The organism is Rhizobium sp. S96 (genome assembly GCF_030382195.1).
In the GTDB taxonomy this organism is placed as follows: domain Bacteria; phylum Pseudomonadota; class Alphaproteobacteria; order Rhizobiales; family Rhizobiaceae; genus Rhizobium.
On record NZ_JAUDRY010000009.1, the window covers coordinates 228,538 to 286,031 of the forward strand.

The 57,494-nt window shown below is 59.9% G+C and carries 33 protein-coding genes and 1 pseudogene; 15 read left to right on the plus strand and 19 right to left on the minus strand.

The annotated features are described in order from the left end of the window. Positions 1 to 368: 368 nt before the first annotated feature. Positions 369 to 4,226: an SIR2 family protein gene (locus QTL94_RS12110; RefSeq protein WP_289801712.1), complete on the minus strand. Its 3,858-nt coding sequence runs from the start codon at positions 4,224 to 4,226 to the stop codon at positions 369 to 371. Positions 4,227 to 5,327: 1,101 nt separating this feature from the next. Here QTL94_RS12110 and QTL94_RS12115 point away from each other — a divergent pair. Further along, positions 5,328 to 5,573: pseudogene (locus QTL94_RS12115) on the plus strand (glutathione-dependent formaldehyde dehydrogenase); the annotation flags it as partial. A gap of 339 nt (positions 5,574 to 5,912) precedes the next feature. Here the strand turns inward: QTL94_RS12115 and QTL94_RS12120 are convergent. After that, on the minus strand, positions 5,913 to 8,708 hold the full coding sequence (locus QTL94_RS12120; RefSeq protein ID WP_289801713.1) for a UvrD-helicase domain-containing protein: 2,796 nt from the start codon (positions 8,706 to 8,708) through the stop codon (positions 5,913 to 5,915). A 573-nt stretch (positions 8,709 to 9,281) separates the two neighbouring features. On the opposite strand from QTL94_RS12120, the gene QTL94_RS12125 reads away from it, so the two are divergent. Both QTL94_RS12125 and QTL94_RS12130 read left to right on the plus strand, forming a co-directional pair. Next, on the plus strand, positions 9,282 to 14,300 hold the full coding sequence (locus QTL94_RS12125; RefSeq protein ID WP_289801714.1) for a protein NO VEIN domain-containing protein: 5,019 nt from the start codon (positions 9,282 to 9,284) through the stop codon (positions 14,298 to 14,300). Continuing rightward, entirely contained in the window at positions 14,300 to 16,003 is a 1,704-nt protein-coding gene (locus QTL94_RS12130; protein WP_289801715.1) for a nuclease-related domain-containing DEAD/DEAH box helicase, read from the plus strand. Before QTL94_RS12125 ends, QTL94_RS12130 begins: the two co-directional genes overlap by 1 nt. Before the next feature lie 217 nt (positions 16,004 to 16,220). On the opposite strand, the gene QTL94_RS12135 is transcribed toward QTL94_RS12130, so the two are convergent. The 8 genes from QTL94_RS12135 to drmD form a co-directional block, all read right to left on the minus strand. Further along, positions 16,221 to 16,964, minus strand: coding sequence for a hypothetical protein (locus tag QTL94_RS12135; RefSeq protein ID WP_289801716.1), 744 nt, complete (start codon positions 16,962 to 16,964; stop codon positions 16,221 to 16,223). A 109-nt stretch (positions 16,965 to 17,073) separates the two neighbouring features. After that, on the minus strand, positions 17,074 to 17,517 hold the full coding sequence (locus tag QTL94_RS12140; RefSeq protein ID WP_289801717.1) for a hypothetical protein: 444 nt from the start codon (positions 17,515 to 17,517) through the stop codon (positions 17,074 to 17,076). A 245-nt stretch (positions 17,518 to 17,762) separates the two neighbouring features. Next, positions 17,763 to 19,670: an MrfA Zn-binding domain-containing protein gene (gene drmB / locus QTL94_RS12145; protein ID WP_289801718.1), complete on the minus strand. Its 1,908-nt coding sequence runs from the start codon at positions 19,668 to 19,670 to the stop codon at positions 17,763 to 17,765. 8 nt (positions 19,671 to 19,678) lie between these two features. Continuing rightward, positions 19,679 to 23,137, minus strand: coding sequence for a DISARM system helicase DrmA (gene drmA / locus QTL94_RS12150; RefSeq protein WP_289801719.1), 3,459 nt, complete (start codon positions 23,135 to 23,137; stop codon positions 19,679 to 19,681). A gap of 50 nt (positions 23,138 to 23,187) precedes the next feature. Beyond that, complete coding sequence (locus tag QTL94_RS12155; RefSeq protein ID WP_289801720.1) at positions 23,188 to 23,994, minus strand: hypothetical protein; 807 nt, start codon at positions 23,992 to 23,994, stop codon at positions 23,188 to 23,190. After that, positions 23,991 to 24,122 carry a hypothetical protein gene (locus QTL94_RS12160; protein ID WP_289801721.1) on the minus strand — a complete coding sequence of 44 codons (132 nt, stop codon included), beginning with the start codon at positions 24,120 to 24,122 and terminating at the stop codon, positions 23,991 to 23,993. Before QTL94_RS12160 ends, QTL94_RS12155 begins: the two co-directional genes overlap by 4 nt. Next, positions 24,115 to 28,092 (minus strand): Eco57I restriction-modification methylase domain-containing protein, encoded by a 3,978-nt coding sequence (locus QTL94_RS12165; RefSeq protein WP_289801722.1) that lies wholly within the window; start codon positions 28,090 to 28,092, stop codon positions 24,115 to 24,117. Before QTL94_RS12165 ends, QTL94_RS12160 begins: the two co-directional genes overlap by 8 nt. Positions 28,093 to 28,094: 2 nt before the next feature. Further along, positions 28,095 to 31,262, minus strand: a complete 3,168-nt coding sequence (gene drmD, locus QTL94_RS12170; RefSeq protein WP_289801723.1) for a DISARM system SNF2-like helicase DrmD — start codon at positions 31,260 to 31,262, stop codon at positions 28,095 to 28,097. A gap of 894 nt (positions 31,263 to 32,156) precedes the next feature. Here drmD and QTL94_RS12175 point away from each other — a divergent pair. The 3 genes from QTL94_RS12175 to mcrC all read left to right on the plus strand — a co-directional run bounded on the left by QTL94_RS12175 (position 32,157) and on the right by mcrC (position 41,064). Continuing rightward, positions 32,157 to 37,598 carry a PDDEXK-like endonuclease domain-containing protein gene (locus tag QTL94_RS12175; protein WP_289801724.1) on the plus strand — a complete coding sequence of 1,814 codons (5,442 nt, stop codon included), beginning with the start codon at positions 32,157 to 32,159 and terminating at the stop codon, positions 37,596 to 37,598. Positions 37,599 to 37,732: 134 nt separating this feature from the next. Beyond that, positions 37,733 to 39,943, plus strand: coding sequence for an McrB family protein (locus QTL94_RS12180; protein WP_289801725.1), 2,211 nt, complete (start codon positions 37,733 to 37,735; stop codon positions 39,941 to 39,943). Next, positions 39,943 to 41,064, plus strand: coding sequence for a 5-methylcytosine-specific restriction endonuclease system specificity protein McrC (gene mcrC, locus QTL94_RS12185; RefSeq protein ID WP_289801726.1), 1,122 nt, complete (start codon positions 39,943 to 39,945; stop codon positions 41,062 to 41,064). The genes QTL94_RS12180 and mcrC overlap by 1 nt, the downstream gene beginning before the upstream one ends. A gap of 115 nt (positions 41,065 to 41,179) precedes the next feature. Here the strand turns inward: mcrC and QTL94_RS12190 are convergent, their stop codons facing one another. Further along, positions 41,180 to 42,415 (minus strand): hypothetical protein, encoded by a 1,236-nt coding sequence (locus QTL94_RS12190; protein WP_289801727.1) that lies wholly within the window; start codon positions 42,413 to 42,415, stop codon positions 41,180 to 41,182. A 332-nt stretch (positions 42,416 to 42,747) separates the two neighbouring features. On the opposite strand from QTL94_RS12190, the gene QTL94_RS12195 reads away from it, so the two are divergent. From QTL94_RS12195 to QTL94_RS12205, 3 genes are read left to right on the plus strand one after another with little or no spacing between them, the layout of a single operon-like run. Beyond that, a complete protein-coding gene (locus QTL94_RS12195; protein ID WP_289801728.1) occupies positions 42,748 to 42,933 on the plus strand; it encodes a DUF3008 family protein in 186 nt (61 codons plus the stop codon). Positions 42,934 to 42,954: 21 nt separating this feature from the next. Continuing rightward, a complete protein-coding gene (locus tag QTL94_RS12200; protein WP_289801729.1) occupies positions 42,955 to 43,407 on the plus strand; it encodes a VOC family protein in 453 nt (150 codons plus the stop codon). 40 nt (positions 43,408 to 43,447) lie between these two features. Next, positions 43,448 to 44,302, plus strand: coding sequence for an NmrA family NAD(P)-binding protein (locus QTL94_RS12205; protein WP_289801753.1), 855 nt, complete (start codon positions 43,448 to 43,450; stop codon positions 44,300 to 44,302). Between the two features lie 29 nt (positions 44,303 to 44,331). On the opposite strand, the gene QTL94_RS12210 is transcribed toward QTL94_RS12205, so the two are convergent. Continuing rightward, on the minus strand, positions 44,332 to 44,583 hold the full coding sequence (locus tag QTL94_RS12210; protein WP_289801730.1) for a hypothetical protein: 252 nt from the start codon (positions 44,581 to 44,583) through the stop codon (positions 44,332 to 44,334). Positions 44,584 to 44,714: 131 nt separating this feature from the next. Here QTL94_RS12210 and QTL94_RS12215 point away from each other — a divergent pair, with 131 nt between their 5' ends. Further along, positions 44,715 to 44,969, plus strand: coding sequence for a phospholipase D-like domain-containing protein (locus QTL94_RS12215; protein ID WP_289801754.1), 255 nt, complete (start codon positions 44,715 to 44,717; stop codon positions 44,967 to 44,969). Between the two features lie 53 nt (positions 44,970 to 45,022). On the opposite strand, the gene QTL94_RS12220 is transcribed toward QTL94_RS12215, so the two are convergent. After that, positions 45,023 to 45,781: a hypothetical protein gene (locus QTL94_RS12220; RefSeq protein WP_289801731.1), complete on the minus strand. Its 759-nt coding sequence runs from the start codon at positions 45,779 to 45,781 to the stop codon at positions 45,023 to 45,025. 34 nt (positions 45,782 to 45,815) lie between these two features. Continuing rightward, positions 45,816 to 46,937: a hypothetical protein gene (locus QTL94_RS12225; RefSeq protein ID WP_289801732.1), complete on the minus strand. Its 1,122-nt coding sequence runs from the start codon at positions 46,935 to 46,937 to the stop codon at positions 45,816 to 45,818. Positions 46,938 to 47,308: 371 nt separating this feature from the next. Here QTL94_RS12225 and QTL94_RS12230 point away from each other — a divergent pair, with 371 nt between their 5' ends. Next, entirely contained in the window at positions 47,309 to 47,632 is a 324-nt protein-coding gene (locus QTL94_RS12230) for a helix-turn-helix transcriptional regulator (protein WP_289801733.1), read from the plus strand. Here the strand turns inward: QTL94_RS12230 and QTL94_RS12235 are convergent. The 5 genes from QTL94_RS12235 to QTL94_RS12255 all read right to left on the minus strand — a co-directional run bounded on the left by QTL94_RS12235 (position 47,629) and on the right by QTL94_RS12255 (position 54,024). Beyond that, positions 47,629 to 49,578: an AAA family ATPase gene (locus QTL94_RS12235; RefSeq protein ID WP_289801734.1), complete on the minus strand. Its 1,950-nt coding sequence runs from the start codon at positions 49,576 to 49,578 to the stop codon at positions 47,629 to 47,631. The genes QTL94_RS12230 and QTL94_RS12235 overlap by 4 nt on opposite strands. 1 nt (position 49,579) lies before the next feature. Then, positions 49,580 to 49,966, minus strand: coding sequence for a hypothetical protein (locus QTL94_RS12240; RefSeq protein ID WP_289801735.1), 387 nt, complete (start codon positions 49,964 to 49,966; stop codon positions 49,580 to 49,582). A 196-nt stretch (positions 49,967 to 50,162) separates the two neighbouring features. After that, positions 50,163 to 51,413 carry a tyrosine-type recombinase/integrase gene (locus tag QTL94_RS12245; protein WP_289801736.1) on the minus strand — a complete coding sequence of 417 codons (1,251 nt, stop codon included), beginning with the start codon at positions 51,411 to 51,413 and terminating at the stop codon, positions 50,163 to 50,165. A gap of 135 nt (positions 51,414 to 51,548) precedes the next feature. Further along, a complete protein-coding gene (locus QTL94_RS12250; RefSeq protein ID WP_289801737.1) occupies positions 51,549 to 52,505 on the minus strand; it encodes an RWP-RK domain-containing protein in 957 nt (318 codons plus the stop codon). A gap of 121 nt (positions 52,506 to 52,626) precedes the next feature. Next, positions 52,627 to 54,024, minus strand: coding sequence for a tyrosine-type recombinase/integrase (locus QTL94_RS12255; RefSeq protein WP_289801738.1), 1,398 nt, complete (start codon positions 54,022 to 54,024; stop codon positions 52,627 to 52,629). 449 nt (positions 54,025 to 54,473) lie between these two features. Here QTL94_RS12255 and QTL94_RS12260 point away from each other — a divergent pair, with 449 nt between their 5' ends. The 4 genes from QTL94_RS12260 to QTL94_RS12275 all read left to right on the plus strand — a co-directional run bounded on the left by QTL94_RS12260 (position 54,474) and on the right by QTL94_RS12275 (position 57,447). After that, positions 54,474 to 54,683, plus strand: coding sequence for a hypothetical protein (locus QTL94_RS12260; RefSeq protein ID WP_289801739.1), 210 nt, complete (start codon positions 54,474 to 54,476; stop codon positions 54,681 to 54,683). A gap of 208 nt (positions 54,684 to 54,891) precedes the next feature. Then, positions 54,892 to 55,503 carry a hypothetical protein gene (locus QTL94_RS12265; RefSeq protein ID WP_289801740.1) on the plus strand — a complete coding sequence of 204 codons (612 nt, stop codon included), beginning with the start codon at positions 54,892 to 54,894 and terminating at the stop codon, positions 55,501 to 55,503. A gap of 320 nt (positions 55,504 to 55,823) precedes the next feature. Continuing rightward, positions 55,824 to 56,183 (plus strand): hypothetical protein, encoded by a 360-nt coding sequence (locus tag QTL94_RS12270; RefSeq protein ID WP_289801741.1) that lies wholly within the window; start codon positions 55,824 to 55,826, stop codon positions 56,181 to 56,183. Positions 56,184 to 56,292: 109 nt separating this feature from the next. Further along, on the plus strand, positions 56,293 to 57,447 hold the full coding sequence (locus QTL94_RS12275) for a phage portal protein (protein ID WP_289801742.1): 1,155 nt from the start codon (positions 56,293 to 56,295) through the stop codon (positions 57,445 to 57,447). The last annotated feature ends 47 nt before the right edge of the window (positions 57,448 to 57,494 follow it).

The window sequence follows — 57,494 nt, forward strand, 5'->3', positions numbered from 1 at the left end:
TTCCCGCGCCATCCTTTGAGCCTGATCTGATCCACAGAGAGTTTTCCTTCCCCGAAGCAAGTACTGCGTGTATGAAGCGCATCCCCATCATGCCGTCGGCCAGGGCGCGCAATGCGCTGCGCCGTCGACGAGCTCGCCGCGGAACCCGAAGATTGCGTCTTCCTGCTTCCGTCCCGCCAGCGCCACCGGGGCAGGGCACAATTTGCAAAAGGCGAGTCGTAATTCCGGTCACGTCGCCAGGCAGGGGCAGCTTGATCACCTACCGATCTAAAGGGCGGTCGATCCCACGATGTCAGCCTTTTATTGCCTACGTCTGATTTTCGGAGCCGCAGAGCGGTGGAATGCCGCCGCAGATGGTTGATTCAGCATCAGACTTCAGGCGCGATCGCTGGGCGGCCCATGGTCCGTCTGAGGTGTATCAGCCGCGCGTCGGCGCCAATGCTTGGCGCGCGCACAAGTCGGTCGAGGATATCCCCGGTGTAATGTGGCCAGCGGCTAACGTCGCTCGGCAACAGGCGTAGAAGGATCTCGAGAAGAGCTTCCGGGAACGTCTCGATTATTCCGCCTGGTTCTTCGGCATAGACCGTATAAGTGTCGAAATCCTCGCACGGAACGAGCCGGCCAGCGATGAGTGTTGCTACTTCAGCGAATAGATCGCCGGTCTTGAACAGGAAAGCGCTCAGCGCGCGCGATGTCTCTTCCGACTTCAAGGTTTTTTGGAGCGGCCAGACCTCGCGAAAAAACAGGATGACCTTTTCGCGAGAAACGGCATTCTTTTGCAATCGCCTCCCGAGATTCCATAGTACCTGCACCCCGAATTGCTCTCCGCCTTCGACGATGGCCTCTCTAAATTGGGCGTTTGAAATGGGAGGATTCTTTCGTTCGGACCATTCGATCCAAGCATAGAGAACGATGTCCGCGAGACTGTCGGTGATGGACTTTCGGCGTGAACCGTCCGCGATCCTTCGAACAATCGACCTTCTCATCTTTCGAAGCAGCGGTGGAGGGGGCACCTTACTGGCCCACAAAAAGCCATCCCAGAACGCATCTCCGTCCGGACCCTCGGACTCCATGTTGGGCATCACAATAGCTTCGGCCCATTTGGGGTCGATCAGCCAAAAAAACACGAACCGGAACGACGCAAATACAAGCGCCTGTCGATGCAAGTCACCGGGGAGGGACAAGAGGGCTTCCATCTTCGCCTTCCAGCTCGTTTCGAGTCCAGAGTTCCGGTGCCTCCCGGAAAGACTTGGATCTTGAAGCAAGACTTGAGTGAGCTTTCCGACGGGCCGGTTCAGACCGTCGTCGGCCCAGTTCCTTTCGGAATATCTCTCACTGTCCAAAGCAGGAATTGCGGCTGAAGCTTTCACCATATTCTGCCACAGCATGTCGAATAGGGGTGGCAGTTCGGCCGTTAGGCGGCGAGCGAGGCGCTTCATCCAATCCGCTACCGGGTGAACAACCTGCGCCAGCTCCGTGTCTGTCATGTTCGCGAGCCTCGCACAGATCAGATGTAACAGCCTTGCGGGATCCTGCTCCCGTTTTTCCGAACGAAGGAAGGTCCCCCATCCTTCGGCGTGAATCCTACCGTTCTTTGTCTCATATGAGAGTGCGGCAAGAGCCTTGATAGGGCGATGCTCCACTAGGCCAGAGAAGGGATCGTGTTGCACGTGCGTGCGATAATCAACCCTTTCCACGACCGCAGCTTTGGAGAGGATCTCCCTGATGGAAAGCCTCACGAGCTCCGCTGGATCATTGTTCGTCTCGACTGAGAACACCCTGGGCTGAGTGTCCTCAATAGCGTCATCGACGTTCGGCAGCTTGCCTCCAAGTCTGGCTGCTAGATCCGTGATCATTCCGTCGACGTCGAACGAGAAATGTAGGCCTTGACCGGCAAACCATCGCAACCGCCCGAGTAGTGCCCGGTCATTGTATTCAGGACCCCTTGGGGTGTCATACGGATAGCTGGTGGAAGTCAGCTTGCGCTCTAACGCGAGACGAGCCGACTCTGGAAAGTCGCTCCATCGGCTGCTCAAGGTCATCAGCAGGTCGCGCTGATGAAGGCTTCCCCAGAAGGCCTTGTCCGACAGACCCTCTAGTACCGCCGCTGCCTCCTCCGGCGTCGTAATCCGCGACTCCCGGGCCGCCCAAATGCGCAGCCGCGCGAAGATTCCATCATCATCAATCGGCCATCGGAGAAACTCCGCATGCGCGACTGCAGGCTCAACGGTGGCTAGGCGGCCCATCTCTCGCTGCATCTCCAGAACAGGCCCCACGAGTCCGTAGGCGTGCTGATCCAGAAGCTGTCCATCCGTCTCGTATGTCGTTGGCAGGTAGATCCAATCGCCCCCGTGCACCTCCGCCTCGAGGGATTTCGCATAGTCCAGGTTTTCACGGAGCCTCGCGACGGCGCCCTCGAGCATCTCGGGCGGAATTTCCACCTCGATATGAGGCCTGGGGTACTCGGTTCTTAAGCTGAAGAGTCGGTCGTCCTCGGATGGGCGAATCCCGAGGGGTGCTTCTATTCGAAGGCGGGGACGCCGAGTTCGCATAAGCTGTCGCAGCATCTCGTCGGTCCATCCCGAAGCGTTCGCCTCGGTCGACACGGCCAAGGCGGTTTGATCAGGATCTTCACGTCGGTCGTCCCAGGTTCTGAAGAGGTAACGCCATCCCCGAGCGATCTCGGCCGAAAACTTTTCGCCTCCATCCCTGATTGCCCATAGTACGAGCGCTTTTACCCGTGGATGGAGATCCGGTTGCTTCAAGGCCCACGAAAAAGCGCTGGGTTGATGCGCCACCTTCATCAGCCAGATGGCAAGTAGATCTAGGCGGTTTGGCAGAGGATCCGCCATTGAAGCGTTGCGTCCATGAAGGATTCCGGAGTGCCGGACCGCAGCCGAGCTGTCTCCCGGGTATAAATCGAAACCGCCCCAGCTTTCCTTTGGAACGTCCCGCGGTCGCGTCATATAGGAGAGTTCGTCTTCACGGGGATCAGGCGGTGGCGGCGGCGCATCGTCATCGAGGCCGAATTGATCGAATGGATCGAGACGTCGATCTGACGAATCGGAGTCCCTTTCGGGTTGTCCGTAGCGCTCGCTTGGATCGATAACTCGAAGCCAGGAGGCAGGAATGCCGCCGTCCGGGAGCTGTGTCACGCGGCGGACGCCTTCCGCGGACGAGAGGATATGCGCGACCTGACCGCGTTCGTGGGGATGCAGACCCTCGGGACCGCGAGCCGCCTTCTTGAGAACACTGTCGTGCCAGCCGTCAACGTCGTTGATGCGGTTCACCCATGCTTCCAAGGTCGACCATAGTGCCTTATGTCCGTCCGACGGATCATAGGCCATAGCGTGCACGCCCTTGTTCTCCCATAGGGACGAAGCCACGGCGCTTTCACCGGGTTGGAACGCGTACATTCGCCCGCGTGTCTGGGATGCTCCCTTCAGCGCTTCCAGCAAGTACTGCACGGGGGGGTCGTCGGCAGAATAGCCGAGAAACACTATGCTGAAACGCGAGAGCAGGGACTGGATAAATCTCGCTGCCCAGCCGTCGGCAAGATAGGCGCGGCCAAACTCGCCGCTGGACAGTACGAATCCTTCGTGGTCCGAGCCAAGATACCCTGCATCGACACGGCCATGGAGATGGACCACCGCATTCAGGTCGGCCCGCCGCGGATCAGGAAGATGCGCAGGCCCGATGGATCTCACACTCGGATCGCAGCTTTCGAACAGACGATCGAAGTTGGTGGTAACCAGACGGATCGCACCCGACCTCCTGCCGGCCAAATCGAGCACTAATTCATGAGCTGATAGGTCCGCCGCATCCCGAGGCTTCAATGCAGATGCCACTGCGGCATGGATGTCAGTCGTGTCAAACTCTCGCTCAAGAAGAGAGAAAACCCTGTCCGTCGCAACGAAGCTCCCGACTCCTTGGATAGGATCCAGTGTGGTGGCGAGCTCGAGCAATTTCCTCGCCGGGCTTTCTTTCGCAGGGCCGAGATGTCCCATGACCTTTCGAGCCAGTTGCTGGAAGTTTGAAAGTCCAGCCCGTGCCTGCGAGACCCCGGCGCCACAGAAAAACACCACTTCGCCCCTGTCGTGAGCAAGAAGTAGATCGTCAGGAATCGAGGGGCCGTGTGCGGTGAATCTCATTCCTAAGATAGAGCAAGGGTTGTCTCCTTTGTCGAGGTAGTTCACCGCAACAGACACAACTTCTAGGATGATCACTTAATCGCGCTCGGTGAGTCATCTCTTCTGCATCGGGAGCAAGCTGGCGAGCCGAGTGTCTGGCGTTAGTTAAGAGCGACCGAATTGAATCTTGACCAGACGTGATCCGGGATCGAGTCCTTGATCCCGGCCACTAAACGCCGGATGCGCTGAGGATCTGTGGTTCCGAGTGAAGCGGAAGCGACCGATGAATTCGCCAGAGGGAATTGCAAGGAGGCGCTTTCCAAGGGACTTCTGAGTCCCTGGAAATGTCCTGCGCAATCTTGGCGAATGGCGCCAGAGGATTCGAGACGTCACGCTCGGGTTTTCCGCAAGAAGTGTCCCTCCGTTCAAAATCCCTGCAACGATCAGTGGCGTCGCTGTTCGCTGGTCCGGAGTTGGGTCGTCTCTCGCGAATCCATTCTCGAATGGAATTCGACGACCCTTCGACGCTCGGGGCGGGACCGGCCGGAGGGCTGTGGAAGGGATTTGCCAATCCGTTGGGCTGGGTCGACCGACCGGCCCTTGCGCGCCGGATAGATCCGGGCGAGCCTTGTTCACAGGATTCAATGTAAGGGAGAGCAGGATGCTCGACAGGATTTATCTCGTTGACGAGGAGTGGGGCGTAATCGTGCCGCTCGAGGCTGGTCGGTACCGCGTCGTTCGCAATCACGATGACCTGACATACAACGTTCTGGAGATGTCCAGATTTCAGTTGCGACACCCTAAAAAACTTGCCACGTCGCCAGGGTCGACCGATCTAGGATACATTGAAATCGGCTGAGGGCATGAGCCCTGCTTCTCTCGTCGAGGCTGCGTCGCAGCATGCAATTGGAGAGAGGTGGGCGCCTGAGGATTCGGACTAGCTTGCGAGTCCTTGCCGGATGAACGGCTCAAACCTCGGTATGTTCCCCGCAGGGCAATTACTAACTATCGTCCTGGGTTCGAAGCATGCCGCGTTGAGGAGCCTGAGCGCGCCATAGCTTGCGTCGGGCATCTTCCGGCTCCAAGTGCCGATACTTGCCGCCAGAGTTTAGGCCAGTCCAGAGCTGAGCCACTGCGAACCAGCTCGGCACCCAGATCGCGCCCATTGGGCAGGAAACATTCCGCCACCATGCAGTCGTCGTCGGACCCGCTGTTCCGGCGCCGCTTGGGGCATTCGTCGGCAAGAGCCTGACTTTGAAGACCGGTCAGACCCACGTGCAGCGCTACTTGGAACCGCTTATGAACCTGATCGTCGAAGGCAAAATCGATCCGTCCTTCCTGATCACCCATCGCATCGGACTGGAAGATGGTCCCGATGCCTATAAGACATTTCGCGACAAAACGGACGGATGCGTCAAGGTGGTGATCCGACCCAGCGGCTGAGTTGAACCATCGCACGTCGGGTCGTGGTCCAGTGGCTGGACGCCTTCCAATGCTACCGGGCGACAGCCGACCGCCATGACTTGAAGATGGGAGTGGCAAGGCGGTTTTGATTGAGTTAAGCCCTTGCTTCGGACTCTGCCGCAGGTCGGCGTGGCGCATCCGTAAACCAACGCGACGGGTAATCGTTACGGGCAATGGCCGACAAAGTGGGAGCAGAAAACCGGTTACGTTACGGCTAGGCAAGATGCCGCCTGAAAATTCCATTTGAAGATGGTCCTGTGCTGGGTGCCAGACGAGGAAGTCACGGTTAGAGGGAGTCCGCGCGCCTTAGGTCGCTTTTTACTGCCGCGCTGTCTTGCGAGCTGGCTTCGGACCTTTTCCGCTGCACTCGGGATACCTCACGCAGCCGAGAAATCTGCCATAGCGTCCGGAACGGTCGACGAGCCACCCATCCTTGCATTCAGGGCATGCGAGATAGCTAGCACCACAAGCGCATCTGCTTTCGGTCGATGCGTTTGTGCCGCGTGGCAGGGAGACGCCACAGGCAGCGCAGGCGGGAAGCACATTACTGCAGTATCGGACATGCTCGCATCGATACCAAATCCGCTTATCCTGGCCTTGAGTGCCCAGAAGCCGGCCACCGCATTCTCCGCATTGATGGACTTGAGGCTCTTGCTCTCGGGTGGTCGTGGCGAGAATCGCGCAGGCCGAATCCTGCTGAAGCTCTGTTACAAATGACGACGGGCGTGAGTTCGAAGCAAGGATGGTGAGGGTTCGCCGAGCTCGTGTCATGGCCACATACATGACACGTCGTTCTTCGGCGTTCTCGAACGCTTCCTCCTCGGGCGACACCAAGGCCAGCAATGGATCGTCTATGGTCTCGGATGGGAATCCTCCGCGTCCGCTGTCCGCGTTCAGGAGAATGACGTGATCGGCTTCAAGTCCTTTGGATGCGTGGATCGTTTTGAACGAGAATCGGAGGCGGGGGAATCTGCGCTGCAGATCGCTCATATTCGGCTCGAGATAGCGATAGCGACCCAATAGCAGAACGCTCGGGGCCTCACCTCCGCTCCCGGATAGGGAGGCCAATGCTTCGTGGAGCTTTGCCGTCTCATCGTTCTTTTCAGTCAGCGCGATGCGGAGGGCCGGCTCGGTCGCTTTCCCTGCCGGGATGATCTTCTTTTGGATCTGGGCGGGGTTTGTAAGAATAAAGTTTCGGGCGGCAAATGCGATCTGATCCACGGATCGGAAGGTCCGGCCGAGATCCACGGTGCGGTGGACGCCATCCTCACCATTGAAGCGCCCGCCAAAAATATCGCCGAAATGGCGCATGATATGGATGTCGGAGCCGGCGAAACGGAAGATCGACTGCCAGTCGTCCCCGACGGCGAAAATACGACAATCACTATGCTGGGCCTTCAGCGCCCTCACCAGCCTGGCGCGGCCTTGTGAAATGTCCTGAAATTCGTCAACGAGGATGTGGCGGTAGGGGCTCAGATACTTGTAGGTTTCAACGTACTCGGCGGCCCGTAGGATCATGTCCTCGAAGTCGATGCGAGAGATCAACCGCGTCTGATACTCCTCGAAAACCGGAGAAAACAGGGCGAGGAAGGCCTTGCCACGTCTTCCGAGTTTCAACCGCTTCGATTTCTCTGAGCATTCGGCCAGATTATATCCGCCACCTTTGAACTTCCGTAGAAAGGTACCGAGTAGCTGAGAGAAGTTGTCGACCTGCTTCAGATCTATGACACGATCGAAGATATCCTCCGCAGGACGAGGTTTCAGCTCGACGTGCGGTTCCAACTTCTCTGCCAAAGCCGCCAACAGCCTACCTTCCTGACGTTCGTAGCTGTAAGTCTCGAGCAGTGTCGTCCCGTGCGTGGCATGGACTTGGCGCTTCCATTCCATTCCGGTGAGGTAGTCCTCGCGATCAATGAACGGCGCGGTAGTAAGTTCTTCGGTTCCATCGGCTAGCTGCCGCCGGCGGACGCCGAAATGTTCAATATAGATCCCGCTTTCGGTGAGGCGGAAGTCAGGGCTGTAGTCGCGCCTCCCGGCAGTCGATACCTTGTGTTCATAGAGGGGCTCGTATTCATATTCCACCCCGTTCTCGTAGAGCCAGTTCGCGATTTGGAGTTCTTCGTAGCTCTTCACCTTCTCGCCCTGGAGCGTCCTTAGATCCTGCTTCTCCATGTGGGAGTAGTATTCGTGCTTGGTCTTGAAGTCCCACTCGGTCTTCGGCTCGACGAGGAAATGGGCAAACCATTTGATGACAGCGTTGGAGACGTCCGAGTTTTTCCGGACAAGATCCTTGAGAATGTCCTTGATCACGCCCAGAAATGCGACGTCGTCCGTGGCGTGCTCGGCGAGCGCGGGCTTCGATCCCTCGACCGCACCGATAATGTCATAGGCTAGGGAATGAAACGTCCGCGCTGCAACGGGGATGCCGGAGCGAGCCTCGACACGCTCGGACATTTCTGCCGCCGCATTCTTCGCAAAAGCAAGCAGCAGGATTTCTTCCGGTTTCCGGCTTCCGGATTTCGCGAGATAGGCAGCTTTCGCTGTTATCACGCTCGTCTTTCCGGACCCTGCACCAGCGAGGACCAAGGTTGCGTCCTCGTCTACAACGACTGCTAGGCGTTGCTCGGGTGTCAGTGGTTTGCTTTCAATCGTGTCGAAGAAATCGTTCCAGCGATCCAGCTCGATGGCGACGAACTTCTCCGCCGAATCCTTCCTGGTGGTCCCGGGATCGGCTACGAATTTCCGGATGGATGTGACCAAACCGAATGCCTCGGCGCCGATCGCGTCCGGTTGGAGTTTCGACAGGACGGTTGCGTCGAGCGCCGTTGCCTCCTTAAGCGTGGGTTCTACCAAACATGCAGCCGGGTAACGCCGTGCCGCTAATATGCTGTCGAGCTCGCAATAGATGCGGGCAAAACGGTCCGCTATCTCATCGAGAGCCGTGATGTTGAACCCGACCCATGAATCCTTCAGTCTGCTCGAGAACGCAAGCGCTTCACCGGGTGGCGTTCCTCGGAGGACAATGTCGCTGCCGCCGACAATGGGTATCCGAAGCGTTGTCCCGAACCAATTTGGGGTGCAAGAGGGGGCACCGGTCAACTCGAGGAGGGACATTGAAGAGGTTCGGCCGCGTCTGGTAATTTGGAGATGATCGCCCTGGAGTTCGAGCGCTGACGGCATGGACCCAAAAGGGTTCGTCAGTAGCTTGGACAATATTCGCTGACGCAACGGCACCGACTGATCTCACTTTCCCGAACAATGTCGCCCCAATCGCTGGATGGGAAACCATAAGCAGCATTGGCCCCAAAAGACACTTCAACCAAACTTTATTGATCGGACTGGTAGGCGTTTTCGCCGCTTTTTGCCTCGCGGCTGAGAGTGACCCTTGTCCTGCCGAAAAGCGCCAGAACACCTAGCGTTGGCATCCCACTCCTTCTCACTTTGGTTTCACTGAATCCACCGGGCGCCGGCGGCGGGCTCTGCACTTTGATCGAGACACGTGGCGGCGTATGCGTTCCCGCTTCAGAATGTCGAAGAGTAATGCACTGACCCAGTTATTTTATTATTTCCCTAAGCGATTCATCTATAGAATCAGTTGGCGATGCTGCGGACGCTGCAAGATAAGTGTTTTGACAAAACATTGTCGGCACTCTCGCATCGACTGTATCGATGTCGGGGGAGATATTCGTGCACGATCAGAATCGACATGAGCATAGGAATGCAGCACGAGGTTATAAGGATAGCACAAGTACTCATACGGGCACGAAACCGCCAGCGGTAACTATCCCATATCGGGCGAATCTGCTCGGCAACATCGAGCAAGCCCTGAAGGGTTTGCAGGGCTACGGCATTATGGCGTTGGAGCTTATCCAGAACGCGGACGACGCCGGCTCTAAGAGGCTGTTGTTCGACGTCACGGATGATGCGCTCGTGGTAGAAAACGATGAGGAGTTCACCACTTGTGGTCTCGATGAGGCAGAGTGTCCCTGGACACGGTCTGGCGATCCATCGGGCCTCAAACGACCATGCAACTTTCATGCGATCTCGGAAATGGGGAGCAGGAGCAAGCTGCATGCCGCCGAGCAGATCGGGCGCTTTGGCATCGGATTCGTTTCCGTGTATCAGATCACCGACACTCCGATCGTCCGCTCTACCGGTGTCGAGTTGCGCCTCAATCCCCAGACGCAAGAGGTTGTGAAGAGTGATGTCGGACAGACGGTCGGCACTCAGTTCATCCTGCCGTGGGCTTCGTCTGAATCTGAGGTTCGCGAGGGACTCAACGCATCACCCACACCTGACGATGTTGCCGACAAGGTTGTCGCGGAGATCGACCTCGTTTTAAAGGACAGCCTCCTCTTTTTGCGTCATGTCGAGCACGTTGAGTTGCGCCGCAATGGTGACCTTGTGGTCTCCGTCGACATCGACCGCTCTGGCGAGGAGCTAGTTCTCCGATTCTTGCCCCACGATGTTAGCCAACGCTGGCTCCTTTTGTCCCGGGAGGCACACGATGTCGTGGCGGACAAGAAGCTGTTCGAGCGCTTTGAGGTTCTGACTCGGTTAGAGCGTTCGCTAACGGTCAAAGTGGCGATACCTGTCCACTCAGAGGTCGAGGGTTTACTCTACGCATATCTGCCGACGCGTCAGCCCACCCGGATGCCGATACATGTGAATGCCGACTTCTTTCCACATGCAAGTCGGCAGGCGATTGTTCTCGAAGGCGAGCAGCACGAAAGGTATTGGAACGAAGCACTCGTCGAGACGGCCGCCGCAGCGCTCTCAGAGAACTTCGTCCGCATCCGTGACCTGGTCGGGCCGGTGCGGCTTTGGGCGCTGGCCGAGAGCGCGTTCCAGCGCAGGGCAGAGCCAGCATTTAAGTCGTTCTGGGACTGTTTCGCGCAGGTGGCTGCTAAAGCACCTTCCATCTGGACGACTTCCGGCGAATGGCGCGTTCCAAACGAGACCTTTTTGCCGCCAGAGGCCATGACAGCGGTTGATCAGGCCGCGGTCACTGATCTGGGACTTGCGCTGATCCACACTGAACTACGCCGTCATTGGAGCGTGATGGCAAGCATCGGGGCCCATCAGCTTCGTCTGTCCAGCATAGTTGCAGCGCTAGAGGCCCGTAGTGACGACGCAACGGGTGGCGGAGGCGAACCGCTTCGAAGGCTCTGGTCTGCGATCAGTGTAATGATAGAGGCGCCGTCCGAGCGGAATGCTCTCGTCACTGTCCTTCCAAAATTGAAAGCCATATGCTTCATCATGGACGACGATGGCGCTCCGATCAGCCCAAATGAGGCGCGAAGGCTGCCGTCGGGAGCGCCGCGAGACATCCTGCGCAAGGTGATCCCAACCAGGCGGATTGTGCATCCTCAGGTACTTGAGGTGCCCCGTCTAGCTGAACTCGTGTCCGAATACCTCCTCGATGATTTGGCCTCAGACTTGGCCACAGCCGTCGGCGACGAAGCCGCTGCCGAAGCTGCGATCGGACTGACAGATGCCGATGTGCGACGCTTCTATTCCCTGCTCACATCCTTCCCCACTGACCGGAAGACCGGCACCGTAGCTAGCGTTCTCGCAGATGTTCCGATTCTGAGGACTGGAACCGGGTTCGTCAGTCCCTCGCGAGGGCAACTGCCAGGGGACTTTCGCGACCCCATCGGTCATTTCCAGCTCGTCGAAAGTAGGCTCTTCGTGCCCGCCATGCGGGAGTTTGCGCAAAGCGTGCTGGAGGTGGATGTATTAAACTTCCGCGACTATGTGTCGGAGCACCTTGAAGAGATCATCGAAACTGGGCTGACTGCTCAGCAGTATGGCGCATTGATCACCGAGATCGTCAATCATCGGTCACAACTCGATGACGACGGAACGCTTGGGATGTTGACCAAGATTGCCTTCGTCCGAACCCGTGCCGGTACTTTCGCTCGCCCCGCCGAAGTCTACATCTGGTCGCCGGCTCTCGAGAGCATCTTGGGAGCCGACCTTGAGCGTTGGGTCGAAGAAGCGTGGATTCCAGTGGAGGTGCTGGCGAAGTCGCGCGATCTCTTCGATCGGCTCGGTATGCCTTTCACTGTTGCAGCCGGGCATATCGTCGATCGAATCGAAGCAATCGCGGAGACGGGTAGCGGGATCGACGCCATTGTCGCCGGAACTACCCCCATTATCCGACATATATTGGATCGTTGGACACTCTTTAACGACCGGGATCGGAGCATCCTGAAAAGACTCAAAGATGTGACGTTTCTTTCGGCTATCATCGGCGCGGAGCGTAGTGAGGGGCTCAGATACTCCCCACGTGGAGTCTACCGGGCAGGTCGCGCTCCTGGCTTCTTATCTCAGGTCCCGGTAGTCGAAATGACCGCGTTGCGTCAGACGAACGCACTGGTGCTCGAGTTCCTGGACTTGATCGAGATGCCAGCGGAGCCGCCGACCGAAAAGATCGTGGCACATCTCGAGTATTGCATGAGCACAGGCTCGGCAGTGAACGACCTGACGTATCAGATGCTAAACGAACGGCTGGAGCGCGGAGACAACGTGTCGTGTATCGATCGTCTTAGGGGGACAGAGTTCATCCACTTCTCCGAGGTCGGATTCATCAGCGCCGGAGAGGTGTTCTGGAACCCTCCGGAGTTCGGAGGGCACTGGCATACTGCGAGCTCCCGGATGCGACAGCGCGAACAACTGTATCGTCGGCTCGGCGTCGTTGATTCCCCGGAACCGCACCACTTTGCCGCTCTCGCGTTGCAGATCGCAGCCAATCCCAACCCGTCAGCGACCGATACCGTAATCCATGGCCGCTGTATTGCCTTCCTCGCGGAGGCGCTCGAGCGTGATGATGTAGGTGCATCAGACGCTGTCGACATGCTCATTGATGAGCACATGTTCCTCAACGTCGATGGCGGGGCGATCTGGACCGGAGTGGCTATCTGGTTGGACTCGGAGCACATGGCTGCATCGTTCGGTTCCGTGCTTAATGAACGCCTAATCCGACTGCCGGATGTGAGCCGATCGGTCTCATCTAGGTTTCTGAAGCGCCTGGATGTGCCGGCTCTAACCGACATCGCCCAGTTTCGAATGGCTGCAGAACCTGACGGACGACTGGCGCCCGAAGCAACTTCACTACTACAGTCACGAGCGGACCTGCTCCTCTGGCTGGCGCCGAATCGCGCGAGCCGACAGGCGTTGTTCGAAATCCTCTCGGGAATAGAAATACGCCTTTCCACCCAGCTTTTGGTGCAGGCGGAGATTGATGCGGTCGATCCCCCGGTTCGATCCCCGGCGACATCTTCACCAGCGTATCTGGACCAGGAAACGGGGCTGCTTCATCTCCGAAGCACGACGGGTCGGGTGGACTGGGCTGCGGCGTTTCGCGTCCTCTTCTCCATGGTCGAGCGTTTCTGTCCTGCCACGGATGTGCCGCCGCTATGCATAACTGCGGCGTTCATAATGTCGGATGTGGATCGCGCTGAAGCCGAGCAGGCGCTTATCGCTTCGGGCTTCAAGGTGCCGGATGACATGGACGTCCTCATCGAGGTAGGGCGTGAACTCAAGGACGGACCGGAAGCCGTGCCAGGCAATGGCGAAACAAAGGATGATGAGTCTGCGGGTTCTAAGGATGTTGACGCCTCCTCCCAAGAATTTTTCTCTCGTCCGGAAGCTCGTGAAGATGATCCTGTGGCAGGGGACCAAGGCGCTGCCGAGAACCAAACTCTAGGCCTTAGAGCGAAAAGTGGACTCGCAGATGAAGCCAAAAAAGGAACGGGCTTCTCCCACACACGAGGAGCTTCCACATCGGATGAGCGATCTAGCAGGGACGAAGGTGCCACCGATGCACTGCGTACGCCAGATGGAGAAGATGATCCGCTCAGTGGTGTCGATCCAGACGCCGACGTCTATGAATCCGCGTCCAGACGCGGCGCGTTCGGAGCCGACCCGGACGAACCCGGGCAAGTGACCGAGAAAGTCGGCCGCCCGAATGCCCATGGTGGCGACGCGACGTCGAATCGTGGGAACCAGGGATTCGGTAGCGCCTTCAAAGGTGACGATAATCGGCGTCGTGATGTTACGGCGGAGCGTCAGGTGCGGCGCTCACGGATGCTCTCTTACGTGTCGCGCAGTGGCAGCCGCGGAAATGGTGACGACGGGGCGACATCCGTCTCGGATGAACTGTCAAACCTAATCGATTCCGCATCCATGAAGGCGGTACTGAGCTATGAGCAAAACCGCGGCTGGGAACCGGAGAGGCAGCCGCATTTTAATCCTGGGTTCGACATCGTATCGCGGTCGCCCAGTGGGGATCGCCGCCTGATCGAGGTGAAAGGTCTTGATGACGAATGGGCGGAACGTGGCATAAAACTTAGCCATGTCCAGTTCTCGATGGCCCGCGAGCATCCTGGCGAATTCTGGATTTACGTCGTCGAGCATGCTCGCGACCTGGAGCGGCAGCGGGTCACGGCAATCGCCAATCCATTCGGTAAGGTTGAAGAATACTGGTTTGATCATCACTGGCGACAGGCGTCGGAAGAGAGGGCTTCATCGCGTGAGTTCCATCTGAAAGTAGGATTGAAAGTCGAGCATCAAATTTGGCGGGAGGGCGTAATCGTCGAGATCAAGTCGCGTGGCGCCATTCCATTCGTTGTCGTCGATTTCGGCGCGATCGAAGGGCGACGCGGCATTCCTTTCAACGCCTTGCTCAAGATCCTCGATTGATGGCTAGATGTTTCCCAGACCCGCAGCATGCGGTTTCCGACTCCAATGCAGAACTCGTCGTTTTTCGAGCCCTCTCTGAGCAGCTTGGGCCGGATTATGCGGTCTTCCACTCTGTTGCGTGGATATCGCGGCCAGGTGGTGGAGGGCCGCGCGAGGGTGAGAGCGACATTCTAATTGCCCATCCCGCGTGGGGACTGCTAGTCATCGAAGTGAAAGGAGGTCGCGTCGCGCTCGACTATCGTGCCAAGAATTGGGTCTCGATCGACGGGAACGACGTCACTCACGAGATCAAAAACCCTTTCGAGCAGGCACGACGTGGAAAATTCGCGCTGCTGGAGAAGCTGAGGGAGAATCCCGCCTGGAAGAAGCTGGCCCTCGGGCGCTTCAATATCGGTTATGCCGTCTTCGTGCCTGATGTTGGCGACGGAGGCAGGCTGAGGGGTCCTGACGCGCCGACTGAGATCATCGGCGATCGGAGCGACCTGTCTAATCTGAATGCATGGGTAGAACGAGCGTACGTCTATTGGAGCGGCGAGGGAGGAGCCAGCCACCAGATCGGAGTGCGTGGAGTGGAGGCAGTCATCGCGCTCTTTGCGCGCACTGCGTCAACCCGACCGCTTCTTTCGGCTCGAATTTCTAACGAGGATGACGCTCGGCTGGCTCTGACCAAACGACAAGCTGGGGTTTTAGATATGCTGAGGCGACAGCGCAGAGTAATGATCGCCGGAGGGGCCGGGACGGGCAAGACCCTGATCGCCCGCGAAAAGGCGGCTCGCCTCGCATCCGAGGGAATGCGCACCCTCCTGCTGTGCTATAATCGCGGTCTTGCGGATCATCTTCGGGAGCAGTGCGCCGGCATCGAAGGGCTCGATGTGGCGACCTTTCATCAGGTCTGTCACCGCTGGATTGACAAAGTGAAGGCGCGATCTGGTAGAGACCTTCTGTCTGAGGCTCGCGTAGGCCTACCCCGCGGTCACCAATTCGACCAACATATGCCTCTGGCGCTGGCCTTGGCGGTCGACGTACTTGGCCCAATCTATGATGCAATCATCGTGGATGAGGGCCAGGATTTCGGCGACGAGTACTGGTTGCCGATCGAAATGCTGCTGACCCGGCCCGACGAGGCGATGCTCTATGTGTTCCTGGACGAAAATCAGGACATCTATCGTAGGTCATCGAACATCCCTGTTCCGGGAGAGCCGATGGTACTCGATCGCAACTGCCGCAATACCGATGCGATCCACGCGGTTGCCTATAACCACTATCGGGGAACAGCAGTGGAGCCGCCCGAGATCGTAGGCGTCAACGTCGAGCGCCTCCTTGCGTCCGACATGGAGAAGCAGGCTAGGTGCATCGGATCGTTGGTGACGAAGCTGGTGGTCGAGGAAGGGGTGGCTCCTCACGAGATTGCGATTCTCCTCTGTGAAACAAGCGACCGTTCAGCGCGCGAACGTGCGCTCCAGAGGATGCCAATGCCCGCAGTTGTAAAGCTGGGGCGAGTGGAGGACTTTGGGCCGGGTTGTATTACTGTCGACTCCGTGGCCCGATTTAAGGGCCTGGAGCGCGCAGTAGTCATTCTCTGGGCGTTCGAAGACTGCGATGTCGACCGGGACCGCGAGACGCTCTACGTAGGCATGTCGCGACCGAAGTCCGTCTTGTTTGTCTGCGGAACACGCGAAGCGTGCGACCGCATAATTGGTTAAATGAGCCCGCGTCTCCCTGGCAATCCACACCTCGCTCTTCAGAACCACGTAGCCGCCCTTGCGTAGCCGGCTGCCAGAGGAAATCTTCATCAGCACTTCGCCGTTCGGTTCCGGTGGTCCGCTACTGAAACGTCAATGCAGCACTGCTGGTGTCGACGACCGCCAGTCCGGTGGCAGCAAATTTCACCTAACTCGATGAAATTCTGAAATTCCGCGCCTAGCGCCGGTGCTCCGCGTGAAATGCCATTTCAGCGACGACTTTTGTCGCGTTACCGCGGCCACTGTATCGGCCGATATACTCACCGCGGTCGTCTGGCGACGGCCTATCCACGCGAGAAAGCTCCCATTTCTTGTCGACTGTCGGGGACAGACGGTAGGTCCGTCCGTTCGTGCGGCAGTAAAAGTGAGGTGCCCCCCGCAACTGTGTCCATTTACAATCCGCACCAGCAACCAATCGGGCTTCAGCGGCATCTTGCTCTCTAACGCGGGCTTGCTTGTAAGCCTGTTCGCGCTCGGTGCGCAGGCGCTCCTCCTCTACCGAAACAAAGTTTGCTATACGGCGGATGGTCGCCGATAGCTCTGTGCCAAGTTCCTTCTCTTCATTGAAGATTGCCAGGCACCCTTCACGATGTCCATCTTTTGGAAAGGAAGTGTAAGGCTCTTCTTCGATGGCCTGAATCCGTTGAGCAACGTCCGTAGAAGTGAGCTTTGGCCCCGGAAAGAGATTGAGATAGTCCCTGAGGCAGTCAGTTGGAATCCAACAGCCGGCTGCCAATTTTATCAGAACCTCACGCTCTCCCTCCCACTTTTTCCAGATTCCGCTGCCGCGGTCGATGCTCTTCAGAATCCGACGCGAGATTGAAAGGATAGCTGCCGGGTCGCGAATATGCCGCAGCGATGGACTTGAAACGTGCTCCTTCACCAAATCTCGCACGTGCCATATTCGATCGTCTTCTAGCATGGGTTTTCCTCCTAATGCCCATTCGGGAACGACGCGCAATGATTATGTCGGCTAGGCATGGGGATCGCTGGGCGGCTTTTAAGCGGAGGCTATTGGCCATCGCTGTCAATCAAAGCCGAAAACTCGCTCCCCAGGTCTCCAGCGGCCAATGATTGTCTGTCCCAGGCCCAATTCGGAAATGAAAGTCCTTGAGCAATTTTTCTCTGAACAGCCAGCAGGTCTCGGTGAATTGCTGCCGCGTCACCTCGAAGCTGACATTCACCGACGGGATTTCATCGGATTTAAACATCAGGCCGGCCTCGACTCTCTCGGGTGTCAATGGCGTTCGGGCCCAAAAGGAGACTACCGCTGGCCAACGGAATTTGCTGGTCGGGGAAATGACCACCGCTCCGACGAGCAAGTAGGTAAACTCTACGACCATGATGGGCGGCCCTGGTTGTACGTGCTGACCGATGTTGCCAGAGGGTGGGCCAGCGAACTCCCCATGCCAGTCACCGACCTCAATTTCCGGCAGGGCAACTGCAGGGCGTGGCTTCGGTTTTCTTCGTGGCATGTTGCCTTCTTTACTCTGGCGCGCCAGTCGATCTCATCACGATGAAATCCGCCTTCTAACGCTGGAAGCTGAACGTACAATCGGATTGCGCCGGTGGCAACGGAATCGGCCGGGTGTGTGAGATCATCCGGCAAACCAGGACCGACCGATATCCGGCGCTGCTTCCTATCCTTCGCTACGAGTGGAAATTGCAAGTCTCTGGAGGAAGTTGAAAGCCTAGCAAACCGCGAGACCTCAGATCATGGTCAATCACTAGAACAGAAGAACGCCGCAGAGCCAGCGATGGTCCCGACCAAGAGACTTCGGTCGAGAAACACATTGCGTTGCTCGCAACTTGTTTCAGCGATGAGTAGGCAGCCGTGGCACGCCGCGCCATGGAGCGCTCTGTCCTCTGATGCCTTGGTTGGGTCGTGATCAGCACAGATGGGGTCACCAGAGCATAGCCCGAGTCGGCTGAGAGCAGATGCCATGACGCTCGGGAAGCGGCGCGTGACCTCAACCAAGCCGCCAAGCGTTCCCTGATTACCCGCGCTGGCTGTGTAGATGAGGATACCGCATTCCTTCGGCTGGCCAAGTGGACCAGGAATGAGATAGAGGCGCTCTTTCAACGAACTCGCAGGATAGCCGCAGTCAATCGCCACCTCGTTGATCAGAGCATGAGAAAGGCTATGCGCCATCGTGTACTCGATATGCTCTCCTTCCCATGCCATCTTGTCTGATGCGCCACGGTCGCGGCGCGATTTCTTCCAGGCTCTGAGTCCACCATCCAAGACGGATCTACGCTCTCGAACTGTTGGTTTCGATGCCCATCTCATCAACTCAACAGGATCGAAACGTATGAAAAAACCTTCGCCGTACTGCTCAATGGCCGGCAACCATTCCGGAACCTCGCCCAATGGTGCGCCGTTCACAGCCAAACCAACGTCCTCGACCCCATCGTCGGCCAACGGGGCCGGTTCGAAGCGTGTGAAGCCATAGAGACAGGATACCTCCCTAAGCCTGTGCACCGCCACGAGGTCCTTGATTGCGGCAAGCATATGTTCGCGTTTCGGATCCCAGAGTTTTCGATCGAGCGTTTCGGCGTGGAGTCGGGCATCGGGACGGTTTTCCCCGATTAGTGTCCGCCCGCTCGCCAGCAACTGAAACTCCGCGATCCGAGGATTCATCTGGTCGGTCTGATCCGAATTCTTTCCAGCCGCCCTACGAGCTTCTATCCTGGCGAGAATGTCGGGATCGGAGAATGGTCCTAGGTTCGCTGCGACAGCAGGATTGAACCTCTTCGCCATCGCTACCTCGATCACGGAGGAACAGGTGCTTACGTTCGACCACACTGCGTCGAGCGCCTTGTCCAGCGCGTCGTTCGCTTCGGGCAACGAGATCACACGTACGATCTGGGGAAAGTATGTATTAGTTGCACTGCGAGTGAGGAGCCGCAGGGAAATGTCGCAGCCGTCCGGATCGTCCGAACCAATCCAAGGTCGCTTGCCGCTGCACGGGCCGAGCCGACCGGGTTGAAACAGCTCCTCCAACGAAAGCTGAGCGCCGCATTCACAGACGATGCGGGTGTCGCGGGGATCGGCGCTTGTACCGGAATCCTCTAGCCACATTGCCCTCCGGCAGGCGCCGCCTTCGCCCCGCGCCTCGCCAAAGCGCCCGGCATGCACGACCCGGCGCCACTCGATATCCTGCAGGTGCCCCTTCTCGCATCCGCAAACGAACCGGAGCGGCGAGGCGTGGCGCTTCTTGCCGTCGTCGCCTTTCCAGTCGAGCCGTTTAGGTGCCTCCAGTTCACTGAAGCGGACGATCCGGCGTCGGTTGGGCGCATCGCCGGCGATGGTGTCGCTAGCGAACCACTCCGGAAACACCTTCGCCTTGATGGCCGGCGACGGAAGGCGCGGGTTACCGGGATCGATCGGTGGAGTGCGGAAACTTAGCGGCTTGTCGGAGGCAATTCGCTTGTCCGCGCCTCCCGCAAGCCTGCGCTCCAGCAACTGCGCGAGCCGCGGTTCCTCTATCGGCTCGAATGCTTGTGGGCCGAAGGATTCCCAATAGTCGAGTCCCATCACTAGAACAGAACGGTCAGGAAGGTCCATCATCGCGCCTGGCCCGAATAGCCCGATCACTTGCCCCATGCGGATCTGGTCTTTTGCCATAATGGGCCTCAGCTCAACGTGTTACCGAAATTGTCGATGATTTTCAGGGCCGAGGCATGTTCGACGTCACGCATCGATCGGCCCGCCTTGAAGGCTTTAAGGTCGGGATCGAGGCCCGCGAGCAGCGGATCCAGCGGCTGGTGAAGTAGCGCATGAGTGCCAGGATAGCCGTAGTAAAGTTTCTCAGCGTTTTCGCGCCGGTCGTCGGCGATGCGTCGCCAAGTCGCGAGCAACCTTTCCACGATGGTCTTTAGCGCAGCATGTCCTCCGACAACTGCCTCCGAAGGAGCACGCGAGAGGATCACGTCGACAATCTCCTGTGCCACCACATGGTCGGGCATCTCGACAGCGTTGCGCTCGTTGGTCAGCTCCGGATGTAGATGCCGAACACAGGCCACGACGACGGCGGCAAGTGCACGGTCGATCGCTCGTGCAGCCCAAGGCGTCACGCTGGTCGGTTCGACAACCCGGTAAAAGGCTCCATGGAATTGGCGGAAACGCTCGAAGTGCAGGCGATCGCGCGGCTTCTGTGCGTTAAGGAGTGTCACCACGAGTCCCGGCTTGTCCGGCAATCGCCCGACGCGGCTGGATGCCTGAATGTACTCCGAGGCCGATTTCGGCTGTCCCTGCATCAACATTAGTCCGAGGCGACCTATGTCGAGGCCGACGGAGATCATATTCGTAGCGAGCGCTACATCAACACCCGACTTTTCGGCGGCCGCCACCGCAAGTGCGTCCTTTGCCGCTGCCACCTTGTCGGTGCTTTCGCGTGAAGTGAGCTCGAGCACGTCACGCATGCGACGGCTCGCGAAAGGCTGATCAGGTGGAGCGATGCGTCGCCGCTTGTCGCCGTAATCTGACAGATAACTGCGCACCTCGTCCTCAACGATGCGTCGTGCGCCGCCGAGTTCACGCAGTGCATTGAAGTAGCCGAGCGCCGTCATGTACGGATCGGCGTCGCTGCCCTCGTCAGCCTCCTTCTGAGCGGCGGCGAGCAGCGTGGTCAGCGTGCGCAGGAAGACGAGTTTTGGGCCCTTACCCGGAGCCGCGAGTCCTAAATACAGCCGCGCTGGACGTTGGGTTGGCGATACGGTCTCTGCAAAGAAGCTGTCGCGTCGATCTGGTCCTGGTGGAGGAAAGATCTCTGTGGTCTCGCGGTCGAAAAGCGCCTTAATCTGTGCCGAAGCGCGCCGGACGGTCGCTGTGGAGGCGACTATCTTAGGCCGGACACGTCGGCCCATCATCGTTCGAGCAGCAAGCCGATCGAGGGCTACTTCGTAGAGCGCCGCGACTGTCCCGAGAGGCCCACTGATCAGATGCAACTCGTCCTGGATAATCAAGTCGGGAGGGTCGAGTGAGAAGCTGTTACCTAGCGGCCTTCCTTCCCCTGCCTTGTCGTTCGCGCCGTAAAAGCCCCATTCGTCCGCACGATTCACGTGGCCGAAGAACGCGCCGGCTTCGCCAAGCCAGGGAAGTCCGGCGAATTTGTCGACGGTGGCGATGACAAAGGCCGGGAGCCGACGATAGATCGCTTCGTCGACGGTAAGGATCGGCAGCGCCCGTGCTCCTGTGAACTCACACCGACCATCCTTGTCAGCACAGCGAATTTCCATGTTCTTCGGCGCGATCGCGTTAGGTGTGCAGGCGAAGCTGTCCTTTTCAAACTCAGTACCACACCAAGGGCAGGCTTTGATCGGCGCAGGCGCTTCCCGACCCGACGTTTTGAAGCGCCTTACGCGCGCGACCGCCGTGTCCGGGCTAGGATCACCCGTCTTGCCAAGACGGTTCGGCGAAGCGGCAGACCCGACCCAAAGCCCGATCTCGATCGGCCAGTCGCCTAGGAGACGCTGCGTCCCTTCCATCCACGCCTGTTCGCCGCGCATCAGTTCAAGCGCACAGACCACGCCCGCCGCGCGCGAAAGCTGGTCGAGCGTGAGCAGGCGCAGCGTGTAGCGCATCAGCACCGAGACGCCCGCACCAAGCTTCCCACCAGCCGTCAGGCGGCGATGAGCGATTGTCCAGGCGGCGAGGCCGAGATAGGCTTCCGTCTTGCCGCCGCCCGTCGGAAAGAACAGCAGGTCGACGACTTCCCTGTCCTCATGCAGTTTGTCATTCAGGCCGGGCAGGTTAAGCAGCACGAAAGCGATTTGAAAAGGACGCCAAGTCGGCTGCTTCTGCGCTGCCGGATCGCCGTTGCGGCCAGCGGTGCGTTGCCGGGCCGCGCGGGCGACGGCCTCGTTCATCGCCTGGAAGGCCAGCCGCGCCCACCTGTCCTTCTTCAGGAGCGCGATGCCCCCCTCGATGCGTCGCTGTGCTCGGCGGGCGGCATCAAGCAGTCGCTCAGCAGTCCTCCGCCGCGGCTCTCCCTCAATGCTCTCGACATTCCCGCCTTCGCTGTTGATCCAGCTTGCATACTCCCGCGGAAGGCCCGAGAGCGCGGCGACTAGCGCATCCGGATCGCCTGCAGCGAGCTTCGCCAAATCTTCCATGCCAAACGTTGCCCCGATTCTCTCGTTTGGCTCGACGCGTTCTACCTCTGCGATGGGCAGGAAATCTGTATGCGCGGCACGCACCACGCCGCCCTCATCTTTCACCCAGCCTGCTGAAGTCGCGTTGCCGACCGCATATTCGGCCACGTCGTAATAATGGAGGTCGGCCGTTGCGGCGTCAGGATCGTCGGAGCCGAATCCTGTCATGTCCGTGCGAGGAAATAGGGGTAGTTCGCTGCGGACCTCCAGCTTAACCTGGAAGGCGAATGTCACGTCCGCAAAGCGGCGGCGCGTCGGATCGCGGCGGTTGACGAGCATCACCGTCAGAGCCACGACGTCTGCCTTGCCGCCATCCGGCTTGGTCAAGCTGTAGGGCCGTGCAAATGCTTCTACGACGAGTCCTCCGCCCGGACGTTGCTTTCCGGCCGAGCCTTCAAGTGTCCGGGTTACGCGCTCGCCGGGTCTTGGAACGGCGATTGTCACGCGAGCCATGCCGGGTATTCGCTGCCACGCAACATTGCGGTGTTTCGGGTCGAATGCGGCCGCATCATCAAGGAACACTTCCGGCGGCAGAGGCGGCTCGGTTACGTAGTCGCCCCAACTGGCGGTGACGTCGACGGTTTCCGCACGCGCATCGACCAGCACGGTCAGCCCACACGCTGACGGTGCGAGCGGCCTTCTTGGGGCGGGGTCGTCAGATGCGGGATCATCGGCAGCACGGCCAGATCCTGTTTCGGGGTCGCCGTCCTCCTGACCGTCGGTGACCATGTCTCCGGTCTCTTCCGGCTGATCCACCTCATCAATGCCGTCTGTAGGAGCTGGCACCAGGAACCCTGTCAGATACCAACGCGAAGGATTCGTATCGAGTTTCTCGCCCGCGATATCGATGTCGCGCAAGTCGGGTCCGATCAGATCGCGACGAAGAGTTTCGACGAGACGACCGCGGACGGCTGTCGGCGATTTCGGATCAATGCTCATTCTTCCCCCTCAGGTCTCGTCGGCATCCGGCGATTCCTGTTCACCCAGTTCTATTCGTAGACGGCTTCCCGTCCTTCCTGATAGTCGCCCACCACCCAGATGAAGCTCTGGATGTCGATCCTGTCGCGCGGACGCATGTCGGCCAGTTCCCGCTCTGTCTTCGCAACGAGATCGAGCAGGCTCTCGTAAACCGGCAGGCTAAGCCGCGCTTCGTATTCCGACGCGAAGCGGTGACCGACGCGGGTCGCGAAATCCTTGGTGGCTTCCGGCTTCAGGAACATGTGGGTGTCAGGCCGCCAGAGATATGGCAGATAAGTCGCGACAGTCCATTTCGCGTTGTCGTGCGGCTTCAGCGCCTGCTCCATTGAAAGTAGGTGTAACTTGGTGCCGTCCAGCGTGAAGCGCGCTGCAGCCTGGACGAACTCGTCGGCATCTGGACCGCGCAGCACGTCCTGTAGCCGAGTCTTTTCGAACGGCGAAAGCATGTTCGTGGCCCGGAACACGGCAAGCACCGCTTCGCCGAACCCCGTCCCGTTGACCGCCTTCTCGAGTGGCACCGTGTAGTCGAGTTTCGACTTAGCGGTAAGCTTGTAGTTGCGCTCCTGCGATGCGTATCCGTCGGAATGGACGCCGTTTGGAAAGAAGGACAGAAAGCGCTTCCTGGCCCCGTCGAAACCGAAGTATTTCGGGTCGCTCTTCCCCGCGTCATCGTGCAACTGGCGCCAGACGTCGTCGGCGTTCTCTCCCTCGGCGCAGCGAATGCCATCGGCGAGACCGAAGTAGCGGCCGTTCATCCGGACGAGGCGGAGTTCCCTCTTGCCGAGCTTGGCAGATCGGATCGTTTCGGCCTTGCTCATTCTGGTGTCTCCAGGTTCGCGACGCTTGTCACCCTTGCTGCCATGCTGAAGCCGCCAGCGCTCATGCTGACGCGGTCGCCACCGTACTTCGTCATCCATGCCGTATGAAAAACGATGATGTTAGGCATCGCTATCCTCCTCGCCGTCTGCCTCGTCATCTTCTTCATCCGCAGGAGCCATCCCTGCCGCGCGCTCCGCAGCGGCGCGTTCAGCGTTCAGCGCGAGAAGGCGGGCAAGGACTTCATCCTTGAACTCGGCGGGCCAATCGAGGCGGGTCTTGGGCGTTTTGCCCTCGTCAGCGTCCTGTTCGATGAACTCGGGTGCGGCGCGGTCAGCTAGATCATCCCAGCCATAGGCGCGCAGCACCGCGACATCCATCTCATGATGGAGTGCGCGAAGGTGTGCAATGTCAGCGCCGTTTTCGCTCTGCGCATGGAAGCGGTTATAGGTCTTGGTCAGGCCCTCGTTGCGACGTGTCATCAACTCAGCGCGGAAAGAATGATAGGCATCACCGGCTGCTTCGAGTGCGGGTTCGGTTTCAAAGCTCTCGAAAAAAGGGAAAGTGCGGAAACAGTCAGAAGGGGCGTAGCGAAGCCTATCCTCTAACGTCGATGAGAAAGAGCGAGCCCAGAGTTCATGCAAACGGCATTGCAAGGCAGCAAACGCGGCAAAACTCGCCAACGCGACCACGGCTACGGTATTTGCGTAAACACTCTTAGGGTCCAAGAAAGCGAAACCGAATTGAGGACATGCTCCGCAGTTGATGGCAAGAACCCGCTCAGTTTTCTCGACTGCTGAGTACAATTCGCCCCGCCGCCTTTCAAAAAGCCACCACGGAGCTGTTGAGTGGGACGCGCGCTTCCCCTTAATCCGCCTTTCAATTATCTCGACTAAATCGGGCCAGTCGCACGCAACAGGGTCAGCAAAGTCGGCAGGTACAATGCCTTCAATCAACGCCCTTTCGCGCTCGTCAGAACTCATCTTTGACCAGCTCATTGCTGCTTCTTCCCGACGCAGCGGAAAGCTCGCAAAATCGATCACGTATCGGTGATGCTTGTGTGTTGGAGAGTTATTGATCTCCTCGCCACCTAGATAGGGAAATATTCGCTTCGCATTCCGCGGATCGCTAGCGATCAGCGCATGCATTGTGTCCAGGCTCTCGGCCTCTCCCTTCGCGGCAGCAGCATCATCGAACGTGAATCCCATTCCGAGGACAATTGAGCCTTGGAATGCCTTCCCGGAATTGGCGACCAGAGCCATCGGCGAGGTATCGAGATCGCCCTCGACCAAATAGGCTGAGATGCGGCGCACTGGCCGCATATCGAGCACGGGCGAGACCGTTTGACCTTTCACCATATGCACGACAGAGACCACGACGGCCGCTTCACCCGGCCATTTGAGCCGCCGCGTGGCGCGGGAGATCACGCCTCCCTCGGAGATGATCTTGGTCAGCCCCGAAGCGCGCGTGTCGCCTTGGCCAATGGTGTTGGTAGCGATCAGACCGAAGGATCCACCCTGTCGCAACAGGTGAAAGGCACGCAGGAAAAAATGCGCCACTAGATCGGCGTTGCCATGCGCTCCCGCGTGCAGCGCCTGCAGCCAGGACAAATAGTGTTCGCGATTTCCGGCAATGGTAGTGTTTTTGCCGGAGAAGGGCGGATTGCCGACAATGGCGTCGAAACCGGGATTGCCGGCGCGCGCCCGGGGATCGAACACCTCGGGAAACTCCACCTCCCAATGGAACGGCCGTAGTGCGCTCTTACCATTGGTCAGGCCGCGTGAATGGGCCACGATCCGGTCAAACCAGTCCGACGCCGTGATGTTGGACTGGACGGTCTTCTGGAAGTCGACCAGCGCCGCGATACGCGGCTTCGCCTTACCTGCCGAAAAGAACGCAGCGAGCACGCCATCGCCGACAAGCCTGGCCATGTCGAGCCGCGCGTCAACGATTCGCAATTGCGCGCCAAGTTCTGCGGCGCTCGCCCATTCCGCCCGCTTCTGGATCTCAAAACGCAGCCGCTCGGCTTCCTGCAAATGGTCAGAAACGAGCTTTCCGACGAAGGTCGGTTGCTTCGTCGTGTCCCAGTGCGTTGCCGCGATCTGGTCCCTGGTAAGGCCTACAAGGCTGTCACCTGATTTGAGCGCGTGGTCAACGAACGTGAACTCGTGGTCACGGGCGAGAGTCGCCAACCAGAGCGACAGTTTAGCTAGGTCCACGGCGCGCGGGTTCCTGTCGACGCCGTAAAGGCAGTGCTGGGCCACCAGGCGGCGAGCGTGGAGCGGCTCGTCCTCGTCCGGCGGGATCACTGGCCGGGTCTGCGGCCAGCGCGCCCAGGCCAGCACCAGTCGGTCGCCGAGCGCCCGGCAGGTCTCCACCAGGAATGCGCCCGAGCCCATGGCCGGGTCGCAGACCTTGAGCGAGAGTACGTCCTCCGGCGTGGCGTCCGGACCAATGCGCTCGAACGCGGGCTCCAGCGCGTGCTGCACAATGGGGGCGGTGAGCGAGCGCGGGGTGTAGTGGCTGCCCGTCCGCCGCCGCTCGTCGGTCGGCTGCAGGAGCGGCGTGCCGGCAGCCGCGATGGCAGCGCCCGGCGAGGCGCGTTCGTCAACGATGGGTGTGAGTGCCACGACGAGCGCCTCGATCGTGGTGGCCTCTTTCAGCGCCTTCCCGACCTTATCGGTCACCTTGCCTCGGTTCGCTTCCTTGTTGAGGAATTTCGCCCGGTCGTTCGGGTTCGACGCCAGGAGCTTGTTCAGGTCCACGAACACGGGGGTTTTGTCATTCTTGCCCGCGCGGACGGCCAGCGCCGGCCCGTCCATGGTCTCCACCGTGAAGCCCATCACGGTTTCATAGACACTGCCGATCTGCTCCACGTCGAGCGTGCGGTAGGAGAGCTTCTCGCCGCCCAGCACCAGCAGGCGGTCGAGCACCTTCGCAATGCATTCGTCCGATACCTCAGCCGGCTTCGGCGAACCCTCCAGATCGTCCTGCCCCTGCAGAAAGGGAAAGGCGGCGGGATCAAACAGCTTGCCGCCGCGCCCGCGAATCCAGTCGCCGGAACGGTCGCCTTGGTGCACGAGCCGGAACAGCGCGAGCAGCCGCGCCCAGGCGCCGCGGCGCAGGTGCATCGTCAACTCATGCCGCGCGCGATCCTCGATCAGGCGCGCATGGAGAGTCCGCACCCCGTAGCCTTGGTCATAGAGCCGTCGCGCCTCGGCGTCTGTGCGCGAGGGGATGAGTTCGCGATCCTCGGCATAAAGCAGGAACACCAGGCGCAGTAAGACGGTCAGCAGGCCATCATAGACATGCTCGGGCTGCTCGCGGGCCAGTCGTTCCAACCGCGCGCGATCGGCGTCGTGCAGGCCGCGCATCAGCTCGTGAAGTGCGCCGAGCACCTGCGCTGCGAGCTTGGTCGAAACCTCGGCCTGTTCGTCGCGGCTCTTCTGGAGGAGCGCCGGCAGGCGGCGCTCTGGCGCGTCGTTGTGCAGCCGGAAGGAGGAAAGAAGTAGCTTCAGGCCGCTCAACATCGGCCGTCCGCCCACCTCGCCGAGCGAGCGGAGCGGGAAGCGCAGCCAGCCGCTGGTCTCGCCACGCGGCGCATGGATCAGGCGCAGCTCGCCGTCCGTCACAAGGATACCAATGCGGACCTGCCGGTCCTTGCACAGGCGCTCGAGCCGCTGGTGCGGCGTCGCCTCCCAGCCCTCCAGCGCACCGCGCCCGTCCGGGTCGACACCCGCCGCCTCAACTCGCACCAGAATCTGCCAGCCGCCCTCAGGATCAGCGACAGCCCAATGCGGTGCGATCTCGATGTCGCTTTCCTCGATGCGCAGGACCAGCTCGTCGGGGATAGGCGCGCCGCCGGGGCTGCCGGCGACGCGATTTGGCCGCCAGCCAAGAATGTCGGCGAAGAAAGCCCAAGGGTCGAGAAGTGCCGGTCCGGAATCCTGTAGCAACAGATGCGGCTTGATCGCCTCGGTATCAGAGCGCGTCTGCTGCTCGGGAACAAGCTCATAGGCCTTCAGCACTACCGGGGCGACGACGAGCCCGACCGGCTGGACGTGGCCGAGCCATTCCTCGTTAGGATCAAATGCTGCCATGCTCAATTCCCCTCCGGCCAGAGGTAGACGAGTCCTATCGTCTCTAGCCGGTCCGCGACCACGTTGTAGGATTCACGTACGCGGTGAGGGCCTGTCTCGATGTCGCTCGTGAGGCGGTCGAGCTTCGCCTTCCAGTGGCGTCGATCGCGCCGCCGCTGCTCTACCTCCTCTACGATCTCGGGTAGGAAGCTCATCTGCTTGTCGTCCGGCTCGGCGTCGGCCTTGGAGATGCGCGCGCGCTGGTCCTCCAGCAGGCGCTTCAGCGAGGTTGCCTCCGCTTCAGCGATCCTGGCGAGATCCCTCGCTGCATTGGCCTTGGCCTCCTCGGCGCGGGCGCGCAGCTCCGGTTCCAGGTCAGCAGCATCCTGGGCGGCGTACTGGCGGATGCGATCAACGATCTGGGGTGCGGGCACGCGAGCAGCCCGGAACGCTTCCTCGAGCTGGACAAGGGTCGCCGCCTCACGCGTAGGGCCGAAAGGCTTCAGCGGTTTGCTGCCCCGCCCAGCTTCCGTCCATGCCGCTGTCACCAGGATGATCTCCTCGTGGAGGCGCGCAGCCCCCGGCCCGTAGAGGGCCAGCCGGCCGATCAACACGACCCGCGGCTGGGCGCCGGGACCAATCACGACGCTCGCCCGTGACAAGCCAGATGCGAATCCTTGCGCCAGGAAGCGTGCCAGCAGGCGCCGGACGAGCCGATGCTCCAGGTGTACCTGAACCACGCCCTCGGCATCAACGCCGGACGGGGTGATGGCAGGCTTGAAGCTAAAGGAGCGAACCGGGGCATCGCGGCGCCAGTCCTTCAGGGTCTCACCGCGTTTGCGGCGGCGAATGCGCAGGTCGTCCAGTGCTTCCGCCCAACCCGCCGTCTGGAAAGCGGGCTCCGACGGGTCGAGACGGAAGGTCGAAGTCTCTCCGACCGTGCCGTCACGGTGAGCGTCTAGCGAGGAACCCGTGCGCGTGAGGGCAACCGACATCACCGCCTTGAGGTCGTTCGGATCAACACCGACGCGCTCACGCGAATCCTCCAGCGCGGATCGGAGGTCGTCGAGCTCCTTAGCCTGGCGGGCACGGCGCGCCACGGTCGTATCGTCCATCTCCTCGACGGCCGTCTGGGTTTGCTCGTCGGGTGTCTCGCCGTCGCCGTCGATCTCACGGGCGAGCCCCTTGGCGCCGCGGATGCCATCCTGCATGAGCCGCCGGTTGATACGCTCGGCAATGACCTGGCCAGCAGATCCTAGCTCGTCGTGGATCTTCTCTGTCTTGCGAACCAGCGCCTGCAGAACGACGTCTTCCTCACGCTGCTCGTAGACGAAATATTGGCAGTGCACGACCGGAGAAGGCTGCAGCTTGCGGTCGATACGGCCATTGCGCTGCTCGAGCCGCGCAGGATTCCAAGGCAGATCGACATGGATCAGGTCGTGGCAACGCATCTGCAGATTGATGCCCTCGCGGGCAGCATCGGTGCAGATAAGGATTCGCAGCGGGTCTTCCGTCGGATCGGCGTTGAATCGGCGCTTCAGCTCCTCGCGCCTATCTGTCGAAGTCGCGCCGGTGAAGCACGCGATGCGATCGTCCGGCAAGAGGTCGTCGAGCACCTCTTGGAGACGCTTCTCCAGCCAGCGGCGGGTATCCTCGTACTCGGTGAAGAGGATGAGACGGCGCTCGTTCCAGCGCCCCCCGGGAGCCATGTTCTCGCGAATCCACTGGGCAAGGCGAACGCCACGTGCATCCGGCTCCTGCGCATGCCGGCGCGCCATCTTGAGCATATCATCGACCATCGCGAGGTCGGAGACAGCGGCTGTGGCCATGCCCGCTGCTTCGGCCGCTGCGTTCTCGTCGTGATCAAGCAGCAATTCCGCGGCAGCCTCGTCCTGCGGCTCTTCCTCCATTTCGGCAGCCTGGCCAAGCGCACTCGCAGCGAAGCTTGCCGTTTCTCCTTCAACCGCCCGCATCAGTCCTTTGCGATGCACCTCCAGCGTCCGTGCGAAGGCTGCAATGGAGGACAGGAGCCGCTGCTGCAGGCCGACCAGCGTCAGCCGCACGTATCCGGCCTGCCGCGGCGGCAGTCCCTCCGCCTTCGCGCGGACCGCGTCCGCATAGGTACGCAGCATAGAAGCGAGCACGAGTTCGGGCGCGCTCTGCGGCAGGTCGGCAATCCGGATGGGCTCGACTTTGCGAAGCGGGAAGCGCTCGCCGAAATAGCGCAGGTCTGACTTCAGCCGTCGAACCATGACCGGATCCAGATCCTTCGGCCGGACCGGCACACCGCGGGTGAAACGCTGTGGATCCAGGATCTCAAGCAGCGCCGAGAAGGAGTTCGAATGCCCGTTGTGCGGGGTGGCCGACAGGAACAGGCGGTGTTCGAACCGATCTGCAAGACCGCGCACGACGCGCGTGAACTGGCTTTCGACCGCATACTTTATGCCGCTAGATGGCGCCGCATGATGCGCCTCGTCGAGAATGAGCAGCGAGCGCGGACGGAACTCGCCGAGCAGGTCGCGAAGCCCGGCGACGTAGGTCTCATCCGTCAACAGCGAATGCGAGAGGATGAACCGCGAGCCCGACGACCAGGGTGCGGCACCGTACCCACGTTCCCGCCGCAGCACGTTCATATGCTCGCGGTCGACGATGGTGAACGACAGGCCGAACTTAGTCTCCAACTCATCCTGCCACTGGCGCACCGTGCCAGCAGGTGCGGCGACCAGAACGAAATCGATGCGGTGACGAAGTAGAAGTTCGCGTAGGACGAGGCCGGCTTCGATCGTCTTGCCCGCACCGACGTCGTCGGCAATCAGGAGGTTAACGCGGGGGAGCTTTAGCGCCTTACGCAGGGGCAAAAGCTGGAAGGCATCCAGATGGATTCCGGCACGGAACGGTGCCTGAAACAGATCGCGGTCTGACGACGTTGCCGTGTTCCACCGGAGCGTCTTGAGGTAAGCTGCAAAGGTCGCCGGGTCGTCAGTGCCTTGCTTGGCGATCTGCCCCCAGCCTTCGTCGTCTAACACCTCGGCATCAAGTTCGGCGTCCCAAAGAACTTCAACCGTCTCGCCTGCGGCATCATCGTCGATGCAGGCAAGTCGAACGACTGGGAAGGAAGCACTTTGGGGTTCCGTCTCCACCAGCCAGCGGCGCGCTCGAACGCGCACGAACTGTCCAACAGATGGCACCATAATCCCCCCTGCAGGCTGCATCTGGATGCCAGCCACGATTTCGCAATTGCTACAACTCTTAGTAACCGCGTATTCTCAAATGGCCAGCGAAATTTCGACTCATACGTCGTGGATAGTAGGGTTGATCGCGGACGCTATGCGGCGTGCGAACGCGTGCTCCTGGGAGAAACGTGTAAGCTTATAGAGAATGGCAGCGTGTCAGCCGACAACAGCGATGGACTGTGGGCGATATCCGGAGTCCCCATGCGACCCTGGACAGCCGGCGACGCGGATTTGGGATCGTAGACCGAATCCTTCCACACAATTGCGACAACGTCGACGCTTGTCACTTTTTTGAACCCATGGATTCGACATCAGCGGTCAATGTTAGCGCTAAGGGCCGGAAGGGCGCTTGTGGGGCTTAGCCAGGAGGAGCTGGCAAGGCTCGCGGGTGTCACGTCAGGTGGTCGTCGATTAACTCACTCGTAGATTCGAATTGAAAAGGTCCGTGCCGGGATCACGGCCGCAGCCCGCATACTGTGATCCTTTGAGTCACGGGAGGTCGTTTTCATCGACGGGTCGCCGAAGTGCGGGCAGGGCGTCTGGCATTTTCGGCGAATCTTGAACGCCAATCCTAAAAACCTCTTCCAAATCCATGGCGTCAGGATACGCCTGACCTCCCGCTGTTGGCTGCTGTTATGCATCGGTGGGTGCGAAAGCGTGATGCTTGGCGGAGGTCGCGCCGGTCGATATGCACCGACGGTCTTGAGGCTTGACTCGGCCGGCATCTAACCTTGGGTACGCAACCAAACAGTAGCCGTGGATATAACCGATCTCCAAAGCTTGCCACTTGATTGGCGGTTGTGGCTGTGGAACACGATTCTGAGTGTACCTCAGCATTCGGAAATTGATTCCATGAACGGGCCATTCAACTCTGCCGTTCGCGACTTCTCCAAGCTTGTCGCCTCTAAAATTGACGATATCAGACCGAGACTCCTCGATCTCACCTCCAAGAACCCGCTCGTGAACATGAGCTTCAACGGGCGATCTTCCAGCCAGATCCAGGTGGTCGACGAGCTCCCCGATCGGCTTTTCTATAGGCTCAACAACGATAGTGCCCTGAAGTTCAAGCCGTTGCCCGCCTTGGAGGAGGACACCAAGGATGAGCTTTCTACTACTTTCTCCGAGGCGTTCTCCATCGCGTTGCGTACTGACGACATCTATCTGGCAGAGACGAAAGAACTCGATACCGACGCTCTCGACTATTCGGATCGAATTCGGCGTTCGGAGAGGGCGCTAAGGGACAGGGTGCGCGAAAAGCTGGGTATGCCGAAGCGTGTTACTCGGAAAGACGAGTCCCTCGCTCAGCACGCCCGCAACAACGGCATCAATCCGAGCTTCGAGTTGCCGCTCCCGGATACAGAGGTTGATGACGACCGTTTTGAAGATGATCACATACAAACCCTCCTGCTGGCTCCAGATCTGGAGCGCAAGCTGAATGCACTCATCACGAAAGCCAGGACGGCACAGCAGGAAACTGGTTTAAACCTGTTGCGGGTCGCATGTGGCTTCCTTGAATGGAAGGACCCGGTTCGAACGGACGACCGGGTATATCTCTCGCCTTTGGTACTGCTGCCGGTCACCGTCGAACGGAAGAAAAGCGCCGGCGGTCCCATCTTTACTGTGGCTGGGGCCGGGGAAGAAGCCGAAACCAACCTTGTTCTACGAGAGAAATTCAAGCGCGAGTTCAACATCGAACTCCCACTATTCGAAGGCGGATCGCTTGAGGAATACTTTGAGGAAATCGCGCTCATCAAGCACTCGAAATTGCCATGGCAAGTACGCAGGAGGATCACGTTGTCGGTATTTCCGGCGGCTAGAATGGCAATGTACGAGGACCTCGATACGACGGCGTCGGACTTCTCAAGGAACGAGATAGTCGAATCCATTCTGGTGGGTTCGGAAAGCTCTGAGGTCGGCGCTGTCGCTGAAGAGTACGAGGTGGATGCGCCTGACATCGAGGCGGAGGTACCCCATCTCGTCAAGAAGGCCGACGCCAGCCAGTTCAGCGTGTTGGTCGACGTCGCGCGTGGCCGAAATCTCGCAGTGGAAGGGCCACCCGGGACCGGTAAGTCGGACACCATCGTGAACGCAATCGCCACGGCCCTTTCCAAGGGGAAAAAGGTGCTGTTCGTGGCGGAGAAGTCAGCCGCGCTTGAGGTCGTTCAAAATCGCCTCGAGGCAGTTGGGCTCGGTGAGTTCGTCCTTCCGCTTCTCGCGGGCAAGAGTTCGAAAGATGAATTCATGCGGTCCGTGCGCGATCGCATGGGGATTCGTGAATCCTTACCCCGCGAACTTCCAGAGAACCGCGAGCGCTTCATCGAAGTTCGTGACAAGCTGTCTCGATACGTCTCGATTCTATCGGGTGAATGGCAAGGGACGGGCGAAACAGTTCACCGTGTTCTTGGACGAGCAATCGCTACGAATAAGCATCTGGATGAGCTGTCTCCCGTGGCCTTGTCTGAGCATAGAGTTCCCAACCGGGAATTCCGAAGCCATGAGATAGAGGAACTGCTGAAAAACGTCACGTGGCTTTCGCAGATCGGTTTATCCCCGGCGGCGGCACGGACGCATTGGCAAGGTACAAGCTGCCTGGACACGAGCCAATTCAAGAGTTCCGCAATCCTCGCGCTGGCACATCGGGCAAGCGATGCCTTCAAAACGCTCTCGGCTTCTGCCGCTCAACTGATCGCATTTGGAGTCGACGCAAGGCTCTCGATCGAGGATATCGCCGCGATCGAAGAGTTAGCCGCCGAGATTCGTACCATCGTCGACGGCGAGATCTCGGGTGATGACGTCCGCATTGCTGTCTACGAGCGGCCCGCGGAGTTGCGGGATTTCATCGGCGCCTGCGAGGCGAGCAAGAAGTTGGCCGACGCTGTTGGGCAGTCCCTGGTCGATCCATTTGACCCTGACACCGCTGATCGGTTGACGAGGGTGGCCGAAATCTGCCGATCGGCCGGTGTCCACTCGCTCGACACAGCGGGCCGGGCGAACGAAATTTCCGCCAAGGAAAGCGTTATTAGCGGCTTTGACAGGTCATTGTCGACAGCGAAGGATTTCGTCGCACAGGTCCCCTCGAGCGCCGACTGGCCAGTTGGACTGATGCGAAAGCTCGGTGCTTTCGTTCACGCCATCCCAAAGGATGTGGTTTCGATGCGCGCCTCGGCACTTGCCGAACCTAGCGCGGTCGGCATTCTGAAAGAATTCCTAAAATCGGGCATCGATCTCCGGGAGCGTCGGCGCAAACTGGAAGAGACTGTCACGCTCAGATCCGGCATGCGCGCTGCGGACGTCGATAGCCATCTCACTGCAATTCGTACAGCGGGCGCTTTTAGCTTTCTGTCGTCGAAACACAAAGAGGCGAAGAGTTTCTACCAAGGTATCGCGAGAAGCAGCAAGTTCGACAAGGTTGCCGCGATCCGCGCGCTTGAAGCTGCTAGAGCTCAACTCGACGAGGAAGCACGCTTCGAGGAACGGGCACACCGCAGCGGCGTTTTTGGCGCCCGTTTTGATGGTCTGACGACCAACTTCGAATCCTTCGCCCAGCTCGCCGAGTTCTACGAAATTGTAGAGTCGACGTTTAGTGGCTATGGCAACCGAGCCATCCGCGATTTCCTGAAGACCGCGCCGGCCGACGCTCTAGGCGACATTCCGGACTTGCCCGATCTTCCGTCTGAGACGTTGTTGCGTGATCTGTCGGCCACGCGGGACAAGCTGATGTCGGATCTCGCGAAACTTAAGGCGACGGATCGAGAGTTGGCGGTCCTTTGTCGCATTTTTCATCGACCGGCCACTATTACGCCAGCCGAGGTCTCGAGGCTGAAGGAGAGCCTTTCCAATCTTCAGAAATCGATCGAGGAACTGGCCGCAAGCCCTGTAGCCGAAATCCTGGGTGGATACTTCGCTGGATGGAAGTCCGACGCGTCGGACTTCGACTATCTCGTCGAGGTCGCGGAGCTAGTTCGATCGTCCGTGTTCGGAAATGTATTCGCATCGGCGATCATCTCGTCCCGCCTGCAGCCATTGCTCGCGCTTGCCGACCAGTCCTTCGCAGAATCTGAGAAAGCGGAAGATCTTATTTCGCAGACGTCCGCCGAGGCTTCAGTTGATCTTTCCACGAAGGTCGAAACCTTGACGTTCGATGAGACGGCCGCCTTCCTTCTGGAGGCTGCTTCCGACGCAGAGGCCTTGGAGCACTGGATCGGCGTCGCGAAAGCCCGTGCGGAAATCGAGCGCCTAGGAATGGTCGATACGGTCGATCTCCTCTCGAAGCAGCTTCAGAGAAGCGATGTCGCCGGCCACACCGAGGCGATCCTTCGCCGCGCGTCAGCAGCCAGGGTCTACGCCAAATACGGAAATGAACTCGCCAACTATTCGGGGCGGCAACTCGAGAGCTTGAGAGCGCGCCTCAAGAGTCTGGACGACGAAATCACGCTGTTGTCGCGGACGGCTCTGCGGCACCAGTTGATTTCCCGCTCAAGACCTCCGGCCGGAAATTCCCGTGGGCGCGTGGGCGATTACACCGAGATGGGGCTGCTGGACCACCTCGTCGGACAGAAGAAGATCCGCGTTCCGGTCCGGGACATCACCAAGCGAGCCGGCAGAGCGTTGTTGACGCTCAAACCCTGCTGGATGATGTCACCACTGGCCGTCGCACAATACATTCAGAAGAACACGATCGACTTCGATATCTGCATTATCGATGAAGCCTCTCAGATGCCGCCTGAAGACGCTATCGGCGCGCTTTTTAGAAGCCGACAGGCAATGATTGTCGGCGACACGCAGCAGCTTCCCCCGACCAATTTCTTCCACAAGACGATCGCGGACACCACGGAAGACGAGGAGACGGACGCCGTCACCGAGGAGTCGGTCCTAGAGATGGCCAACAGCGCGTTCAGGCCACGTCGAATGCTTACGTGGCACTACCGGTCGAAGCATTCGGGCCTCATCAGGTTTTCAAACAACATCATCTACCAAGACAAGCTGACCGTCTTTCCGTCCGCCAACGAAGACAATCCGCGGATGGGCGTCGTCGTCGTCCCGACCGGTGGCATCTACAAGGCAGGCGTCAACACGAACGAGGCCCATGCGGTGGTCGAAGCAGCCCTTGAGTTCATGACACACGACGCCACCCGATCGCTCGGCATCGTCGCGGTCAACAAGGCCCAATCCGACTACATCAACGAGCGCCTTCAGTATGAGATCGCGCGCAACAAGGCGGCGAGTGACTATGTCGATCGATGGCTGAGCGAACGGAGCGGCCTTGAGGAGTTCTTCGTCAAGAACCTGGAAAACGTTCAGGGTGACGAGCGCGACGTAATTTTCGTCTCCACGGTCTATGGTCCGCCCTCGGAGGGAGCCAAAGTCGCTCAACACTTCGGACCGATCGCAGGTCCCACGGGGCGCCGGCGACTAAACGTCCTCTTCACAAGAGCAAAGGAACAAATCCGAACGTTCACGTCGATGACCCCGTCGGACATTACAGCGGATGAAACGACCAATGCGGGTGCCTGGATGTTGAAGCGCTGGCTGGAATACTGCGCTGGCGGGCCGTTGGAAGCGGGCATTGGAACGCACGCCGCATTCGACTCGCCGCTCGAGGAATTCGTGGCCGCGCAGATCGAATCCATGGGTTGCATCGCTGTTCCGCAAGTCGGGGCAGGTGGGTATTCCATTGATCTTGGCGTGCGTCACCCCCAGTGGCCTCACGGTTTCCTTATGGGAGTAGAGTGCGATGGCGCGACCTATCACTCCTCTCGATCAGCGCGCGATCGCGACCGCCATCGCCAGGAGATCTTGGAAAACCTTGGATGGACCATCCATCGGATCTGGTCGACTGACTGGTTCGATAATCCCCGACGCGAAGCGGAGAGGCTTCGGTTGGCGATCGCAAGCCGCCTCGAGCAGATGAAGACCAAGCTGGCGGCGAAGGCGACGGTCCCGGTTCCCGCACGACCGCCGGAGCCTCCGACAGCAGCGATGCGGGCGCCGCTGCTGAAGGACGTGGCCCCTGAACTCGTTCAGCCCGTCGAGAAGAGACCCGCAGCGGAAAAGCCTCAGGCAGCTCGTGCTGATGTGGCACGTCTCGGCAGCAAGGTGCGGCTCAAATACTTAGATCGAGGGCAGGAGACTTACCAGTTCACCATCGTTATAGATCCGAGCGTGCCAGAGAAGGGATTAGTGAACCAGAAGGCTCCTCTCGCCCGAGCTGTGTTAGATGCCCAAGCGGGCGATGAAGTCGAGGTTCTTCTTGGCAGTCTGATTAGAAAGGCAGTTGTAGAAAGCGTAGCTTGAGCGAAAGCTTTCACCTCCGGAGGCTTGCTAGGTTAGCTGGCGCGCGTGAGGGGGTTGCGGTGGTCGACATCGCCTGATTGAAATTGCCCGCGACTCTGCCTAATCAGCAAATAGTTGTAGCTGGAGGAAGGCAGATGATCGCCCTGGAAGGTTCGGAACTCGACCGCATTTATCGAACTGAGTTCGAGAACTATCGGAACCAGGATTGGGCGAAGGAGTGGCGAACAAAATATCTGCAGCAGGTGCGCCTGGTGCAGGATGCCGATTGGGAGCAATGGCGTTCAAGGCCGTTTCAGGAGGCACTGTGGGACAGCAACGCCATTGCGAGCATTGGTCCTGGGCACTCGGTGACCGTCTACGGGGCCTATGAAGACCAAGAGCTTGCAAAGCTGCTCTTCGACAGGAGAGAGATGCTTGCGGGTGTGCCCATCGAGGAACGTGGTCCCCGCCTGCAGAAGCTGTTTGATGACGTGATGTCCGCAGTTCATCCGCGCCACGCCAAGAGACGCCCGAAGGCCCGGCTCACACGCCTGCTCGCGGCAATGTTTCCCGATGACATGACAAGCATAGCGGACGCAACGCGTATCTGGGGCGTCCAGAGGTTGCTGTCGGCGGCGCGCGTGCCCGGAGACTTCGTTGCCCAGCATCCGACCGTTCGCGCAGCGATGCGTGACGCACTCGGAAGCCCCCAAAGCGACGAGGCGAAGGTCGACCAGGCGATCTTTGCGTGGTTCCTCTGGCAGACCTATTTCGGAAAACCTGACGAGGGCGCTGTCGTTACGCAGAGCGTGCAGCGCGAAGCGAGCGCGGTGCCACCATTCTCCCTGCTGCCCGCAAACGCGCAGCGGAGAAGCCTGACCTGCGTGAAAGGTAATGTTGAACTCCTACTGGCGATGGTTCGTGAGGCGGAGCAGGGCATAAACCGTGAGGATCTGGTGGTCGTGATCCTCACCGAGGCGGCCCAACTCAACACGAGCTCGGCGGGGAATATCATATCCCAAGCCACGGGAGGACTCGGACTCCTACGACTTGATGGAACGACTTACCGACCGACGGATCGGGGGCACGAGCTACTTAGCGTCAGCAATCCAGCCACCGTTCTTCGCGGCCCTTTAATCGGACGTGTATTTGGGATGGGACATTTGCTCCTCATGGTCCGTAGCGAGCCAGGCGTCCTGAAGCCGACGGATGCGGCGAAGCGCCTGCAATCCCTGGTTCCCACCTGGACCTCGACGCTGCCGGGTTCACACATCACTACCTGGGCGCGCTCAGTCGGGCTAATCGACCTCCAATCCTCTGGTGAACTGGTTTTAACCGACGATGGCGAAGATTACGCAGCAGCTCTACCCGAAGAATTCGAAAAGGATTGGAGCCTGGCGTCGGACAGTCTTCAATCCGTGGGACAGCCAGAGCTTGAGGAAGAAACAAATAGGATAAGCGCTGCGGTATACGTGCCCGAGAACTACAATGTTGACGACATCGTCGACGACGGGTGCTTCCTCTCCTCGGGAGAGATTGACGCTGCCGTTCAACTCCTCCGCAGAAAGAAAAACATCATTCTGCAAGGGCCTCCCGGCACCGGGAAGACGTGGCTAGCAAAGAGACTCGGTTACGCATTGATTGGGGCGCGCGACGACCAGAGACTCACCGCGGTTCAGTTTCAGCCTACCCTGTCTTATGAAGATTTCGTTCGAGGATGGCGACCGGACGGAACAAAGGGCCTCCAATTGATTGACGGTGTCTTCCTGGAAGCGGTTGCTGCCGCCAAGTCCGACCCGGAGACACCTTATGTCCTTGTCGTCGAAGAAATCAACCGAGGCAACCCGGCGCAGATCTTAGGCGAGATGCTGACTCTCATAGAGGACGGCAAGCGCTCGCCGGATGAAGCGCTTCGGCTTGCATATCCAAGGACCGTTGACGAACGGGTTTATGTTCCAGAAAACCTCTTCCTAATAGGTACCATGAATCTCGCTGACCGGTCGCTAGCACTGGTTGACCTTGCACTGCGCCGCCGTTTTTCCTTTGTTTCACTCTCGCCTCAGTTCAACGAGGCATGGAAGCAGTGGCTGCTCAAACAAGGGGCTCCCGCGGCGCTTGTTTCAATAATCGCGAAGAAAATGGCGTCTCTAAACGCCGCCATCTCAAGCGCCCGCTCTCTCGGCAGCCAGTTTCAAATTGGACACAGTTTCATGACGCCCCACGTATCGCCGGGTGGGACGGAGCAGGCCTGGAAAGCGTGGTATCTTGAGACCGTACAGACCGAAATTGCACCGCTTCTCGAGGAGTACTGGTACGACAACGTCAAGGAAGCCGAGTCACAGGTTGCGGAAATGGAAGCGATCTGATGATCGAAGCCGTTCAATCCCCGATCTCGAACGGCCCCGAACAAGGCTGGAAAAGTCGCGCCGGGATCCCGATCCGTAATCTCTGGGTTCTCCTGGTCTATGCAGCGGGACTCGCGCAGTTTATAGACCCGTTTGAGGCGGCGGCGGAGGATGACGCAGAACTGGCGGACATCTTAGGCCGGCTGCTTGCAAATGTCGTGTCTCTTAGACTTCGCCGCAGCCTCTCGCGAGGATATGCGACTCGCGCTGCGACTTTGAACCGCGTGCGCGGCCGCATCGATTGGCTCAGGACGGAATCCGAACAGCTCCTAAGTCGGGGCCAAATCGCCTGCCGCTTCGACGAACTGACGCAGGACACCCCCCGCAACCGTCTGGTTCTCGCTGCACTGGTTCAGATACAATCGAAGGTGGCCAACAAGGACGTCGCGCAGCAGTGTGCAGCCTTGGCAAGGTTCCTTGTGGATGCCGGCGTCTTGCCGAAACGCCCGTCCCGCGCCGAGATTTCTCGTGACAAGATCGCGCGCAACGACGCAAACGATGTCGTCATGGTGAAAGTGGCCGAACTCGCGCTAGACCTGGTCTTGCCGGCAGAGTCAGAGGGGACCGAGCAGGTCCCTGGCCTGGTTCGCGATGAATTTCTTCTCAGAAGGATATTCGAGCAGGCAGTTGCGGGTTTTTACCGTCACGAGATTCACGGACGTGATGGTTGGTCTGTTGACAGCCAAACGCAGTTTGAATGGGAGGCGCATGACCCGACAGACGGCCTGCATGCCATTCTTCCCATCATGAAAGCAGACGTCGTCTTACGAAAACGGTCCGAGCGGCGCATCGTCCTCGATACCAAATTCACGGGCATTCTGACGTCGCGCTACCACGGAGGAGAGGGGCTTAAGAGCGCTTATCTCTACCAGATCTACTCGTATCTTCGCTCGCAAGCGGGGATGGGAGATGAATGCGCTGACAGAGCGGAAGGAATTTTGCTTCATCCCTCGATACATCGGCACGTCGACGAGGCTGTCACCATACAGGGACATAGGGTCCGATTTGTGACCGTAGACCTTTCAGCTCATCCATCTGACCTGCGCCGGTCGCTTTTAGATATCATCATGTTCCAAAGATGACTGTATTCCGAATTGCGGACGTTGATGCGGGGTGTTTGACGGTCTGACGACGGACTGACATTTTCCATCAACTTTTAGACCTCGCGGGATAAAGATTGTAGCCTCCCCTGCGAAGTCACTGGCCATCATCGCGCAATTCGACCAATGCAGATCGGATTCTCGGTCGTAGCGCGTTCACGAATGCATTAGTTCTCTCTCTCAACCAGAGTATGGAGCGCTCGCGTTCGCCGGAATCCTCGAGATTGCGTAGGGCGAGCCGCTGCACGATTGGACGCTCCTGCGAGAAATCGATCGTCGCTCCTTTCAGTTCCTGCCCGATCTCGCTTGCCTGGGAAGCTAACGACTGCGCGGCGCGCTCTCCAGGAGAGTTGATGTTGGACGAAAGAAAGAGGCCCACCGTGTTGGAGCGCGTCTCCCGGTATACCGTGATCCAACTGGAGCCTCCCGGAGCACCGAGCTTGAAAACGACATGTCCTCCCGTCGTCGGCGCGGGAAGCATCTGCTCCGGATCGTCAAGGTGAAGCTCACCGAGAAATTCTTTCCAGAATGCTAGCCGTAGCTCCTTCCGGCGGCGCGTTTCTTCATTTTGCTCGGGCGAGTGGATTTGGAGCGGCCCGTCGACATCGTCGTCATCCTCAGCCACGACCATTCCATCGGGAACCGCGATCACGGTGCGAGATATGGTCTGAGTCCGCGCGAGCACGCGTGGAACCACAAGCCGGCTTCCATCAGGCGCTAGATATATTGGCATCTCGACCAAGCCCAGTGTGAAGTGGAGCCCGGCATGATTCTGCAAATATTCCGCTATAGCTTCGACGCCCTCGCGGATCCCATCGCCAACGATCAGGAGGAGGAAACGGCCCCGACGAAGGTTAAACGTCAGTGCGTCGTTGAAGGTGATCTCGTCGACGCCATGTCCAGCTTCCGTCACAAGATCGAGCAGCACGTTACCCTTCCTGCCTGTTCGGCGACTTGCCTCGCGTTGGAGATCCGAGGCCGACCATTTGGTCAATTCCTTTGAGTAGTCCAGGATTTGACCAATTACCTCACGTCTCCCCTCTGGATTCTTCCACAACTTGCACTCGACCAAAACGGGCAGGCCGCTTGGTGTCACGAGAAAATTATCGATCGGGCCGGCGGTTGTAGCCAATTCCCTACAGATGGCGACCGGTCTGATGAAAAGCGGATCTATTTCCGCGATTGGTAGGCAGGATGGAAAGCGATGGACGAGATCTTGGATATCCGATTCGGCGAGGCCGTGACCCGAGACGCCTAGCCCAAGGGGAATAGCCGGTGCCGCGGTAGCGCCATCTGAAGAAATCAACAAGGGTGTTGCATGCTGTCTGCTCATTGAATGGCTATCCTCATTTGACACCTCGGGATTCGTAGACTGAGTCGGCATCCAAGGAGAGGGGGTTCCTTCTTGACCGCGCAGTCAGTCCGTTTTCGAACGAGGTCCCCCGCGCGTGATAAAATCCGATTTGAATTTCGCGATTTAAGCTGTGGAAACCTTGTGGAAGGCGGTGGAAAACCTGTTGAGACAACTCTCGGCGAGCGGGCTACCCGAAGCGGGGATCCTTACGCACGGACTCGGCGATCCTCAGCCGTGAGGTCACTCTAAACGCCGAAGTTGGGAACAGGGGCGCAGTTCCCGGAGTTCTAAGACTGTTAGGAGGGTCAGTCATGCCCGCACAGTCGAAAGCCCAACAGAAAGCCGCCGGCGCCGCTCTTTCAGCAAAGCGTGGAGACACGCCGAAGAGCAAGCTCAGAGGCGCATCGAAGGAAATGGTGGACGCGATGTCCGAGAAGCAACTGGAAGAGTTCGCGTCTACCAAGCGCAAAGGCAAGCCGCAGCTCGTTTCGCACTGACCGATCCGTTGCAGGAACAATATGAAGAAGCCTCCTCTTGTCGGCCTTAATCACGTTGCCCTTGAAGTCGACAGCGTCGACGACGCCCTTGAGTTCTATAGCGCCGTCTTCGCGTTTGAACTACGAGGTGCGCATAAGGGCGAAGATGGTGTGCTGGAGATGGCTTTCCTCGACATGGGAGACCAATTCTTGGCTCTTAGCCGGGAACGGCACCAAGCGCCCGACCGGAACAGGCACTTCGGGCTGGTAGTCGACGATCGCAGTTCGGTTCGAGACCTTGCCGCCGCCGCCGGAGCCACCATTCTCGACACAGATTTCCTGGACTTCCTGGATTCCTGGGGCAAGCGGATCGAGGTCGTGGAATATCGTGCCCTGCAGTTTACAAAGGCCGAAGGCGTTCTTCGCAGCATGGGCCTAACTCTCGAGAAGAGTGCTGAAGCCGTAGCGGAGATCAACAAGAACGGAATGGTATGATGTCGGATATCACCCATGTCGTACTCGGGCGTCAGGTAATATCGGATGCGCCGTGATATCCGAGTTGCAGGCCGCCAATATCCCATTTCTCGCCCTTACTCATGGCGAGGCCACGGCCGAAAGCTTGATCGCCTCCGGCGTGAAGGCGAAAGCCGTCGACGTGATGGATACGGGCACGCTGAGGTCGATCTTCCGCGAAGCCCGACGCGCCTTTCTTCTGAACCCTCCCGCCGACCCTAAATCTGACACCGATAGTGTCGAAAGAGCGACTGCGACCAGCATCACCGAGGCGGTGGACGGATCCGGTCTCGAGAAGGTGGTGGTCGCGTCCACATACGGCGCGCAGCCGGGTGAGAGGATCGGCGACCTCTCCGTGCTGTTTGGTTTCGAGCGTCTGATCGAACAGACCGGGATCCCTGCAGCGATAAATCGCGGTGCCTACTACTTCACCAACCTTGAGCCGCTTCTCGAAGCGGCAAGGAAGGGGACTATCACGACTCCGTTCCCGGAAGATCTGCTAATGCCGATGGTTTCGCCGATCGATCTCGGGAAACAGGTTACCTTGCGGCTGCTGTCACCGACTTCCGATGTCGGCATCCGCTATGTCGAGGGACCGGACCGATACACGTTCCTTGATGTTGTCGCCGCCTTTTCCGGCGCGCTTGGGCATGCGGTGCTGCTAGAGAAAATTCCGAATGGAGAGATTGAGGCAAGCTATAAGGAACTAGGTTTCTCGGATGCGGCAGCCGTCGCGTTCGCCCGGATGACAAAGGCAAGCATCGAAGGGATGGAATTGCCAGATGATCCAGTTCGAGGAGACGTCGGTCTGTTCGAATACCTTCGGGAATTGGCCACTCCCGCCGAAGCCTCGGGCAATTCAACCACCATCTACTAGCCGGATCCGAGTTGCTTCTGAATATGGGTTCAGGCAGTGCCAATAGCTTCTGCAGCAATTGGCAGTAGATCAATGGCTGCCTCCTTTAGCTTCTTTTCAACCTCTTCGAAGGGAAGGGTGGTATCACCGAAAACCTGCGTCTTGACCCTCACAGAGTAACCGGCCACGCCCACAGTGCCTGGCAGCGTCTGGTCAGTCCAAGTGACGTCGATCTCACCGACGAAAATCTTGTCTTCATCAATATAGGCAATGTTGGTTACTTCCACCCATTCCAGTTGCATCGCTGTCTCCCAAGAATTGCTATCGGCAATAGCTAAATCAGAGCGACGACGAGAACTCTACCCGCAAAAATGCGAGTGGTCTCGAGTCGCACGTTGCAGAGGAGTAGTCATCCGATGTCAAAGGCATCGACATCCGGTTCTACGGGGAAGGCGACACCGATGAGACCTTTCATTCCAAGATCGTATTGGCCGATGGAAGCGAGGCATATGTCGGGTCGGCCAACTTCCTGTGGAGATCCAAGAAAGCCAACCTCGAATGCGGCCTCCTCGTCGACGGGCCCGTCGTTGCCTCCATCGCCATTCTAGTGGAGGCGGTCCTCGCGACGTTTGAGGGACGTTCAAGTCACGCTGACGACGAGTCTTCTAAAATCGTAGCACGAGTCTGAAGCTGGGAACTACCAATGGAAAGTCATCCCAAGAATGAAATTCTGTCGCGGAGCTATACCTCGGTTTCGGTCGAATCCCATAACCGCGCCACTACTGCGTCCTCAATTTTTTGAAATAGCGGCTCGCCCTCTTCCTTTAGCTTGTTCGAGGCTTCCCGCAGACGCGGCCTAAGATCTGGATCCTCGTTGAGGTGATGCTCGAGAACTGCAGAGTGCACGATGTCCAGCCACTTATGCATGTCCTTCCGCAAGTCCGGAACGATAAAGATTCCATGCTTCGTCAGGCTGATACTCGCCTCTCGCAGCTTTGCCATCACGTCAGCGTGCCGATACAGGTTGAAAAGGCGAACATATAAATCCTGTCGTCGGGGTGACGACTTGATGTCGGTCTTCTGACTTTCCGAGAACGACGTCGATCCAAGGAATTCGTCTAGCTCACGCTCGCCCATCCTGCCGACGTCCGTGTACTGCTGGAAGGCTGCCAAGTATCCTCCAGACCAGCTTTTGGCGTCGACCAGCCTCACCCAGACTTCGGGGAGCTTTTCGAACTCCCGGTCATGCAGACGCTTGGTTCGATCGAAGACAGCGTTGATCCTATGGCGGAGACGCTCGAGTTCGCGAGCTTGTTCAGATTTGAAAGATTCGAGCTGCTCGGCAAATTTGTTGGTCAGCCACTTTTCTCCGAGGAACCGGAAGAGAGCGTAAGCTCCTGCCACCACTCCCGTCACTGAAATTCCAGCAACCCCCAGTAACGCGAGCAAGGACTGGGTGCTGCGCCAAAGATCCGTTGCTCGCGACAATATATCATTCATCGGCAACGTCCTGTGCTTGCCTGTGTTTCTTTGCCTAGAGCTTGAATACTTCGAATTGGACGAATTGTCCTGGATTGACGGATCCAAAGAATGTTCCGTCAGGCATGAGGCTCCACTGGCGCGCCACATCCGATGCAAAGACTTCCTCGCCAAACCCTCCGAACGCCAGACCCTCGAAATCAAGAAGGAAACTCTCGTCCCCGGCGAGCGCTCGCTCGATTCCCCGCAGTATCGAGACCTCGATCCCGTAGCCTACGAAGGCGCCGCCGTCGTAAGGGGTCCACGCCAGCATCAGTGCGAACTTGTACGGGCCGATAACGAATACCGGGAGCGTGACGGCTTGCATAGAAGCGCGATCGGTTCGTCTCAGCCGATCCCCAGCGCCGGGCAACCCCATTGCATCGAACCATGCTCCATAGTTTCGGCGACGCACCCACGACGGCTCAATGTCAAATTGCTCTCCGTCGGCTTCTCCGGGCGGGTCCACAAAGATCACAGCTGAATCCGTCGATTGGCTCTTCTCACGGATACAACTGTACGTCACGAACCCCTTGGACGCGGGTGGCGAGATCTTGGCAAGCCATGGCTGCACTTGATCCTCGAGCGCGGCCTTCAGTATTGTTTTCACCTTGCTGGGATCGTTGGCTTGCATCGAAAACGAGCCTTTTGACTCAAGGATCATCCGGCCTTTCGAAGCGTCCTCAAAAATGAAATCCGCTGCTTTAGTGTTCTTGGGAACGGCCGGGTCCGATGCCAGATGACCTGCGAACACGTACTCTCTCTGGTTGGCGAACAGGAGCGAAATTCCTTGGGCAATACGCGCGCTAAGTCCGCTAAGTGCGATCTCATTCAACGTGCCCGAGAGATTGTCGATGATCCTCAGGTTGGAGCTGGCGCTGTCAATGACGTGGTGGGCTTGCAAAAGAAACCCCAAGCTGGGACCGAATAGGTTCGCTTTGACCATATGATCCGCCTTGGCGACGGCGTGAGCGAGCTGCCACCCAGAGAATGTGAGTTGCCGCCTGGGATTTGCCAGCGAATGCCAATTCGGTTTATTCGCCAGCCTCGGCTTCAGGACGGTGTTTTTATCCCACTCCCAAACCTGCACGCTCTTTGTCCCAAGCGCGGACACCAGCCTATGCAATCCGCCAACCATACAAGCTCCCGAACACAACAAAAAGGCGAGGCGGGGTGTATCCGACTCGCCAACAGAATTCACTTGGCTTCGTGTGCGAATTAACCAGAAAAGACTATCATTCCTGCGGACTGCGATAGTCGCCTGCTCGGCACGCGTTGCAGGCCCAGGAAGGCATCATGTCAACCTTCAAAGCGTATCGCGGGCTCGAATGACAAGCGGACGGGCGTTCCCTACACGGTCGTGCAATTCTCGCTGACGTTCGGCTCGCCTCACATGTGAGCGGCGAAATGACAACCACGAATGCCTTGTCAGCGCAGGCTCGCAGGCCGGCCTGGAGTTGCAGCAGTTCGCACCGACCTTTCGAGAGATGCCATCGAGTCCTTAAATTGTTGACAAAATTTCAGATTTGCCGCCTGCTCGAATCCATGGATTCGATCTCTGAAATCATGCGGACGCTGAGGGGCGGGCGGGCGCTGCTGGGTCTCAGCCAGGAGGAGCTCGCGGAGCTTGCGGGCGTCAGCCGCCAGATCGTCGTGAGGCTCGAGAAGGGCGGGAGCAACGTCCTCGTGGAAGCTGTCGAGAAGGTGCGCGCGGCGCTCGAGGCCGCGGGTGTGGCGTTCATCGACGCCACGCCGGAGCACGGTCCGGGCGTCGCTATGGCGCGGCGCCCGTCCGCGACGGAGACGGACGGCCAGGGATCCGGCGACGGCTAGCGGACGCCACGCTTCCTCGGCCGGTCCTGCGGACGCCCGCGGACGATGGCGTCGACGTCCTCCGCCCCGAGATTTTCCCGTTCCAGCAGTTCTTCCGCCAGGGCCTGGACCGCGCCGAGATGGATCCTAACGATGGCCTTCGCCCGCGACAACTGTTCAGCGAGGATGCCGTCGATCTCCCTTCTCGCCGTCGCGGGAATGCCGCCGCTCCAGTTGGGGCCGGGATGGTCGTCCTCGACCAGGAATGACAGGCCGCGCCCCATGCCGTAGCTGCAGACCATCCGCGTGGCGATCAAGGTCGCCTTGTGAAGGTCGCTGCCGCGGTCGCCTCCCGCGCCGGTCGAGCGGGCGCCGAACAGGACATCCTCCGCCGCGGTTCCACCCAATATCCTGCATATGAGCGCTTCCATCGAATCCCGGGTCTCCATGTCTCCCGGCGCGTCGAGATACAGGGTCAGTCCCTGGACGGTCGCATCGGAAGAGAACGTCCTGAACTGCCTGCGCATGGAGACGCTCGCCCTTGTGCCCGGCTGGAGCGCAAGCGCGACGACGGCATGCCCGCTCTCGTGGGCCGCGACGCGTCGCGCGGTTGGTGGGGGCAGTGTCTGCAGCGGCGGCAGCGCCTGGCCGACGTGGGCCGGCCCGACCGGCTGCCCGGCCGCCCTGGCAAGCCGCCTGGCCTCCCGCGACAGCTTCTCCAGATCGGAGCCGCTCCATCCCCCGAGGTCCGCTGCGATCGTCCCGAGTTCCCGGTCGTCGCCCGCGGCTGACAGGTGGAAGCGCAATATCTCGGCCCGCTCGTCCGCGTCCGGAAGGTCCATTCGGACATGCCGTTCGATCCTGCCGCTTCGCAGCAGGGCCCGGTCGACCGCTTCCGGGAAGTTCGTGGCCCCGACCACGACGATCCCCTGCCTCCCGTCGACGCCGTCGATGCACTCCAGGAGCGAATTCACCACCTGCGTCTGATAGCCGACATGGTCGCCCGAAAACTGTGTCCGGTCGCCGATCGAGTCCAGCTCGTCAAGGAACACGATCGACGGCTGCTTTTCCCTGGCCGCTTCGAAGGTCGATCTCATCGCCGCAAGAAGGTCCCCCAGGTGTCCCTTGGACTGCCACTTCGACACGGACGCCGCTATCAGCGGGATGCCGCACATCTTGGCAAGGGCGCGGGCGAACAGGGTCTTGCCTGTCCCCGGGGGGCCGTGGAGAAGGATTCCGCGATCGAGATCGGACCAGGCGATCTCGCCTGTCCGCGCACGCTTCAGGTCCATGGCGAAGGAACGCGCCCAGGGCTTCACGTCCCTGTAGCCGGGGAGTTCGTCCAGGCTGGGGCCGCCGTCCGCCGCGGCCCCCGGCACGGAGTCGCGGAGGATTCGCGCGTGGTCCGACGTGAGGCTGAACTTCGCCAGGACCGGGGCAAGCATCACCACGTCGCTGCCCGAGAGCAGTTCGGCGGTCTCGGCCCGGATCGGGCTCCTTCCGAGTAGCGACCGCGCCGCCACGATGTGGGCTGCCGAGGGTCTCGGCAGATCTATCACCGCGTCGGCCGCCGCCGCCAGCTCCACGGGCAGATCCTTTCGGTGCCTGGCGAGGACGACGATGACAGGGACGCTCCCGTAGCAGCGGAGGAGGTCTGTGCCGCCCTGCGCCGGAATCCTTTGACGCGGTTCGGATTCGATGACGTGGATGAGCGCCTCCTTCCTTCTCGCATTGTCCCAGTCCGGGGGGCGGCCGATTACAAGAAGCGCTGCGGCCTTCTCGTATATGCCGAGGTCCATGGCTGACTCCGCGATCAGCACCACGATGGTCGGGCGTCCACGCCGGAGCAGGTGCTGCGACCGCAATGCCCTGCCCACGCAGCAGCAGGCCAGGAAAAGCGCGGGCGACTGGCGGATCTTTTGGAACTGGTCGGCGCCGAGCCTTCCCAGCGGCGGCTTTCTCCCCATTTCAGAACTCCCCCTCGACGCTCCATCGCCGCAGCGAATCCTCGGCGGCGGGCGAGGGGTGGCCTACGCGGTACCAGCGGTGGGACGAGCGGGCGACTCCTTGCCGGAGCGAGAAGAGGTGGAGGGGGCCGGTGAAGCTCATCGGGCCGCGTTGCCCGCGCCGCCGGCCGCTGTCGCCGGGATAGGTGATGAATCCCACGAGCGTTGGCACGACGAACTTCTCAATGTACCATTCTTCGACGACCGGGGTGCGGCTGGCGTCGAGCTCGGGGAGGGACCTGCTCTCGATCACTTGACGCAGATCGGCTGCCAGATCCTCGACGGCGTTGGCGTGGCGGGCGATCGACGCCCACGATGAATTCGTCCGTTCTTCTCCGACTCTAAGCATTGGTGTCTCCGTCATGTCGAATCATGAGCAAAATGCTCATGTGGTGAGCACGGTGGACCTGACGGTATCCATTGTCAACACATCGCGGGGCGCCGCACGGCCGTTCCGCCGCGTCGACGCCCGCGACGCCCGGCGGGCCGCCCCGCCCCGTGCGGCCCGCGACAGTCTTGTCAACAATATCGCCGGCTCGCTCGGTTCACCGAGCCTGCGGAGGCCTGCGGTCCGTCGCCGTCGCCAAATGGGCCGCCCAGAGCGACAGCGCTTCCCGCGACGCCGACAGGGGCTCGCACCCGTGCGACATCATACGCATCCGAAGCGGGAACGGGGTCCAGCCGAATATGGCGGCGATCACGTCATTCGGAACGCCCTTGGAAGCGAGCCACGTGAAGGCCGTGCGGCGGACGTCGTGCATCCTCCAGTTGTCAGCGGTGGCACCCGGGTGCGCACGCCGCAAGGTGTCCGCCACCTTTCTCTTGAACTTCTGCTGCGCCCCGAACGCATGCCCGATCGGCTGCCGGCCGCCCGCCATGCTGAAGACGAAGTCGCCGCAGGTTTCGCTCCGGTTCCGTCGCAGTGCTTCCAGCAGTTTCAGCATCTCGGGAACGAGGGGTACGAGGCGGGGGCCGGATGTTTTGTCACCGGGAATTCTCCAAAGTCCCCGAGCCGCGTCGATCTGGGGCCAGAGCATCCCCGCGACCTGATAGGGTCGCTGGATCGTCAGAGCATAGGCCTGGTAGAACGGACCACGGGGCCAGGGGGTGGCATCTGCCGCCGCCCAGTACGCCCGCATCAGCTCGTCGGACAGCACCGCCGTGCGGGGCGGCGACCGCACCATGCCGAGCGCCTCGGGCGTGACGCCGATGACCGGATTCGACGCCAGGCCCCAGTTGCCGCGCCGCCCCGCCCACAGGAAGAATGCGTGGAGCCTGAGCAGGGCGCTGCAGGCCGCCGCCGGGGCGGGACGGTCCCGGATCTTCTCGACAAGCGAACGGACGTCCCCCTCCGTGATTCCGGTGAGTGGCCTTTCGATCCACGGGTTGCGCTCCGGATCGAGGAACTCGCGGCGCATCCTGTCCGCGACCACGGCCGACTGCTCTAGGAGGTATTCCTCCATGGCGGATCCGAACGTGTTGCGCCCTTCGTCTTTCTCCGGATGGATCGACGCGCGGTCTCCCGGTTCGGAGAGCCGGAGGAGGTGGTCCCACGCGGCGGCGATCTGTCTGGCTCGGGCGAGCGAGGTTTCGGGGAAGATTCCGATCCGCCTCCAGCGGAGGACGCCCGTCCCTCCGGCGGACGGTCTTCCGATCAGCACGAATGTCTTGGTGCCGGCAGGGCTGACCATTATGGCGAGGCCCGGGACCAGCGTGTCATGCACATGGTGCCGGCCACCCTGAGGGTCGGGTTGGAGTGCTCGAAGCAGTTCGTCGCTCAGATATTCGCTTTTCATGCCCGTGTCCTTTCTTCGGGTCTGCTCTCCGGGTCGGCGGCCGCTGTCCAGTACGTTCCGCGATCCGCCACTCGAGGCTGTGGTGAGGCTCGCCAAACGGCAGGCCCCAATGCGCTGGGCGCAAACCGCTGATGCCTAGCCGGCCGGCGGGTCCTGCGAGGCCGGGAAAATAGCCGCCCTCTCGAGATCGGCGACGATCGTGCCGATCCTGCCGACGAGGCGCTCGCCGGGCGTCTCGAGCCATTCCCGCCGCCAGGAAACCGCGGGATCCGGAGAGTAGGCGACCAGCTTGAGACGGCCCGACGGAACCTCCCGGTACATGGTGAGCGTGTAGGGCACGGCGTCCGCAGACGCGCACGCTGCCGGATCCTCCGTCGTCCGGACGAACCGCCCCTGGCCCGCATAGCGCATGAGGACCGCCTCGCTGGTCTCGACGATGGCGAGCCCGACGGGCGTCGGGCCGAAATAGGCCACGGTGGGACGCAGGGGACGCCACGGGTCGGAGGCCGGACGCATGGAACGCCACACGTCGGCGACGGGGGCGGGGCCGTCCGCTGGCGGATCCTGCCGCCGCCCGATTTCGGGCCGCTCCAGGCGCTCGGCGGCCAGCACGACCCTGTGGCCGTGCCGCTCCAGGCTCATGAACAGCCTGTTGGCGAAATCCAGGCATCTCTCGAGCGACCCCTCCGAGGCGGTGACGTCCACGAGCAGCCGCTTGCGCGGCCGGAGGTAGCCACCCGTGCCCTCCACCGGCCTTCCCGCCCGGAAATGGTTTTCGGCCCCCGCGACGAGCCCGTGAACGCCGCCCTCCGGGGAAGGCGTAGGCGTCCTCGCGTAGAACCGCTTGATCGGCGCGCCCCTTTCTCCCGGCGTCGACCATCCGGTCGGCGCGCCCGGCCGCGCGGCCGGGAGGGCGGGAGCGGGTGGAGCGCGCCCCTTCGCCTTCCTCGCCCAGTATCCGCGTGGCGGGCTTGGAACCCCCAACGCCCGGCAGACCTTCGCCAGGTAGCTGCTGGAAACCCCCAGCCGCCTGCCGGCGGCCAGCGCCGGCTCGGACCAGACCATTGCATACAGTTCTTCCCGCGTGATCATGAACGCCTCCCATGGTTCCCTTGACAATCCACCGATGGCCCGCGGCCGCCGCGGTCAGAAGGCCCCTTCCGGGGATGCGCTCCCCCGCGCGCCGTCCGGGGACCGTCGGCGGCATGCTCCGTCATTGGCCCAGGATCGCCTCCAGCTCGTCCTGCCACTCGCGGAGCGCCTCCCTTTTCTCCGCAAGGTACTCGTAGCGGTTGTAGATGCTGGTGACGGGGGCTGCCCCGCCCGTGTCACTGGTGTGGTTGAGCAGCTTCGAGATCACGAACGGCGGTACGGAGATCGGGGGCGCGGCCAGCCTCGTCGACCCGGTCCTGCGAAGGTCGTGGAGGCGGATGTCCGGCCACTTCAGGGCACGCTTCACCCGTGTGAACGCTCTGCTGGCGGCACCCCGCCGGACCGGCGCCTGCGCATCCCAGGCCCCGGGGAAGACCGCGTCGCTGTCCATCGGTCCCCGCGCGGCGAGCGCCTCCAAGATCAGCTTCACGGCCAGCGGCGGCAGGGGCACCACGTGGAGCATCCGGTTCTTCGTGATGTCCTCGGGGATCACCCAGAGAGAGTTGCGGAAGTCGATCTGGGAGAGCCCCATCTGCTGGACCTCGCCGATGCGCTGCAGGAGCACCATCGCGAGGAGGATGGCGTAGCCCATGCCCGGGGAGACATACGCGCCTTTCACCTTGACGGGCGGCGAGAACGTCCGCCACACCGTCCTGATCTGCTCGTCGCTGAGCACCGTCTTTCGGTCCCCGCTAGGTGGGTAGGTCACCTGGACGCATGGGTTCCGCGTGGCGTAGCCCTGCCACAGCGCGTAGGAATAGATGCTGTGGAGCGTCTTCTTCGCCAGACGGGCGGCGCCCTCCGTGTCCTCAATCTCTATGGTGTCGACGAAGTCCTGCACCGTCTGCATGTCGAGGTCGTCCGGGCACCATCCGCCGAGGCGCGGCTCGATAAATCGCCTGAAGGCGCGCCTCTCGCCCTCTATGCTCTCCGCCCCCTTTATGCGCAGCTTCTTCTTCCGGCGGGGTCTGTGCCTTCCAACTTCGCACGCGCCCAGGTAGAGCTCGCCCGCCTCGGCAAGCCGCAGCGTGCCGGCCCTGCGTTGCCCAAGCGGCGGCGGCGCGAGGCCCTGGTGCGGCCGGATGGACGGCGCGAGGGCTGGCGGCGCCACGAGGTCAGGCGGAGACAGCAGGGAGGTCGGCGGCCGCTCCGGCAGTTCGACGGAGGAGGCTGCGGTTTCCACACCCGACGGCTCCAGTGGGTCCTCCCCGTTGGAAACCTGCGATCTCGCCGTCTCATACTTCTTGCGGGCCATTCCGAGGGACACGTTGTCGAACGATCCGAATGTGAGCCGCTTCTCGGTTCCGCCCGCCCGGAACCGCATCGACCAGGTCTTCGAGCCGGCCGGGGTGACGCGGAGCGCCAGTCTGGTGGTCCCGTCGAGGTACTCCCTGGTTCCGGCGGCCGGCTTGACGGCGACGCAGAACTGGTGGGTCAGTTTCGCTCGGTTTCTGGGCATTTTCGTCTCCCTTCTCTGAGGTCGCGGCGAGGTCGTTTCGCCGTCGGCCTCGATTGAAGCGGAAACGGAGATTATGTCAATAAGTCATTGATATAATTGAGCAATAATGTGCAATAATGGACGCTGATGGACAAAGATTTACGCTCTTGGATTCTGGAGCCGCAGTCCTTCTAAGCAGGTTGTCGCAGGTTCGATTCCTGCAGGGGTCGCCAGCTACCTCCATGTTTTTAAAGGGAAATTTGGCTTGTTCCTGTCTGGTCGAAATGGCCAGAAGTGGAACAAAAGGCCCACAAAGTCCCGGAAAACCCCCGACAAGTCCCGGAAAAGTCCCGGAATGTCCCGGACAACGTTCGCGTTTGTTCTGGCGATCGGAGGGCTCACCCATGGCTAGACGTGATCCTCTCCGGGAAACCGCCATTGAGTGCGCCCGAAGGGACGCTGGCGAGATTATGAAAGCAGCCGAGGACGTGCCGATCGGGGCACGCGGCGATTTCAAGGACGGGGCAGTGCTGCGTCGTCTGGCCGGCTTCAAGGCATGGGTAAACGCCGATCACCCCGTCCGGGCCAATGAGATCATCGGCGTCTACGTGGATGCTCTACAGGCCCGTTTGATCGGGCTGCATCAGATCCAGCTAGACTACCTCGCGAAGAACACCTGAAATGAAAAACCCCCACCGGTCGGGAAACTGGTGGGGGCTTTGATCGCTATAAGGTGCTGAAAATCCCGCTTAGGATTTAGGACACCTGCACCTTAGGCGATCACTTCTGTCAACGCAACAGGAATTGATAGTCGAAAGGTGATCCATGAATAAAATTGATTGGTTGAAAAAAGCCTCGACCGTCGCGCGTGCCGATATGTTGGGGATAATGAAAGCGCCCGTCACAACGACCGAGCGCGTCGAAGACTACATTCTCGACCTCATGCTGGACGAAGGCCACGAGTTGGACGGCAAGCGATGGGCGAAACGCTCACAAGACGAGTTCGCCGCAGAACTCGGGATCTCGATCAGCACCTTCTTCCGGGCCATCAGCAAGCCGCCGTTTGTCCGTGACACTCGCATGATCGAAGGCCGCAAGCTGACGCTGGTTCGGCTAGGCGTGACGAAGGCAGGGGGCACCGATCGCCATCAGGCGAATATTCTCTCCAAGATCTGGCGCGAACACATGAAGCAGCCGCGCACGTCACCGGCCGATTACGGCTGCATATGCGGCCTTGTCGAGACGTGGCCGGCTGGAGCCGCGCCGGCGATCCTGTCTATCGTCTTGAAGCAATGGCCGGCCTTCATGTCGGGTGTTAAATTCGAGATGGACGCGCTTGCGGCTTCGGGGCAGGGGAAGGTCGCGTTCTACCAGTGGCCCAATCTGAAAGTCATCAGACGCTTCTCAGGTGTAGCCGTCGAACTCTGGAAAATGGAGAAGCCGGCCCCGAAGGCCAGTTTGACCGAATGTATCTTGTCCACTGTATATAATAATAAATAATAGCCTTTATTTCCTTTCACTTCACAGGGGACAAGATAATTCGGTCATGAAAGGATATAAAAGCTACGCGCTCGCTCGCTTCGCTCCCGATGCGTAGCTTATCGGGCTCACGCCCTGTTTTCGGGACGAGACTATACCTCACTTCGTTCGGTTAGCTTCCCCTCCGGGAAAGCCTCACTCCCCCGTAGCCCCCTCGCTCATTTCGTGCCACATTGCCCGCAAAACGTGTTGACGAAAGAAATTGATCGCCTATGCGCCTGATAGCCAAATCAATGTGTATTCTCGGTGTCTGCGTGGCGTCGTCAGCCCACGCGGCCTTCATGACGAATTATTCGGATTGGCAGCGAAGTGAGCCATATGCTCAGGCGATGTATATTCAGGGCATGTATGACGAGCTACAGGCAAGCAGGATGCTAGGCGAGGATAGTTGGGTAACCGCCCGACGTGACGGGATCGCCAATTGCTTTCAAACGCAACGATTGACAGCCGGGATGCTGACTGACGCCATAACGAAGCACTATCAGAACAACGTTGACGATTGGACGATCGCGCCAACGATGGTCTTCGCAGAAGTTACGCGGCGAATTTGTCTCTCCTACGTCAACGAAGAGCGGGCAAAAATTGGCCTTGCTCCTTGGAAGGCTAGCACAGGTTCCATCACGGCAGGCTGGTCGAAATAAAATCGCTATGGCTCGCTAGCGTACCACGCGGGCACGCGCGCGAAGATCCTTGCTGCACACCGAGTCGATATGTGCAAATTGAACTGCATCTGAAAAACAGGTGCAGCGAATGTTCGGCTTCGGGAAGAAACAGACACGACAGGAAACGGCGGAAGAGACACGTAGTCTCGCCAGTCCGACCGATCTTGATTTCTCCGCACTGGGGGCCGTGCCCTCGCTCTCTGGCGTCATCGTCAGCCCTGCCGCTGCTCTCGCGGTCCCCGCCGTGGCCGCAGGTGTTAAAGCCATTGCCGAAGCCCTTGGCGGTCTTCCCCTGCATGTCTACCGTCGCGGCGAGGATGGTTCCCGGGAACGGGACACCGAGCATGTTGCATTCACCCTGCTCAATGGTCGAGCCAACCCGTGGACGATGGGCGGCCAGCTTCGCGAGCTGCTGACCGCTGACGCCATCGCATTCGGCAACGGCTTTGCGCAGATCGTCCGCGACGGCGGCGGTCAGCCCCGGGAACTGCACCGACTGTTTCCGACCACCGTGGCGATTTTGATCGACACAGTCACCGGGGAACCGGGCTACCGAGTCACCACAAGCTCACAGACGCGCATTCTCGCTGCGAAGGACGTTCTGCATCTCCGGGCACCGTCGCCGCTCTCTACGGACTCCGTAACGGGGAAATCGCCTCTCTTGCTGGCCAACACGGCGATCGGTCTTCTGATCGTCCTGCAGCGCCACGCCAATCAGCTCTTCGCCAATGGTGGCCGCCCCAGTGGCGTCTTGTCTTTCCCTAAAAATCTGGGGGCCGAAGTCGCCAAGCGTATCAAGGCCAGTTGGCAGGCCGCGACATCGGGCGGCAACGCAGGAAGCACCGCCGTCTTGGAAGAGGACGGCAAGTTTACACCGCTCTCCTTCAATTCCGTGGACAGTCAGTTTCTCGAAATCTGGGCACTCAGTATCAACGAGGTCGCAAGGGTGCTGCGCGTGCCTCCGGTTCTGCTCATGGATTTCTCACGCCAGACATTCGCGAATGCCGAGACAGGCGGCCAGCAGTTTTTGACCTACTCTCTTTCGCCCTGGCTTAACCGCTGGGAAGCGGAAGTGACGCTGAAGCTCATTGCTCCCGAAGATCAGAAAACGCTCTTCGTGGAGTATCTGACGGACTCGCTGCTGCGATCGGACTTCGCCAGCCGCGCCACGGCTTACGGCCAGTATTGTGTTTCGGCGTGCAAATTTAACCCCCTTGGCGGGGTAATCGGCGTCCAATTTTGACCCCCCTCAGATTTCATCTGACCATCCGGCTTTTGGCGGCGGATGGA

What these genes read in the sequence shown, in the direction of transcription:
- QTL94_RS12120 (WP_289801713.1), bottom strand. Translation starts at nt 8,708, where the DNA reads ATGTCCCTCCTCGAGTTGACCGGTGCCCCCTCTTGCACCCCAAATTGG.
- QTL94_RS12130 (WP_289801715.1), top strand. Translation starts at nt 14,300, where the DNA reads ATGGCTAGATGTTTCCCAGACCCGCAGCATGCGGTTTCCGACTCCAAT.
- QTL94_RS12135 (WP_289801716.1), bottom strand. Translation starts at nt 16,964, where the DNA reads ATGCTAGAAGACGATCGAATATGGCACGTGCGAGATTTGGTGAAGGAG.
- QTL94_RS12140 (WP_289801717.1), bottom strand. Translation starts at nt 17,517, where the DNA reads ATGCCACGAAGAAAACCGAAGCCACGCCCTGCAGTTGCCCTGCCGGAA.
- drmB (WP_289801718.1), bottom strand. Translation starts at nt 19,670, where the DNA reads ATGGCAAAAGACCAGATCCGCATGGGGCAAGTGATCGGGCTATTCGGG.
- drmA (WP_289801719.1), bottom strand. Translation starts at nt 23,137, where the DNA reads ATGAGCATTGATCCGAAATCGCCGACAGCCGTCCGCGGTCGTCTCGTC.
- QTL94_RS12155 (WP_289801720.1), bottom strand. Translation starts at nt 23,994, where the DNA reads ATGAGCAAGGCCGAAACGATCCGATCTGCCAAGCTCGGCAAGAGGGAA.
- QTL94_RS12160 (WP_289801721.1), bottom strand. Translation starts at nt 24,122, where the DNA reads ATGCCTAACATCATCGTTTTTCATACGGCATGGATGACGAAGTACGGT.
- QTL94_RS12165 (WP_289801722.1), bottom strand. Translation starts at nt 28,092, where the DNA reads ATGGCAGCATTTGATCCTAACGAGGAATGGCTCGGCCACGTCCAGCCG.
- drmD (WP_289801723.1), bottom strand. Translation starts at nt 31,262, where the DNA reads ATGGTGCCATCTGTTGGACAGTTCGTGCGCGTTCGAGCGCGCCGCTGG.
- QTL94_RS12175 (WP_289801724.1), top strand. Translation starts at nt 32,157, where the DNA reads ATGAACGGGCCATTCAACTCTGCCGTTCGCGACTTCTCCAAGCTTGTC.
- QTL94_RS12180 (WP_289801725.1), top strand. Translation starts at nt 37,733, where the DNA reads ATGATCGCCCTGGAAGGTTCGGAACTCGACCGCATTTATCGAACTGAG.
- mcrC (WP_289801726.1), top strand. Translation starts at nt 39,943, where the DNA reads ATGATCGAAGCCGTTCAATCCCCGATCTCGAACGGCCCCGAACAAGGC.
- QTL94_RS12190 (WP_289801727.1), bottom strand. Translation starts at nt 42,415, where the DNA reads ATGAGCAGACAGCATGCAACACCCTTGTTGATTTCTTCAGATGGCGCT.
- QTL94_RS12195 (WP_289801728.1), top strand. Translation starts at nt 42,748, where the DNA reads ATGCCCGCACAGTCGAAAGCCCAACAGAAAGCCGCCGGCGCCGCTCTT.
- QTL94_RS12200 (WP_289801729.1), top strand. Translation starts at nt 42,955, where the DNA reads ATGAAGAAGCCTCCTCTTGTCGGCCTTAATCACGTTGCCCTTGAAGTC.
- QTL94_RS12210 (WP_289801730.1), bottom strand. Translation starts at nt 44,583, where the DNA reads ATGCAACTGGAATGGGTGGAAGTAACCAACATTGCCTATATTGATGAA.
- QTL94_RS12220 (WP_289801731.1), bottom strand. Translation starts at nt 45,781, where the DNA reads ATGAATGATATATTGTCGCGAGCAACGGATCTTTGGCGCAGCACCCAG.
- QTL94_RS12225 (WP_289801732.1), bottom strand. Translation starts at nt 46,937, where the DNA reads ATGGTTGGCGGATTGCATAGGCTGGTGTCCGCGCTTGGGACAAAGAGC.
- QTL94_RS12235 (WP_289801734.1), bottom strand. Translation starts at nt 49,578, where the DNA reads ATGGGGAGAAAGCCGCCGCTGGGAAGGCTCGGCGCCGACCAGTTCCAA.
- QTL94_RS12240 (WP_289801735.1), bottom strand. Translation starts at nt 49,966, where the DNA reads ATGCTTAGAGTCGGAGAAGAACGGACGAATTCATCGTGGGCGTCGATC.
- QTL94_RS12245 (WP_289801736.1), bottom strand. Translation starts at nt 51,413, where the DNA reads ATGAAAAGCGAATATCTGAGCGACGAACTGCTTCGAGCACTCCAACCC.
- QTL94_RS12250 (WP_289801737.1), bottom strand. Translation starts at nt 52,505, where the DNA reads ATGATCACGCGGGAAGAACTGTATGCAATGGTCTGGTCCGAGCCGGCG.
- QTL94_RS12255 (WP_289801738.1), bottom strand. Translation starts at nt 54,024, where the DNA reads ATGCCCAGAAACCGAGCGAAACTGACCCACCAGTTCTGCGTCGCCGTC.
- QTL94_RS12260 (WP_289801739.1), top strand. Translation starts at nt 54,474, where the DNA reads ATGAAAGCAGCCGAGGACGTGCCGATCGGGGCACGCGGCGATTTCAAG.
- QTL94_RS12265 (WP_289801740.1), top strand. Translation starts at nt 54,892, where the DNA reads ATGAAAGCGCCCGTCACAACGACCGAGCGCGTCGAAGACTACATTCTC.
- QTL94_RS12270 (WP_289801741.1), top strand. Translation starts at nt 55,824, where the DNA reads ATGACGAATTATTCGGATTGGCAGCGAAGTGAGCCATATGCTCAGGCG.
- QTL94_RS12275 (WP_289801742.1), top strand. Translation starts at nt 56,293, where the DNA reads ATGTTCGGCTTCGGGAAGAAACAGACACGACAGGAAACGGCGGAAGAG.